Below are 57,671 nucleotides of genomic sequence, written 5' to 3' on the forward strand. Positions count from 1 at the left end.
AGGTATGGCACCGCTGTCTAAAACCAAACCAGATAAGTTATTATTTAGCCATTTGCCAGAAGCACCAGTTGGTGCGGTAAGTACTACTCCTCCTTGCGGAGTTAGATGATTCATAAAATATTCATCATACGCACTTGTAGATTTGGCGCCGTAGTTGGTGCGTCTTAGATGCTGCTGTATTTGAGAAAAACCGAAAATAGAGTTGTCTTGGATTTGTGAGCTTGCTTCTTGACGACGGCTGTTGACCGAGCTAGTATAAAAGACTTGTAATGCAGCAGCAGAGATAAGAAGACCTAAGACCAAAGCAATCATAAGCTCAACTAAGGTAAAACCTCTATCCTTTTTAAAATCCAGTTTTTGTTTGGATCGTACCGTATTACATGGTGCAGGTGAGCGTCCAACACTATGGATAAATAGCTTCATATCATATCTCCATCATCATACATGTGGATTTTGAATAGTAGCTACCACCAGCTTCTTCTACTTTACCCTCATCAACTACTCTCTCAGTCAAACAGTCTTGTTCACTGTCTGTACCAATAGTAGGTGTGGTATCGCCCCATGCTGATATTAAACAATACGAATACATAATGTTATTCTGTACATTACTTCCTGTACCCCCAGTATTAGGGCAAGGATGCATTTGTATTTGAAAGTCGTAGTTCTGTAGTTCGGCTTTAACTTTGTAGCTTTCAGCTTCTGCAAGCTCCTCTGGATCACATAACGTTGTGACTGCTTGACCGTCTAAACCACATAAATCACTGGGTATAGTGACAGCGCCTGTGTCAGTAAGCTCATCAGCATAAGTCGTGATAGCAGAAGGGTTGGCATGTATTTTTTCTGCTATTGTTCGCATCATTACTAATGACTGTGAACGCTCAAGCGATTCATTAGTGATTTTGATAGCCTGACCTTGTAGAGCGCTATAACCTAGTACAGCCACTGTCAATAACAACAACGCCACCATAACTTCGATTAATCCAACACCTTTCTGAGACACTTGTGTTTTCATCAACAACTCCCAGTATTTGTAGTATTGATATTAGCGATACTACTAAGACTTACCTGTCTAGGAGTTTCATTAGTAGAAGCGCTGTCACAAATGGTATAGGTAACATTGGCACCGCCGAACATTACTTTGTTGGGTTGAAAGGTAACAGCAGTGACACTAGTAGGCACAATGATTTGATTGACAATACTTTGACTATGAACGTTATAAGTAGAAAGAGGATTACTACCATCCAATACAGTAACTGTCTTAGGGTTGGCATTAGCGTTATATAGAACGGTAATATTTTGACGACGTATGATACTTTCAGCTTTCGCTTCTTTTAACGCATTTTCTATCGTTGAAGCTGTCGACTTCACCCGTTGGTTGGCTAACTGATTACTGATGTTAGGGGCAGCGATACTGACGATAATGGCAAGCACAGCGATAGTCACCATTAGCTCAATCAGAGTAAACCCTGCGCTGGTTGCTGGTCGTTGGCATGATGAGCTATATAAAGATGCGTTCACATCAATATCCTATTAATAACAGCTAAAAATTTATCAAGGCATAAGAAACGAGCATGAATGTATCTCATCTTTTGCTGATTCTTCAGAGATTTGTTGCAATATTCATTCCATTGCATTTATTAAACAATATTCAGCGTGTCCCTATAGACGATACGTCTTGTAGAGATTTTTTAATGGCATAAAATATAAGAAGCATGAGAATTGAGAAAAGTTAATGTAACATAGAAACAATACAGTATCATTATTTTACATAAAAATATTTATCGTAGATTATTCATTAACATCAATGGTTATTTGTTATTGCTACCATGTGCAAGTGCATAGGCAGATAGATGATAAGGATAAGAGGCAGGAGCACTGATTTTGTTATGAAGGGAGTTTTGATCATGAAAGGAGGATTCGCCATATAGCGTCCGAGCTAATGCTTGTAGACTTGCACCGGTAGTCGCTACGTCATCGAATAGTAATACGCGTTTGACAGGTGGTAGCTCATTAAGCAAAAAAGCATCGTTCAAGTTAGTTAGGCGTTCTGCACGTGTCAGACCTTGCTGACTGACAGTATGATCGATACGCTGAACACCGCGCCAAATGGGAATATCCCAATGTTTGGATAAATAGGCAGACAGGATGGTCACTGGATCAAAACCGCGCTCAGCTAGGCGACTGGGTGTGGTAGGCATCGGTAAGATTACGCTATTACTGCTATGACAGCCCATTGGTCTTGGTAGCTGGCGTAATACATGTACCAATAGAGGTAATTTGGTCATGTCTTCATGATGTTTAAAAGCGCGAATGGCTTGTCGAACTGGATAGTCGTAATAAGTCGCTGCTTGGACGGGCAAAGAGATGCTTGCGGCAATATCCACATTAAAGACTGCAGGTAGCCACGCTATATTGTCTTGGCAGAGGGGGCACAAAAGACCTGTGCTCAATCGCTGATATATATGGTTATGATGTGAGGGCGCGGTAACGCTAGATACTTGCGATGCGCTACGATGGATATGACATAGCTGACAGCGTAGATTGATATACTCTGCCAGCCATAGGCCAATTTGATATGGAGCTAAGCGCTGCATCATTAGATTGGTTTTTATTAAAACCCTTTCCAATCGTTGAGCACTATCCCAACACCAACAGACGTGTTTTCATGGTTATAATCAATAATTGATTCGCCATAACCTTGGAACAGCTGCACAAAGCCATTTACGTTTTTCGTTAATGGATAAACGTAGTCAATCTGCGCAGCGCCTTTATTAGTGTCAGTGTTATAGCGTAAAGTAGTACTGATACTTTGCTGATTAGGCAGGTCATATAACAAAGTCAAATCACCATGACCCATATAATCTGTGATATCTGGGTTATCATCGCTATCATCATCTTCATTATTTACTCGCGCCCATATACGCGGAATAACTGAGAGCTTGCCCCATTCAGCAGCACCTATTAGATAAGCGCGGTTCCATGAGCGTGATATAGGATCAGACTGACCATTTGAGTGATGCACAGCCCCTACCCCTAACATGCGCAAGCGTCCACCGAATGGTAGGTTGGCTGTCACTGGTTGGGTCAAGAAAATCTCTGGCTGATAGTCGGTCGCACGAAACGCTCTTGAATCGTCTTCGTTATAAACCTGCCAATGCGACTGTTGAGTATAGCCAAACCATAAGTCAGCGCTAGTATCGAACAAATCTTCAGCCACTTTGGTTTTTAGAGATAACTGAAACTTCAATTCTGTATTACGTATATCGTTAGAAGAGTACTCTCTTCCTGGTTCTTCTACATTACTTGACGTTGGGTTAAGATTAGGATCAGCGGTATAAAATATAGGCAGTACATAGTTAGGATTATGTGGTCTTGCCGTCCACGTACCGCGCTCACTGTTTTTATCAAGATCATAGGCTAGACTTAATGGTGTATATCTCTCAATATCTGTTTGAGTGACGCCTGCTTCCTCTAGGATTTGGGCTTCCCCTTTAGTCAATCCGACCGTATCTAAGCTTTCGTTAGAGGTTGACTGACTATTAAGCCCTCCGTTATTACCGTTGGTAGCGGTTTCTTCTTCTGCAAATACTACTTGCGGATTACCTGTTATCGTCGTTCTAAAAGTCTTTGCCAGATCTAGCGGTTGTTTAGTCATTGTATAGCTAGGGACTTGTCCTATTTCTGCTACCTTATCAAAGCAGGCCAAGCGTGCCGCACTAGTCTGTACTTGCGTACATTCAATAAATAGCTCTGATTGCCTTGCAGCATAGTCGCTATTTTTATAATCACTTTCTTTATAAGTGCTTTCTTTGACAGATGCATTAACAGGCTTATTTGAATTTTCGGCTTGCTTGTAGATAGCTTGTGACGCATTCCTATCCTCATATTCTACAGCTGCATCTTTTACAAATATTTCATTATAGACCGGACTGCTATCTGCAGCATGTACCTGCATGGTGAAGCAAGTTAGTGCTATACCGACGGCGAGACTCAAACGGGTTTTAGACCCTACATAAGCGGTAGCTTGGTAAACAGTAATAGGGCTTACGGCCTGACGCTGCGAGATAGTATGAACAAACATAGGTGTCCTTGGTCTTAATTGGCATTATCGCCGACAGATTATCTGAGGTTACTCAAATTATTAAAGTTACTAAAACTAAAGAACAATCATAATATATAGATTACAGTCACTACGTTTTGCTAGTACAACTTTAGTATTGTTGCTTTAGTGTAATAAAGATACGCGCATTATACTAGAATTATCCGTACTTAGTACAATCTTAAATCGCTAACATTGCTCTTTATTAGATTCCCAAACCTACTTCAAAGTAAAAAAACTATCGTTCTAACTTATTGATAATTTAAGCCATTCTTATCAATCAGGCTTTCTGAGTGATACGCCGTTCAATCATGACACTACTCATTAACAAGCTCGCCTCTACAATTTACCAGCCTACATTGCTTAGTATTGGTAACGTACCATGTGACATTTCTGCAATATATATTCAGGTATTTGACAGCTAAAAAAAGAGCCAGCAACTGTGTAATAACAGTATGCTGACTCATATATGATGCTAAGTGTTACTGGTGCTGCGTTACTTATTGAGCATAGTTAATGTCTCTTCAAATTCTGAACGTCCAATTTCACCAACTTGCTGATTCACTAATTGGCTATCTTGATAATATAACAATGCTGGCGGCCCAAATAACTTGTAGCGCGCTAAGATTGCTTTGGAGTCTGCCGAGGTTTCGGTAATATCAAGTCTGACCAGTTGCCAATCTTGCATCTGTGCTGGACGACTACGGAATAAATTTTTGTCCATAATTCGGCATTCGATACACCAATCAGCAGTCACATCAACGATGACCTTGGGATTTTCGGCAATAATTGCATCTAATTGCGCAAGCGTCGTAACGTGCTCATCATTCGCACTACTATTACCAACCGCTTGACCATTAGCCGACTGTAGCATCATCGGTGCAGCACTCAGTGACGCTAACGGATGTAAACTATCATCATTACCTAGTGCCGCGCCAATAATCAAACAAGCTGCCCAAATACCAGTCACTAAACCAAGTGCTTGAGTAAGCATTCGACCACGACCCAGCCAGCTCCATGCCCATGTCGCCACTACCATGAACCATAATGCCCATACTAATAGCATTACAGGGGATACAAACACGCGCTCAACTAATAGCAACGCTACTGCAAATAACAATAAAGCAAAACCTTGCTTGACCCAGTTCATCCACTCGCCAGCCTTTGGTATGATTTTACCTTGAGTTGCACCAATCAAAATCAGCGGCGCTGATAGACCAAAACCAAGCATGAATAAGGCGACAAAACCAAGCAGCGGACTACCGATGGTCGAAACTGCCAGCAATGCGCCAAATAGTGGCGCGGACACACAAGGCGATACGACCAATGCTGATAAAAACCCAGCAACCCAGCTGCCTCCCGTACTACCAAGCTTACTATCGCCCGCTTGACTCAAGCTTTGCATTTTACTACTGATTGCTCGTGGCAGACGAATAGTAAATAAGCCCAGCATATATAGTGCGAGCAATACAAAGATGATGGCAAAGCTAATCAAGATAATTGGGTTTTGTAGCCAGCCAATAATTCCTAATGACTCACCAAATACTGCGATGACTGCGCCCAAAATACCATAGGCAGTCGCAACCCCAATGGCATAACTGGTGGTCAAAATCACGCCTTTTTTGACTGTGGGGTTCTTTTGACGCGCCACAATATTGGCAACGATAGGCAGCATTGGCAGTACGCACGGGGTTAGCGCTAAGCCTAAACCTGCTAAAAATAATAAACCTAATGCCAACCAGGGATGCGATGCTAGCCCAAATGGATCACCATCAACTAAGCTATTAGCATTTATATCATTGCTGTTGACCGTATCGTTATTGACCGTATCACTGCCTATGACGTTAGTATCTGCGCCAGAAATCGTGTTGGTAGCTGCAAGTTCTCCATCTAAAGAACTGTCATCTAGCAAAGCATAATCAATAACCTCGTCGTCTGTCTCCGCTTGCTCTGCTGTAGACGTAAGACTGTCGGCACCAGCTATACCCGTTGTTTCTGCTGTCGTTGCAGCACTCGCAGCTAACTGAGTATTGTCGTTCGTCGCCGAGGCTTTAGTTGTAGAGGCTGTGGCAAGGTTTTGGGCAGAAGTACTGGCGCTACTTGCCGCAGTTTGTTGCGAAGTCGCAGCGATATTGACAGTAGTATTAATCTTCTCAGGTGGGTAACAAAGCCCTGCTTTAGCACAGCCTTGCCAGCCAATAACGACGGCTGCATTATTTACACTTTTGCCACTCTTACTACTTAATACCGTAGTCGCAACCAAGTTAGCTTGATCAAATACTGGCACACGACCAAAGGTTGGATCATCAATTAAGTACGGCGTCTGACTAAAAGTAAATGGCGCAGCAGTCATACCAGCAGGCAAGGCTAATTTTATTTGGTTTTTATAGACATAGTGTTCAGGAGTGATATCAAAGTTAATCGACAACTGCGTCCCTGTAGCGACAGGCTTACTGACACTACCAACCTGAAATGCTTGATCGACTGGCAAAAATTTTGGCTTCGATGAGCTTTTGTTACTACCAAATAAATCACCCAAACTAGCAGCCTGAGCTGTCATGGATGTGGCGGTCAGTCCAGTAGCGACCAATCCAGTCAGCAATGAGCTACTGGTTAAAGCAAATGCCAACAGATAAGACTTTTTGGAACAACGATTTGCAGTTAGCGATGGAGGTTTTTCTGGTGTCTTAATGGACATAAAGGACTGCCTATTTATTACTAATACTTAAATCGACTTAATCGATATTTACTTACGTTTTGCTGCGATATCAACTGTGGTTTTTATTTTCTCTGGCGGATAACATAACCCAGCTTTGGCGCAGCCTTGCCAACCAATCACGAGCGGTGCATTCTTTGCCCCTTTACCATTATTGGTCGTTAGCGTTGTGGTTGCTATCACATTCTTTTGCGTAAATACGGGCACTTTACCAAAGGTTGGATCATCAATTGAGACTGGGGTCTGACTAAAAGTAAACGGGGTTGCACTCACACCCTTAGGGAAACTTAAAGTAAGCTGATTTTTATAGACGTAATGACCTGGCGTGATATCAAAGGTGATGGATAAACGCGTGCCTTTAGATGTCGCATTGGCAATGCTGTCAACTTGAAAGGCTTTATCAACTGGCAAAAACTTTGATTTTGCAGCACTGTTGTTACCAAACAGATCGCCTAGACCTGCAGCCTGAGCACTCATAGAAACCATTGATAATCCCATCATCAATGAGGTGCTCATGATAGCAAGGGCAAACGCATTAGACTTTTTAGAAGTACGTTTGTGTATTGCGACTGTTTTTGTTATTGGCATTTTTATCAACATGAATAATTACCTTTAATTGCTAACGTTTAGAACTAAATCTGACTTTGGCTGATGTATTCTTTTCTGAGACTGGCGTTATATCGATAATGACTTTTAATGCATTAGGAATTGGTTAGGAGATTTTTAGGTCTATTACTATACTTATGAGACTGATGTGACTTATATAAGTGGGACAGTTATGTGGTCATAAAAAAATATCAACCAATAACGCCTTATTGGTTGATAGTTATTATGTTCTAGTTATCCGTTACTAGTAGCTTGTTAATCAGTAGTCTATTAATCAGTATGCTTATCATGATATCTATAGTTGCGCATAGATATCAGCATCTTGACCCTCGCCGCCTTGTTGCCCATCAGCCCCTAAAGAAAATAAATCATAAGGACGACCTTCGCTACCTGGAGAGACGTACTGTAGCTCATTTTCCCAACCATCGGTCGGATAACCACCTTTGATATAACCACCTTCAGGATAATTCTTCGCCTCGGCAGGTGGCGTACTTAACGCCTCTAAACCTTGTGCTGTCGTTGGATAGCGTGAGTTATCTACCTTATACATATCAAGCGTATTGGACACGGTCGACAGTGCCGTTTCTGTCGTTTTAACACGCGCTTTATCGCTTTGTCCTACCACTTTTGGTACAACCAATCCTGCCAAAATAGCTAGGATAACAATCACAACCATAATCTCGATAAGCGTAAAGCCTGACTGGCTAAAGCCAACCTGACGGTGGCGCACTCTTGCTCGACTGCTAATAGCATTTGAATTAACAATAGTAGAGTCGTTGGTATTTAAATGGGATTGTATGCTTTTCATAAAATACTGCTTTGTCGCATTTGTTTGGGTTTTATCAATCATAGTCATCGCTTTTATTATTACGGTTATACACAAATATCAAGACGATTATCACTATAAACTATGATTTTATATTTATCTACCATCGCACTTAGATTATTACTATAGTTACTTGTAGCCAAAGCAGCTACGCTAATAGTTACAAGAGCTACTTGTATTTATGAGAGCCACTATAGCCCAACTGTTTGATGGACGACAGTACATTTCTCTCTCATTCATCAATATACAACAGTAAGAAAAATTTAAGAAACCTACAGTAAGGTTGATATAAATCAAAAGAATAAAAATTAGGAATAAAAAGTGGTATAAAGCAGAAATAAACGAACATAAGAGCACAGAAAACAGCCAGTGCTAACCAGCTAAATCATTCATATTTACAATCGGTAGCATAACCGCCATCACAATAATCATCACCACGACTCCCATCAGTACTAACATCAGAGGCTCTAACAACGATAGCAAAGTGCTAATAAAGTTGGTCGCTTCCGCCTCTTGCATATTGGCAGCGCGGCTGAGCATACTTTCAAGCTCACCTGAGTTTTCACCACTTTTGATCATCTGTACCATCATCGGTGGAAAATAAGGCGTTCTCTCAAGCTGGCTTGACAGACTGGCGCCTTCTGTTACCCGATCTGCAGCGGTAATAATGGTTTGTTTAATATGTAGATTGGTGGTGACCGCAGCGCCAATATGCAGCGCTTCAATTAGTGGTACACCCGAACGTACCAATATCGCAAGCGTACTGGCAAAGCGTGCAGCATTCAGACCTTTAGAGAGCCGTGCCAATATCGGTAATCTAAGCACGATGCTATCAATAGCAAGCTTGCCTGCCTGCGTTTGTGCAAACCGATAAAACAACAGTGCTGTACCCACTAATACCAGTAACATCAGCCACCACCATTGGGTAATGGCATTGGACATCGCAAGCACCACTTGAGTAATCAGTGGTAGTGCCTGCTCAGACTGCTCAAACACTTTGACAATTTTGGGTACGACAAAGCTCATCAGGCCCATAATGACGCTGATTGCCATGACCATCAATACAATGGGATATACCATCGCCCCTTGGATTTTCTTTTGTAAGGCAAAGCGGTTTTCAGTGTAATCGGCCAGCTGATTAAGAATAAGATCAAGGTGACCGGACTTTTCACCAGCAGCGATAGTAGCAATATATAACGGTGGGAAGCTAGCTGCTTGCTGTAGTGCACGGGCAAAGCTTAAACCTTCTAAGACATGGGAGCGTACTGCCAACATCAGAGACTTGATATGAGTTTTGGGTGATTGCTTGGCGACGGCTGCCAGTGTTTCTTCGAGCGGAATACCTGCTGCAAGTAGTACGGACAGCTGGCGAGTCAAGAGTGCCAGCTCGTAAGCAGAGGGTTTTTTGTAGCGACTACGCTGTCGCCCTTGTTGGTCGTTGACTGCATTGACTTCTACTGGCGTCCATTGCTTATCACGGAGTTGCTGGCGTATTTGCCGTGCAGAATCACCTTCGAGTAGCCCCTTTTGGACACCGCCTTGGTCATCAAGCGCTTTATAATGATAAGCAGGCATAGCAGCGAATATCCTAGGGTCATGGATTACAAAAGAAGTCGATAATATATTTAAAAGAGCGGCGTAGAGTCGTTACTCTCAGGCATCATTCCTTGTAATAATAAAACATCTAAATGCTGTTGCTGAAGTTTTTTATCAAAATCATTAACCTCAGCGATAAGCATTTTTTCAATACGTTTATCAGATGCATAGACGCTTAGTCGTGCGCAGATGACGGCGAGCTGGTAGATACGCTTTTTACAATAACTGTCTAAGCCTTGTAGCAAGCGCACCATATAAGGCGTCTCAAGGCTAGCATAGTCATAATCTTCAATGACCTGCTCGCCAAGTGCCGTGACCCCATAGCTAATAGATAAATGCGCACAAAAATAACAGCTGAATAAATAACCAATCACATGACCAATATAATAGCCACGATCATAAGTAAAGCTACTCACCCCAAAATGACCAAGTACATAGCTATTTAGGCTGGCTTGATCGCTAATAGGTTTGGAATGTTTAAGCTTACCGACGGTCGCAAGTCTTAGCGGATTATGACCGTCTTGAGCCGTTAGTTGCCACCCGGCAGGTTGCTGGGCTGGCATATGACGCACAATGTCAGCGATGATATCGTCAACCACGTGCAGTTGCTGCCATAAGCGCTCAATCGTATCAATATCAAGTAGGCCACGCTTATCGAGCTGCTGCGCAAGCTTATACTGCTGATATTCTGCAAACTGTGGCTTTAGGGTCTGTACCAAATACGTAGGACGCGTGCTCGCAGGTGCCAAATAGAGCAGACGTGTACGCTCATGCTGTGCCTGATAAAGTGCCACACGCTGTTCAGCAACGCTAGACTCTGATGTGTCAGCATTTTGAATGGTTTGAATAGAGTTTGCTTCAGAGGGCGGCGTAGTAAAGAGTGCAAGCAAAGCGGCTTTATCAATCGCTAACGAGTTTTGCGTCGACGCTACCTGCTTATAGGTGCTTTTGTCATCGTTAGCGCTATTATCGCCATTTATAGTGGCAGATTGAAAGCTGCTCTCAAAAATCGGTTGGGTCATAAAGTACCATCACCAGCAAAAAATAAACGTTGTCTCAGGCATTCCAACCACATATTAAAGCTATTCATCTAAATGTCATGACTAAATACAACACATAGCCAAATATTATAGTGATTGCGCTTAGACAACTTACTATTATATAGTACCTGAACGCACTTTGATTGTCAGTTTTACTACATCTCTCTATCTAGTCTTTAATCATATCAGTGTTTACAAAACACCATTACAAAATGAGCGCTAAGATTAGAAAACTCTCGTCAAAAAAAGAGCAACAAAGCCCGATTATTGACCTTAATGCTTTACTATAAATGTATCTATGCCATCAACTTACTTTGATACTGCTGACGATACGCGTTTGGTGATACGCCATAAACGCGCTTGAACGCTTGGCTAAAGGTGGAGTCTGATGCATAACCCACCAACTCACTAATCCGACTGATGCTGTTCTGCTGCAAGCGTAAATAACGTGCTGCCAAGCGTAACCGATAATCGATTAAATAAGTCAATGGCGGCATACCGACGATATCTTTAAACCGCTGTGCAAAGCTTGAGCGCGACATACCTGCTACTTCAGCAAGCTTATGAATCGTCCAGTTTCGGCTCGGAGTATCATGCATCGCGACTAACGCTTTGGTTAAATAAGGGTCTCGTAACGCTTGTAACCAGCTATCTGTCGCCTCCGGTAAACCTTCAATGTAAGTGCGCAAACATTCAATCATCATAATACCTGCCCAATGGTTGATGACGGCAGTCTTACCCATACGCTCATGCTCAGACTCTAGTTTTAATAGCTTAACTTCTACATCCATGACGCCAAAACGCCCATCAGATACTTCAGTAAGCTCAGGCAATACCGATGGTAGCACCGATAATAGCGGTTGCATCATCTCTTTCTCGTATTGACATTCGATTAGTATCAAACATGCATTGCTCTCACCATCATCGTTGAGCTCAATAGTATGATCTTCAGAGTTACTAAGCATCTCATCTAAAGGTTTGGCATCATCACCACTATGATTAAGTGCATAGCTAACATGCTTATAGGTATTCGAGATCATGATTGTATCGCCAGCATTTGCTTCTCGTATCTCATTCCCTATATTGATGCAAAAGCTGCCGGATAATACTAAATAAAATAAAACCGTATCTTTTCTATCGATTGAATAAGACCAGTTACCCCTACCATTCAAACGATAATATTTTGTCTCAGACAAATGCACGTTCTGTAATAACATACTAAGTGCGTCCATTAACAACTTCCTCAATAATATATGGTAATTTACGGCAGTTGAGCCGAACTCTGCAAAATAAACCACCTAAGAGACTTTACACAAGAAAAATCGCTTATCGTGGACTGTTATTAAAGTTATACGTACGCTAAGCACATCTTGAACTTAGTTTAGCCAAACAATATGCTTCATATGAACTATAGATATATCCAATATTGACGGCATTAATAGTATTTAATAAATTCAAATTAATAACGCAATTATGGAATCAACATCCTCTTATTAAAAACTATCAAAGAAAACCTAATATATTATTTATAAATACTTAATAATTAATAGCTTACATGAAAAAAAATAGATATATACAGCTAAATAAATTTTAAATTAGTTTAAATACTCAACAGTTCTCGATGAATACTATTCAACGAGCATATTAAGAAAAAATCTAAGAAGAAATTAAGCGTTGATAAACAGTTAACTGCCTTAAGAAAAAAATGAGGATTATCATCAAACAATAGGCGAAATAATATCATTAAGCTATCAAAAAATAGCCCAAAAATAGAAGGGAATGTAAAGATACAAAAAAAGCAGACGAAAAAAAATGCCAACGAGGGCAATTAGTTTGTAAGAAAAGATATAAACAGAAGGGTATCAAATAAAAATTGGGGCGACTGATGGGACTCGAACCCACGACAACCGAGATCACAACCCGGGGCTCTACCAACTGAGCTACAACCGCCATAACTATTGCCAAAAAGGCAAGATTTGCAGGCTAAATGGTGCGCCTGGCAGGATTCGAACCTGCGGCCACCTCCTTAGAAGGGAGATGCTCTATCCAGCTGAGCTACAGGCGCTCTTAGAGGACTTTTACATATTTTGGTAAACTTATAATATCAGAAACTAAACCATTATACATAAAAAAAAGCCTGTAAGGCTCTTAAAATAGATGGTCGGAGTGATAGGATTCGAACCTACGACCCTCTGGTCCCAAACCAGATGCGCTACCAAACTGCGCCACACTCCGAAATTCTCTATTATCACGATAGTTTTGTTAGTTAACTCGTTATTGGCAATGCCACTAACTGGTTAATGTTCCTCGCTATCGAGGTGCACATATTAAGGCTTATAGACCTTTGTGTCAACACCTATTTCTAGTTATTTTAATAAATCTGCATAATTTTAGCTAAGTAATTGTTTTTATTGTTTATACCTCTTTAAGTAAATATTGAGTAACTTTATACAGGCCCTCTATTAAGCGCGCCAGTAGTGACATTAAAGGGCATTAGCCATAATGTCGCCTGCTCTAGGTGTATAGAATTTGCAGACTGCCGCAGTGCGACTGGTCGCCGAGCATCATCTGTGACCGGATAGACGAGCCAAACCTGCTCTGCTTGGTAAGCTTGCGCATAGCTGGTCAGCTGATAAGCATCGTTGGCACTGATGTCGCGTGCATGAGATAGATGCTTCCATTTAATATCGATGACATGACTACAACGACGTGCGTTGTCATCTTTACTCAGATGTGTTTTTTCACTACTCTGATGGGCGGATGAGTCATAAACCAGTAAATCCGGCTGCATAGACAGACAAGTCTGTCCTGTAGGGTCACTAAGCCAAACCCCTCTTTGCTGATGAAATGTCTGATACAGAGGTTGGTTAATACCACCAGACTGATTAAACAGTTCAGCAACGCGCTGGCCTGCCCACTGCTCAAACGCTTGATTCATATTAATCAATAAACATAATTGCAATTGGCTGCTTTGATGGCTGATGCCATTGCCTGCGGGCATGCTTGAATGCTGCATCTGGAGTAGCCAATAAGCTAAATCTAATAGTTTATGCGCAGACTGCAGCTGCAACCTAGTCAACGGCTGTAACCTTATCTGCTGCTTTGCCATCTGATATAGAGAATCCAACCTTTGGCGCTCATAATCACTAAGCGCAGTAATCTGTCGCCAAGACGCCAACTTAGACATGAGTACTGCAGATAGAGATATTGATTGCGAATCATAACCCTGACGTGAGCCTGCCAGCTGCTTAAGAAAAACCAAAGCGCTTTTGATTAGGCGATTGGCGAGCATATCCGTACTTAAATGATTTACTTCACAGGCAAACTTATGAGGCTGATGGCTGTTACGCTTGAGCTGTTCTTTGATGAGCAGCTTACCCTGTAGCATTGTTTGATTATGAATTTGGGTCTGATAATGCTTGGTAGGCTGATAATCGGATAGTAACTGTAAAAACTGCGAGACTAGCCATTGCGATAGTGGCGGCGTTTGTGTAGACAAAGGAGCGAGATGGTGGCTCAATTGTCCTAAGTTTTTTGTATGCGTCAGTTTATTATTTGTGTTAGATCCAGCGGTCAAGTCAGACAACATCAGTTGTACCCACTGACGTGCCTGCATGACTTCATCGTTTTGCGTGAGATTATTTTCCCGCGCTCCTGCAACCGCTTTGGGCAATATCTCAAGCGTGATGCCACTTGGTAGCATAATGACGCCAATATAGTGACCTACTTTAAGCTGCCATTGTCCACGCTGACGCTGAATAGTAAATACCGTAAACTCTTGCGCCAATAACCAAGCAAAATCAGCTACTACAGAAAAGTCGGCTGAAACTAAACGCTGATGTTCGAACACGCTCATAATAGCATTACCCGACGTTTTTAAGTCAGGAAACGATTTTGAGGTGGTATAATCAGCTCTGTTGCCGTTATTGCTCATTAAGACATTATTCATCAAGATACTGTTCATTAAAATCAATACAAACGCTGATAGACATGGGGCTTAGCAAACTCGCCAGTCTGTGCGAGAAGATCTGGATTTATGATATAGCCAGCATTTCCCATCGTTGAGCCTACAAATGCATTTTGACCAGCAAACATAGAGCTTTGATTAGCCATATCTGGCTGTTGATACAGGTTGCTTCGACTATCATGAATAAATTGTACGGCAGTTGGCTGTTGCTCATCATTAAACAAATATTGCAATAAAGCTACTTGTCCGCCAGTCGCTTGAGCCAATTGCGGGATGATTTGCTCCACCAATACTGTTCGCAGCTGTGCCAAATTACTTACCGAAAATAAAAATGCGTGACCCAATTGCGCCTCTTGCCCCAACGTTTGAATGATACGATAGTTTAAGCCCGACAACAGCTTAGCTAAATCTATCGTTTCTGATGACTTATTATCTTCTAAACTTTTAGAGCTGTGGTTAGAAACATTGATAACTTGTAATAACTCAGGCTGTGGGGAACAGTCTATAAAGCGAAAGCGCCGACGTAACGCCATATCGAGCGGTGCTAAAGAGTGGTCTTGCGTATTCATCGTTGCATAAATATCAACATTGGCAGGCACACTAAACGACCTTCCAGAATACGCTAGATTGACTTGCATCGCGTTCGCTTGTCCATTGCGTTTATCCGCCTCGATCAGGCTAAGTAATTCCCCAAATACTCGCGACACGTTGGCGCGGTTAATCTCATCAATCAGCATCGCATAACAATGTTCAGGATCATTGGCGGCGCGTTGACAAAGCTTTAAGAAAGCACCATCTTGGATTTCGTAACGCATTTGGTTACTAACTTCTTGATGGCTGTTTTGAGCACCCTGCCCGCTGTGTTCATTGGCGCTAATAACTGGGCGAATACCTTCGACAAACTCTTCATAGCCATATGCTTGATGAAAGCTGACCATGCTATAGCACTGCTTTTGTACAGCCTGATTTTCTCGTTGTGCCTGTCGAAACTCGGCCAGCTGCTGTGATAATTCTATTAATAGCGACACGCTGTCTGGTAGTAAATGCCATGCCCCGCTTTCGTCTTTATCGAAGTACGCTTGATTTGCGCGGTTTTTATAAGTGACTGTCTTTGAGCTGGCTGGACTATGCATTTGCAGCACCGACCATGCGGTATTGCTTAAGTTTTTCTCACGCTCATTTTGCGCCGCTTTTACGATAAAAAACTCGTGATTGACAACTTCAGGCACCTTTACTAAATCTTTGTGCTGAGCCTTAAAGTCTAAAAAGATTAAGCACACCACATCACGCCAACTAAGCTCATATAATAATTGCGACAATAGCTCGTTACTGTCTATCATCGGCAAATCATAAGTATACTGTTTGGCGATTTGTAGCAATCGATAAGTCTTCCCTGTGCCTGCTACACCGGTGTATATAATATTGGTAGGGCTGTTAATTGATACGTCATTCATAGCTTAACTCAGCGTTCAAAGCGGTTGATAAAGAACCAGATAGGTAAGGTGTACAACGCTCCATTGGTTACGTTACTACTATTTTGTGAGCGTGGTCGTTTATGGTACTAATGATAGCCAGATGCAAGTTTATACTATTGTTATGATTATGCTTGCCCTGCTTTATCCATTATTCAAAAATGCCCAAACAGATTAATTTGAGGAACTTTGTATGTCAGGATTATTAAATAAGCTACCTATTAAACTACCGACCAAGATACCAGCTAAGTTACCTGAAAAGATATCCGACGCCTTAACCCCTCAAGCAAATATCTCGATGAATCCGAGTAAACTCAAACCTATAAGCAATCAGTTTACTAAGCTTTTAGCTATTACCAAGTATTTACCTGCTGGCGCACGCTCGACCATTCTATCTAAAGCCTTTGGCAAAGTCGTACCTTATGTGGGCACAACGGGTGTCTACTACGAAACTGTAGAACCCAATCAAGTGATTGTGAGTTTAAATAACAACAAAGCTGTACAGAACCATATTGGCTCAATCCATGCGGTTGCCGTCACTCTACTTGCTGAGACTGCCACCGGTTTTATTTTGGGATTAAACCTACCTGCTGATCGGGTGTTACTGATTAAGTCTTACTCTGTAAATTTTTATTGCCCGCTCAAAAAAGGTCAAATCGCTGCGGTTGCTACTTTAAGTGATGAACAACGCTTAGATATTATAAATACGCCCAAAGGTGAGATGGTTATACCATGCGTCATCAATGATCGCGAGTCTGATAGCGTACGTGAGCCCATTACCGTTGAGATGACATGGGCGTGGGTGCCGAAATCTGAATTAGAAGCACGCCGCCAAGGTAAGTCGCAAAAAAAAGTGACTGTTACTGAAAATAAAAATAAAACTGAAAATGAAAATGAAAATGAAAATGAAAACGAAACTGTTAACCATCAATAATGAAGTAAATAACAGCTCTATAACTTTATAATGCGCTATTTACCTTAATAAACTTTGTACAGCGTATTTAATAGTTAATTGGTCAATAACAAGGAGAAAATGATGTCTAAATTCAGCAATAAATTTACTGTCAACCTATCTAAGTCTTTACTAGTGGTAGCCTGTGCACTTGGACTGACTGTCACCGCAAACGCTGCTCCAGCCACGTCTACTAGCACAGCTACTATGACCAAATCCAAACCTGTTTTTTTGGGTGATGGCGGCGATTACCCTTTCTCTAGCGCAGTACGTGTTGGTGACACTTTATATATGTCAGGACAAATTGGCTTTAAAGATGGCAAGTTGGTTGAAGGCGGTATCAAAGCAGAAACCAAGCAAACATTAGATAATATCAACGAAGTATTACTAAAATACGGCTACCAGAAGTCAGATATTGTCAAATGTATGGCGATGCTGACCGATATGAATGATTTTGGCGCGTTTAATGAAGTCTATAAAACTGAGCTTGCCAAGCCTTATCCTGTACGCTCAGCCTTTGGTGTCAAAGACTTGGCCGCCGGCGCTAGTGTTGAAATAGAATGTATGGCAGCTAAATAATATCAATGCTTATATAAACAAATAAACAAGCAACTAAGCTAATTACTTTAGCCGGTTCACTTGAGCAACCTATATTTAACAGTTAATGTTTCACAAAATATTGTCAGCCGACCATGAAACCAAAGGTTAAGCTGGCAATTTAACCGACAATTTAAATCAAGATAGCGTCATCTGTTAGGGCGCTTTCTTTGGTTACGCGCAATACTTCCTCTAATGTCGTCTGCCCCGCTATGACTTTACGTAATCCATCAGCACGAATCGATGGAGTCTTTTGCCGTGCATAGGACTCCAGCTCATATTCTGCAGTATTGCTATGAATCATCCGTCTCAAAGTATCATCCACCGGTACGACTTCATATATCGCTGTCCTCCCTTTAAACCCAGACTGATTACACTTATCACAACCGACTGGTTTGGGTAATTTAATCGCTGTCTCTACCGACGTTTTAGAATCTATCTCAATACCAATTTCTTTAAATAATTTGGCTTGTTCAGAATCAGCCAGCTGCCACGTATGACAATGCGCGCAAAGCGTACGCACTAAGCGCTGCGCGACTACGCCAATGAGCGAGGACGATAATAAGAACGGCTCTACTCCCATATCTTGCAAACGTGTCACCGCGCCGATAGCGGTATTGGTATGCAAGGTTGATAGTACCAAATGCCCTGTCAATGATGCTTGTACGGCGATCTCAGCGGTTTCAATGTCTCGTATTTCCCCTACCATTACCACATCTGGATCTTGACGTAACATCGCACGTAAGCTTTTGGCAAAGGTCATATCGACTTTATTATTAACTTGCGTCTGCCCAATGCCATCAAGCTGAAATTCAATCGGATCCTCAGCAGTTAAGATATTACGGGTCTGATCATTCAAATCAGTCAATGCGGCATAAAGGGTAGTCGTTTTACCCGAACCCGTAGGACCCGTCACCAAAATAATGCCATGCGGACGATGAATCAAGCGCTTGAGCTCGGTATAGTCGTTATCCGAAAGCCCTAAATAAGTCATATTCAGACGACCTGCTTGTTTATCCAATAATCGCATTACTACTCGTTCGCCAAAGCTTGAAGGCAACGTGGATACCCGCACATCGACTTCGCGTCCTGCCAATCGCAAGCTAATACGTCCATCTTGCGGCACGCGTTTTTCAGCAATATCGAGTTTGGCCATTACTTTAATACGTGAAACCAGTAGTGGCGCTAATTGACGTTTAGGCGTGATGATTTCTTTGAGCTCACCATCGACACGAAAGCGCACGACCAAACGCTTCTCAAAAGTTTCGATATGGATATCTGAGGCATTGAGACGGATAGCTTCAGACAACAGCGCATTAATCAGACGAATAATAGGTGCATCGTCTTGCTGATCCATCAAATCTTCGGTCTCAGGAACACTATCTGCTAAACTGTCTAGATCAGGATGATCCTCGAGGCCAGCAGCGATATGTTGTGATTCGCCTGTATTACCAGCGTAGGCGACATTCATACGTTTTTCAAATTCATCCGCGCTAACACTGTCATAAGCTGGCACACCGCGCACCCCTTGCTGCTGCAAAAACCGCACTGCTTCATTGATAGCAGATAGTGGTGTGGCCTTGGTTAATACCAGCGTCGGTGGCAGCTCAGGGTCAATAGCTAAAATAACTAAGAGCTGATGGCGTTTCGCAAAACTGTATGGCAGTTGCATCATAAAAACGACCTGATAAAGATAGAATGAGTGGTAAAAAATTTGATAATCTATGTGATAAACAAATAATAAGCGCCTAGTGTCTTAAGTAAGGATCAACGTTTAAACTAAACATAAGCATCTACAATAAGTAGCGAATGTTTAACATAAATGTCTGGCACCTAAATGAGCAATCTGGGTAAAGATTGTCAGTAAGCGCTTATGATTTTGTTATAATAACACTTTGTTTTATATCATTAACAAAGCTTTTACGCTGTGTCACAATTCGATGAGCATATATTATCATCGTCTCTGCGTGCTAACTTTGTACTGCTCACCTTATTGTTATTATTGTTACCTACGTTTTTCATCTTTTATAGTCCGCCTGTTATTAGGATTTCAGATATGTCCCAAGCTACGACTCAAACTGCTATTGAAAACCCAGCCCTTGTTCAAGATACTTTTACCGTTGGTAGTCGTACGTTTTCGTCACGGCTGCTGGTAGGTACTGGCAAATATAAAGATATGAATGAGACAGGGATAGCTATTGCAGCATCAGCGGCTGAAATTGTTACTGTCGCTATTCGCCGTACTAATATTGGCCAAAACAGTAACGAGCCTAACTTACTCGATGTGATTTCGCCTGATAAATATACAATTTTACCCAATACTGCCGGTTGCTTTGATGCTGAAACCGCGGTTCGTACTTGTAAGCTTGCTCGTGAGCTATTAGGTGGTCATAATCTAGTAAAGCTTGAAGTATTAGGTGATGAAAATAGCTTATACCCTAATATTATGGAAACTTTAAAAGCGGCAAAAGTACTGATTGATGATGGCTTTGAAGTAATGGTATACACATCAGACGACCCTATCGTCGCGCAAGAGTTAGAAAGTATGGGCTGTGTGGCGATTATGCCGCTTGGTAGCCTTATTGGTTCTGGTCTTGGGCTACTTAATCGCCATACACTCAGCCTCATTATCGAAAACGCTAAAGTGCCCGTATTAGTCGATGCTGGCGTTGGTACTGCCTCTGATGCAGCTATCGCGATGGAGCTTGGTTGTGATGGAGTCTTAATGAATTCAGCGATTGCTAATGCACAAAATCCCGTCATGATGGCACACGCCATGAAACATGCAGTTTGGGCAGGTCGCGAGGCATTTTTAGCAGGAAGGATGCCGATGCGTAAGATGGCGACTGCCAGCTCACCGCAAACTGGGTACTTTTTTCAGTAAGATGCCTTTTAGTAAAACGTTATTCAATAAGGTGCTTTTTAATAAAGTGCTTTAAAATATAATTGGCTTTATATCTAATTTAACCGCTGTTCATATCGATGCGCCGTCAGGCCACTTATAACACGCAGCCCATTGACCTTAGAGGACACGCCATGCGATTGTTAACAGCAGTTGATCAATTATTTTTGCTTTTGGAATCACGTAAGCAGCCCATGCATGTGGGTGGCTTATTTTTGTTTGAACTACCAGCCGATACCCAAGGTGCAGATAGCGATTTTGTGTATCAGCTGGTACAACAAATGCAAACATCCAAAGTGCCACCAAGCTTTCCATTTAATCAGGTACTTGAGCGTTTATTATTTTGGAAGCAAGATGAGGATTTCGATGTTGAACATCACTTTCGCCATGTCGCCTTGCCAAGGCCTGCACGTGTCCGTGAGCTACTTATGTATGTCTCAAAAGAACATGGGCGTTTGCTAGATCGCGCTATGCCGCTGTGGGAATGTCATGTTATCGAAGGTATTCAACCAGAGACTGAAAACAGTCCTGAGCGCTTTGCACTATATTTTAAGATTCATCATTCGTTGGTTGACGGCATTGCTGCTATGCGCCTTGTTCAAAAGTCGCTTTCGCAGTCACCTACTGAACCAATGACGTTACCAGTATGGTCATTGATGGCGCGCCATCGTAATCAAGTTGACGCTCTGATACCAGCTGGTCGCTCTGCAACTCGCATTATAAAGGAGCAGCTGTCTACTATTAAGCCAGTATTTACCGAACTGATGGACAATTTTAAACATCATGGCAAAGATGATTACGTTGGTACCTTTGATGCTCCGATGAGTATTTTGAACCAGCGTATCTCTGCATCGCGGCGAATAGCGGCACAATCTTATGACATGCAGCGCTTTAACGATATTGCTGATAAGCTCGACGTCAGTATGAACGATGTCATTCTTGCCGTCTGCTCTGGCGCAATTCGACGTTATCTACTAAAACTCGATGCCCTACCTAGCAAACCACTGATTGCTTTTGTGCCGATGTCACTACGCAGTGATGATAGTGCAACGGGCAATCAAATCTCGTTTGTATTGGCGAACCTAGGGACTCATTTAGACAACCCTGTACGTAGGTTACAGTTGATTCATGGTAGTATGAACAGTGGTAAACGTCGGTTTCGACGCATGAATCAGGCGCAGGTAATTAACTACAGTGCGATCGCCTATGCGTGGGAAGGTATTAATCTATTGACAGGGTTATTTCCCAAAAAACAAGCCTTTAATCTTATTATTTCTAACGTACCTGGTGCCAAAAAACCCTTGTACTGGAATGGAGCACCGCTCAAAGCGTTGTATCCAGCATCTATTATATTAGATGGGCAGGCCATGAATATCACCCTTGCCAGCTATTTAGATAAAGTAGAGTTTTGTATTACAGCCTGTAGCAAGCTGCTACCACATGTACAAGATATGCTATGCTTGATTGAAGAAGAAATCGATGTATTAGAAAACATTAGCAAAGAGAAACACTTAGGCTTGCGCGAATAAAGTTAGCATTACCCTCTTATTAAGAAGCAATAAAAAAAGCTGACTCCATTTATGGAATCAGCTTTTTAATATCAAAATACTTAAACATCAACGCTCAAAAAAACTATACTGCATCACCCCATGATGGCACGACTACTTGCATCAATGGTTTTAATAGTTTTATGTTACAAGCAAAGATAGAGCCTGACTTCATAGAGTTATGTGCGCCTGTATGATCAACCACTACACCGCGTGCCTCTGATACAATCAATTCACCCGCTGCGATATCCCATGGCTTGATAGACATCTCAAAGTAACCATCGAAACGGCCTGCAGCCACATAACACAAGTCAAGTGCTGCTGAACCTAAACGGCGCACTTGACCGCCTGCTTCAGATACTTTTTGTAGGCTTTCAAAATGCTCTTTGGCATAAGAGATGACTTCACCATTACGCTTACGCTCAAGAGGATGACCAATCGCAAATAAACCACCATCGATGGTTTTGCGTTCACTAACACTGATACGGCGCTGGTTTAAACGCGCACCTTTACCACGACTGGCAGAGAACATCTCATCACGGACAGGATCATAGACCACACCATGTTGGGTGACACCTTTATGCTGTACAGCAATCGATACGCAAAACTGCGGTATACCGTGCACAAAATTCTTGGTGCCATCTAGCGGATCAATAATCCAGCACCAATCAGCATCTTCACCGCGACCTTCTTGCATACCAAACTCTTCACCCAAGAACGAATGATTCGGATAGCTGTTCTTTAGCGTCGCAATGGTCAGCTCTTCACTATAACGGTCGATGCGTGTCACCAAGCCATCGAGACCTTTTGACTCAGTCTCGAATTCAACTTTGTGGCGGTTTTGGTGCGCATATAAAATTTCTGCACCAACTTTTTCGGCAGTACGCGCTGCGATGACGACCATGGGTTCCATAAATAACCTATCTACTTGATGAATGAATAAAATGAATGAATACTACTGATATTACATCTACATACGTAAACGGCACACCAATTGTCTGCCATATTACGCTACACCTATACGATCTTAAAAAGACTGACCGTATCATACTAAAAGCGTTATAAAAAAATAAAAACGACCATAAATACGAAGCTTACCATCTTTAATGGCTGCCATCACAAATTACGCAAGCTGTAAAACAATGAGCACCTACGGCAAGTAGGCGTTACTTCAATTTCAACATCTTTTAATGTACATCTCTTCAAGTTATCTTAAAGAATTAATCCAGAGTTTTTTACTTTCGCTTAAGACAATAAACGCTGTAACTGCATAACCACACCATCTGTATCCAAACCACAATCAGCTAATTGCTCTGCTTGGGAACCATGGGCGATAAAGCGATCAGGAATACCAATATTGCAGATTGCTGGACGCTTAGTGGCAAACGCAGCAGAAGCATTGAGCAAGTATTCATTTACGGCACTGCCTGCACCGCCCATAATCATATGCTCTTCTAGTGTCGCAATATGAGTCACGCCTTGCTCAATTAAGGTCTCAAGCAAATTGGTATCTAATGGCTTTACCCAACGCATATTAACGACTTGTACTTGGCAATCGCTATTAGCACTGTCAGACGTTAGTATCTTGGCAGCTTGCTCAGCAGTGGCAACCATCGTACCAAATGCCAATAACGCGAGCTTTTTAGAGGCATTACTAGCACCTAATACTGACTCTACAATGGCTTGACCTATCTTATAATTCTGCGCTGGACGACTTATCATCACGCCAGTTCCGGTTCCGCGTGGATAGCGTACCGCCGTGCTGCCTTGATACTCATAACAAGTATTCAGCAAATGATAGCACTCGTTTTCATCTTTTGGCGCGGCAATCAGCATGTGAGGGACACAGCGCAAAAAAGCCAAGTCAAACACGCCAGCATGCGTGGCGCCATCTTCACCAACAAGACCAGCCCGATCAATCGCAAACGTTACATCAAGATTTTGTAAGGCAATATCATGAATAAGCTGATCATAGCCACGTTGCAAAAAGGTTGAGTATATAGCGACTATTGGCTTGACGCCTTGGGTTGCCATGCCGCCCGCTAAGGTGACTGCATGCTGCTCAGCAATTGCCACATCAAAGAAACGCTTTGGGAACTGACGAGCAAAGTCAATCATCCCTGAGCCTTCTTCCATGGCTGGGGTAATCGCTAATAATTTATCATCTTGTGCTGCTTTATCACATAAGAACTGGCCAAATACCTGCGAGTATTTTAACCCAGAAACCTTACTCTCAGAAGCTTTGCTTTTAACAGGAGCTTTATCTTTATCAAAGTCACAGGCAATGATATCCTCAGCAGGTAGTTTACTAATTGCGTGATAACCGACTGGATCAGCCTCAGCAGGTGCAAAGCCTTTACCTTTAGTCGTATAGATATGTACTAATACTGGGCCCTTTACCTGCTTAGCAAGTGACAACACACGCAGTAGCTCAGGAATATTATGACCATCAAATGGCCCAAAATAAGTAAAACCAATCGCTTTAAATAGATTATCTTCTAGCTGCGGCACATCACGCTGTTCGCTGTGGCGCTTACGTCGGTCAAACGCCTGCATGTTTGGACGATGACGCAATACAGGCACACCTGAATCTGAGATATCAACTTGATAGCCCGACTCCCACAGCATCGCTAAATGCCGTGAAAATCCGCCAATAGAGCATGATATTGACATGTCATTATCATTTAGAATGACTAGTAAATCAGCGTCTTGCTGTACTGCATCATTCATAGCCTCAAAAGCCATGCCGCCAGTCATCGCCCCATCACCAATCACACAAGCGACAGTCTGCGGACGACCTTGATAGCGCAGCGCCAAACTCATGCCTAAACCTGCTGAGATAGAGGTAGATGAGTGGCCAACACCAAAGGTATCATAGGCAGATTCTGCGCGTTCAGGAAAAGCAGTCAAGCCGTCTTTGGAGCGAATACTACTTAGCTTATCGCGGCGACCAGTAAGTACTTTATGGGCATAAGCTTGATGCCCTACATCCCAAACGATCTGATCTTTAGGCGTATCTAACAGATAATGCAATGCAATGGTCAACTCAACCACGCCTAAATTTGCCCCAAAATGTCCACCACTTTGACCAGCTGAATATAATAAAAACAAGCGCAGCTCATCGGCCAGCACTATTAATTGCTCAGTAGTGAGTTTCTTAATATCTGAAGGTGCATCAATGGCATCAAGCAACGGTGTATTAGGACGCATACGCGGTATCTGCGTGAACGTCTGTTGCAAGCCTGATAGGTGTGCAGCAGAGTCAGTAGCTAATGGCTTAGATAGCGACGTATGGGGTGACACAGATGCTGACTGAGACTGTGAAAAATAAGGTGACTGCTGCATAAATCGTACGATACCTACCAATCTGCTGACAAGGCGCTATCTTACTATATCGCCATACACCGTCATCATATTAATACGGTATTATGAAACCATCTACAACGCTAACAGCAAAACAATATGTGCTGGCATTGGTTATAGATTACGATATGCTTAGCGCGTCGCCACTGTTTATTAGTATTTGCATGAAAGTATTTACATGCTTTGTTAAATACACCGTTATTAGAGGCGCTATATAATAGTAACTCTAATGACTATATTAATAATAATGTACTGCCTACTATGTAGTAGTGACGATACAGTAATGTAAGGGCAAAGACTTGTCACTGTATCCGTTAAAATAGTATGGCATAATAGCATTTTTTTTAAACTGTCGCTTTAATCATCGTGCGTAGTCTGTGAACTTTGTGTGTTTTTCTTATAAACGCGATTAGGATGCTATCATTATTAGCCTTATAAAACGATAACCAGATGGTTATCATGAACATAGATGTTACAAACACATAGATTATTTACCTAGTTATTAAGCATCTAATTATTAATACACCTAATCAAACATCAAGTTGCTACGGCACATGGTTTTTGAAAGACATAGCTATTACGATGTAGTTATTAAGATATAGTTACTACGACATAGTTATTACAACATAGTCATTACGACATGGCTATGACCACTACACTATCTACCGCCACGATGATCGGCCTATGCAGGACATCAATGTCATATCAATTTATTACCAGCGCAAAACTACCTACTCGTCATGGCGAGTTTGATCTTCATGTATTTGAAAATGAAGACGGTCAAGAGCATGTAATGCTTACCGTCGGTCTACCAGTGATAAACCCATTGTTAAAAGAGAACGCCGCGCCAATAGCTCCTACAAATGAGCAAAATAAATCAGTAGATCACCCCATTCCTTTAGTCCGTATTCACTCTGAATGCTTGACAGGTGATGCTTTTGGCTCGTTAAAATGCGACTGCGGTGCACAGCTCAATACAGCCATGCAAGCAATACAAGCAACTGGCTGCGGTGCTATCTTATATCTGCGTCAAGAAGGTCGCGGTATTGGTCTAACCAATAAAATCCGCGCATATGCCTTACAAGATCAAGGCCATGATACCCTAGATGCCAATCTCATGTTAGGTCTACCTGCTGACGCCCGCATCTACGATATGTGTAGTCCTATGCTCGCCCATGTAGGGGTTGATGAGGTTCGCCTTATCACCAACAACCCTGATAAAGTGGCCTATCTAAGTGAAAATGGTGTCAATGTGGTCGAACGTGTACCGTTGGTCGTTGGCGTTAATGATAGCAATGCTGACTATCTAGCGACCAAACGTGACCGCATGGGTCATCTTTTTGATAAAGAATTCTATACTGAGGCTCATCTCAATAAATAAGATATACCTGAGTAGATTGCATAAATCTGAATAAACTGCCCCTGAATGGATAAATTTACTATCAGCATAGATAAAATTACTAACAGCAAAAATCCTTAAGAAACATACTGAGAGTTACCAACACACCCAATAATTATAGATGTTTTTATGAGCATTCCTAGCATAAATAGTACAACGACAACTGACGCTAAAGACAGTCAAATCTTTCCATCTACTAGTGACATCACGCGCGTACGTGAGTTTTTAGTCGATTTGCAAGCGCGTATCTGCCAAGCATTAGAAGCGCAAGAGCGTGACGGCGGTGGTGATGCGACTTTTGTCCCTGATGATTGGGAGCGCCCTGAAGGTGGTGGCGGGCGCTCGTGCGTCTTAGCAGATGGCAAAGTCATTGAAAAAGCTGGCGTGATGTTTAGCCATATTCATGTCCACAACCTGCCAGCTTCAGCGACTGCCCGTCATCCTGATATTGCTGGTCGTAAAGCCCAAGCAATGGGCGTGTCACTGGTCGTCCATCCCAAAAACCCAAACGTCCCGACCAGCCATGCTAACGTGCGTCTGTTTGTCGCCGAAGCCGAGGGCGAAGACCCTATTTGGTGGTTTGGTGGTGGCTTTGATTTGACGCCGTTCTATCCTGTACTGGCCGACTGCGTCCATTGGCATCAAGTCTGTCATGACTTATGCGCGCCTTTTGGTGATAGCGTCTATCCTGACTTTAAACAATGGTGTGATGAGTACTTCCATCTGCGTCACCGCGATGAACAACGCGGCATCGGCGGTTTGTTTTATGATGATGTCAATACAGAGAGCCGTGGCTGGGACTTTGAGACCTGCTTTGACTTTATGAAGGCCGTAGGCAACGGCTATCTTGACGGTATTATGCCTATTTTTGAGCAGCGTAAAGAAACACCCTATACTGACGAACAACGTGAATTCCAGCTGTATCGCCGTGGACGCTATGTTGAATATAATCTGGTCTACGATCGCGGTACGCTGTTCGGTCTACAAAGTAATGGGCGCATTGAGTCTATCTTAGTTAGTATGCCACCGCTTGCTAGCTGGCATTACCGCTTCGAGCCGATGGAAGGTACTCCTGAGTTTGAATTGACTGAGTTTTACTTAAAACCACGAGATTGGTTAACTTCCTAGTCTTTTCTAATATTAAAACAGGTCAGCTTTTATAGCTGGCCTTTATTGTTTAAGTCTTTCCTATTCAAGCATTTTAAGCATTGTTTATCACTTATAATTTTTACTCGCTGGCTTATCAGCTATAATGAGCCTAGTCTTAGAGTTACATGTGTTTACAAAATTGCACTGAAGTAACCTACAAGGCTTTCTCTTATCACGGTTACATTGAGAGAGTAAGGTAACAATAAATACTGATATTGAAAATTAAGATATTGGGAACTAAAACAATATCAAGATTTGCATTTCATAAACGACTGCTCATAGGCAGCAGTTGAGCTTACATAGTAGACAGTCACACTTCAATTTGAGGTCAGCGTTTGCTAACGCGCCTATCTGTTTTATTAGCCAATTTTAAAGGAGTAATTTACATGGCACAGGTTTATACTAATAAATCATTAAAATCTATCTTCGGCATTACATTAATGGCAGCTGCCCTCGGTCTAACAGCCTGTAGCACGCCAGCTGACCCTGATGTTAAAGCACGCCAAGATATTATGAAAAACTATGGCGATTCGATGAAAGTCATAGGTGGTATGGCTAAAGAGCCAGACACTTTTGATGCTGACGTCTTTAAAGAGCAAGCTACCTTCTTAGCAGAGGAAGCTAAAAACCCTTGGAGCCATTTTGCAAATGCAGAAGCCGCTGGTAACGCAACTGAAGCCGTTTGGAGCGACGTCGATGGTTTTCGTGCTGAAGCAGACAACTTTCAACAAGTAACCTCTGAATTAAGTGCTGCCGCACAAACAGCGACTAGTGTCGAGGATGTGATGCCTGCCATTGGACAAGTTGGCGACAGCTGCAAATCCTGTCATACAGACTTTAGAGTGAAAGAAGATTAATCATCTTCTTGATTAGTAGAGAAATAAAAAAACCACCATATCGCGATGATAATGGTGGTTTTTTATTGGCTTGAATTTGAAATCTGTGAGGCCAGCTATTCCGTAATAAGGCTTGTAGTCTCGGTTTGATCTTTATTTGCATCATCCTGCTTATTCAACGATTTTACCATAGCTTTTACCGATGGATCACTCATATCCAGAGTACGTACAGGGAACGGCATATCGATACCAGCTGCATCGAGTGCAGTCTTGACTTCAATTAAAACTTGGTCTATTGAGGCCACTTTATTAGCTTGAGTGCCATCATCAATGAACCAGCGCACAATTAGATCAATAGTTGAATCGCCTAAGTTGACTGCGATAATAGTTGGCGTTGCTTCTTTGGACACCGTATCAGCTCGGCTCAATGCTTGCATAATCTCAGCTTTGGCTTCATTGATATCATCTGCATATCCTATCCCTACCGCAAGCTGTAAACGACGCTGCTTATAGGCAGTATTGACAGTCACTGCTGAAGTATACAAATCTGAGTTTGGAATGACCACTTGCCGACCATCATAAGTCTTAATGGTAGTCGCACGAATCTTGATATCTTCAACTGTCCCTTCGTAATCCCCTGAGACAATCTGATCGCCGATCCGAAATGGCTCTGAGATGAGCAGCAAAATACCAGATAGTAAGTTTTGAAAAATATCTTTAAAAGCAAAACCAATGGCGACCGAACCAATACCGAGTGCACCAATCAGCTTGGTAGGCGTAAATCCTGGCACAGCTATAACCATCGCAATCATAAAACCAATGAAAATAATCAGTGCACCGCCTACCCGCTGAAACACTTTAACTAAGTTCTGATGGCGACTACGACTTCCTAATAATTTATAGACGATTTTTTTGAAGACAACCGATAGAAACCAAAAAATTAGGATAACGATAATCGAAGCCACAAAATACGGTATACGCTCAACAAAGCCAATCAGGATGCCATTTGCGGAATCGATAATGCTTTGATACGTCAGCGCATCAGCCGTTGTAGCAGCAGCCTCAGCACTCAACATAGGGTCTGCCTCAGAAGTAGGCATTCAGGTGTCACTCCTTAAGTTATTTAACTTTTATGTTCATCAGTACCTTTATATCCATCAGCACCTTTATTTTTCATATGTATTTTTCACATGTCTGAAATCTAGCCCATCAAATCGGCTTGTACAATCTCAATCCAATAGCCGTCAACGTCTTTGATAAAGGCGATATTTTTCATACTGCCATCTTCTGGGCGTTTTTTAAATTCGACATTATTTCTATCAAACCAAGCTACCGCTTCATCAAGACTAGGCACGCTAAAGCAAATATGTCCAAAACCTTGTGGCTCACCATTGCCATCGTGATAACTAAAGTCAGCTTTCGTTTCGGTACCGTAGTTATGGGTCAACTCTAAAATACCGCGCTGACGGAACGCAAAGATTTCCAAATCATTACCAGCAGGCAAATTCTCACGCTCGCTATCGGTAAGCTTGGCTAAGAAATATAAATCAAATCCCATATCAGGGAATTTCTTTATCGCCAGCAAAGTCATACCGAGTACGCCAGTATAAAATGCTAACGACTTAGCAGGGTCTTTTACCCGCAGCATAGTATGGTTAAAAGTAAAGCCTGAAGTCTGCGCGGAGATAGACTGAACGCCAGCTGTAGTTACGCTGCTAGCTGGCTGAGCGACGGTTGATGCATTATTATCAGTTGCTGAGTTAACAGATGAAGTAGACGCTAGAGTAGACATAATTATCCTAATATTTAACAAAATGTAAAATCTAAAAGATAGCAAATCACTGTGACAATGACTTGCATGACCATCTCATCATAATAAAAAAACGGCGGAATTATTGATAGGGTTTTGTAAGAGCATACCTTTAATATGCTCAATCAAGCATATTGATTAGCTGTCTAAAAACCGCACCTTCCCTGTTTCTAAATCATACTCTGCACCAACGATAAGTAATTGATTACTGTTAGCTAAGTCCTCTAACGCTCGCGAACCATGCTTGAGCTGACTGACCGACATGCGCACGTTGGCACTGATAGAGCGATCGACTAGCTCGTCCGCATCTACATCTTGACCGTTGGCAGTCGCAAGTTCATGCAAGTTATAAACGCTTGGACGAATACGGTCGACGATAGATTGCAAGTTAGGTGAATAGTTCTGTTCAGGATTGATAAGCGCTTCTACGCAGGCTGTGACCGCACCGCAATGTGAATGTCCCAGCACCACAACCAGCTTGGTACCGAACTTTTCGGCAGCGAATTCAACTGAGCCAATCTGTGAAGGGGCAACCACGTTACCTGCCACGCGAATGACAAATAAATCACCTAAACCTTGATCAAACACAATCTCAACCGGTACGCGTGCATCTGAGCAACCCAAAATAATAGCTAGAGGATCTTGATCACTGACTAGCTCTGGACGGCGTTGCATGCATGGATCCGTGCTGGTAAGGCTATCAACGTAGCGGGCGTTACCTTCTTTTAAAAGCTCAAGAGCTTCTTGACCTGTTTGTGGGCGTGTATCGTTGGGCATAAGTGGTCCTTGATTATTAATCACTATTAGAATTGCAAATTACTTTAAATTTATTTTTTTAGATATTAATTAGCTCAATGGTTGGTTAATAATTATCAAGCTACGAGGCTCATTATATTTTTCAGCCATCAAATGATTGTATAGGAATAAAGCAAAAAAAATGATAAAAAATTTGCGCTAGGGTCGTTTTATGAAGATGGTCGTTATTAACAGTGTCAAATAGCTTAGCTTTAAGACATTGAACAACCACTTAAATCTTATAGAAATACAATAGTAAAACACTCGATAGAATAGATGAAAGAAACTTTTGTCACTATGCCCATATAACGCGCGTAACATACAACGAACTTGCAATGATTTATATCAAGGGTTTGTTATAATACGCAGCAACCAGCCGACTACGCTTACGCTCATGCCAAACCATCTTGTTTACAGTGTCTTATATTAATAGCTGTACTGACACGTTGGACGCTTAGGAACAAATCTTATGACCGAATCGACTTCAAACACGCATAAAACCTCGGCGTCACCTGACACTGTACTGCTGCAACTGACTGGTCTAAAAAAAACCTATGATCAAACGGAAGTATTAAAAGATATCAACCTTGATATCAAGCATGGTGAGTTTTTGACCCTGCTTGGCCCATCGGGCTGCGGCAAGACGACACTACTGCGCTTAATTGCTGGTTTTGAGCAGCCAAATGCTGGGGCAATATATTTAGATGGCGTACAGATGGCGGGCTTGCCAGCCGATAAGCGTCCGGTCAATACCGTGTTTCAGCAGTATGCATTATTTCCGCATATGACCGTTGCGCAAAATGTCGCTTACGGGCTTAAGATTAAAAAAGTCCCTAAAGATGAGATTCAAACGCGTGTGCGCGAGATACTGACCATGGTACAACTCGAGCATTTAGCCAATCGTAAACCGCAAGATTTATCTGGTGGTCAGCAGCAGCGCGTTGCCATTGCACGCGCGGTGATTAATCGTCCTAAACTATTATTACTTGATGAACCGTTGTCTGCGCTCGATCACAAGCTGCGTTTGCAAATGCAATCTGAGCTTAAGCGCCTGCAACGAGAGCTTGGCATTACCTTTGTTTTTGTCACCCATGACCAAGAAGAAGCGCTGTCAATGTCAGACCGTATTGCAGTGATGAAAGACGGCACGTTTCAACAGATTGGGACGCCTATTGAGATTTATGAAACCCCCGCCAATTTATTTACGGCCAAATTCATCGGTGAGACCAATCTATTCAAAGCCGAAGTCAAAGGCGTGTATCCGGACCAGCCAGATCGTGATGGACAAGTAACCAATGGACGCATTGAGGTCGAGGTTTGTGAAGCACAGGCGCAAGATGGACCGACAGCACTACGTAACCTACGCCGTCCTGATTTTGCTAATGGCGTGCAAGTGGGCGATATCGTAAACTTACTACTCCGCCCTGAAGATCTACGGATTTATGACCCTAATGATAGTACGCAAGCCGGATTACTAGGCCGTGTCATTGAAAGTAATTATAAAGGCAGTACCTTAGATTCGATTATTGAGTTAGCAAACGGCCATATTATTAAAGCTTCTGAATTCTTTGATGAGGATGATCCAAGCTTTGATTATAAGCTGAATGAAGCGGTCAAGGTTTCATGGGTGGATGGCTGGGAATGGGTATTGCCCGAAGACCATCTGGCAGAACAAAAAGTACATGAACAAAATAAAACTGGGCAAAAGGATGGCAGCTGATGGCAGGTAATAGCCGTTTCAATTTGGGCAGCAAAAGTCCTTTTCGTACCGCAACGCTATTGCTGATCTGGGGTTGGCTACTGATATTTGCGTTATTACCAAATATCTTGGTCATTGCTGTTAGTTTTTTGACCCGCGATAGCAGCGCTTTTATTAGCCTACCTGTCAGTATCGACAGCTATATACGCATAATTGACCCGTTGTATTTTGAGGTTTTCGTCCATTCTTTATGGATGGCAGGCATTACAACGGTCATCTGCTTATTGCTTGGTTACCCTTTTGCATGGCTGATATCTAAAGCGAAAGTACGCTGGCAGCCCTTGCTGATGATGTTATTGATATTGCCGTTTTGGACCAACTCTTTAGTGCGGACTTATGCGCTCAAATTGCTATTTGCCAATAACGGTTTGATCAATAAATCACTACTAGCGATAGGCGTGATCGATACCCCTATCGATATTTTGTACACGCAAGGTGCAGTAATAGCCGGTTTAACTTATTTGTTATTCCCGTTTATGGTATTACCGTTATATGCGGTATTTACTGATTTACGCAATGACATGCTACTCGCTTCGCAGGATTTGGGCGCTTCCAAGACACAGACCTTTTGGCACGTGGTACTACCATTGACCACGCCTGGGATTATCTCAGGGGTGCTGTTAGTGTTATTGCCAGCGATGGGTATGTTCTATGTGGCAGATATTTTGGGTGGCTCGCGAAATTTATTGGTTGGTAATATTATTAAAAACCAATTTTTGGATGCGCGTGATTGGCCATTTGGCGCAGCAGCCAGCGTATTATTGACCCTTGCGATGGCCGTACTATTACTCGCCTATCGTGCCAGTAGCCGCCGCATTGGCAAGACCGACTTTAATGAGGTGGCCTAATGTCTGATAACTCATTAAACAACTCACCGAGCCGCTCATCTAATAATACACCGACTAAAAACAAACGTCACATCAAGCCACCCAGCATCGGCAGCATAGCGGCTAAAGGCTATCTTGGCCTGATTTATGCCCTGCTGTATTTACCTATCATCGTCTTGGTAGTGATGTCATTTAATAAATCAAAAATTGGCTACAATTGGGGTGGATTTAGCTTAAAGTGGTATGAGTCGCTATTCAATAACCAAGCGATGCTCGATGCTTTTTGGCACTCTATCTTTTTGGGTTTGGTCGCCGCCACCGTCTCAACCTTGATAGGTACACTGACTGCCCTTGCCTTACACCGCTACAACTTTCGCGGTAAAGGTCTGTTAAACGGGCTGTTATTTGTACTGATGATGTCGCCTGAGATTGTTCTCGCTATCTCATTGCTCGCATTATTTTTATTAATTGGTCTACAGTTGGGCTTTGTCTCGCTGTTACTCGCGCACATTACCTTTTGTCTGCCGTTTGTGGTCATCACTGTGTTTGCACGTTTAAGCAGCTTGGATGAGCGCTTGATGGAAGCCGCCCGCGACTTGGGCGCTAACGAATCAACGATGGTGCGTACGGTACTGATTCCCGTGATTCTGCCAGCAGTGATGGCAGGTTGGCTACTCGCCTTTACCCTGTCTTTAGATGACGTGGTGGTTTCAACCTTTGTCACAGGGCCTAGCTATGAGATTTTACCGCTACGAATTTATTCGATGGTGCGCGTAGGACTTAAACCGGAAGTCAACGCCATTGGTACATTGCTATTGGCCGCCTCGCTTATCTTAGTTATTATCTCGCAGCTGCTGTTACGTCGGCGCTAGTTATTAACTATCTCTAGTTAAGAAAAATTTAATAATAGTATTTGAGTGGAATTCACTGTTATATTAGTTATAATGAATTTTTCTCACCTCAGCGATCAGGTTGTCTTATGCTAGAGCTTCGTCATCTCAATACTTTAACGGCATTACGAGCGCATGGCTCATTGGCTGCGGCTGCCGATGAGCTGCATGTCACAGCGTCTGCGGTCTCGCATCAGCTAAAAGAGCTAGAGAATTACTACGATATCAGCTTGGTCAATCGTCGCACTCGCCCGCTCACCTTTACCCCTGCGGGCAAAGCAGTACTGGCATTGGCAGACAGCATCATGCCGCAAGTCACCCGCACCAAATCTAATCTTAAGCGTTTAGCTCACGGTCAAGCCGGTAGATTACGCCTCGCCTCTGAATGTCATAGTTGCTTTGATTGGCTGATGCCGATACTCAATCATTACCGCCGTGAATGGTCGGATGTGGAGCTGGACTTTGCAACGGGTTTTGAGCCTGAGCCGCATCATTTATTGATAGAAGGTGATATTGATTTGCTCATTACTACCAGTGATTTACCGATAGACGGTATCAGCTATCAGCCACTATTCGAGTATGAGAGTCGCTTGGTGCTTTCACCAACGCATGATTTGGCCGCGCAAGAGTTTATTGAGCCCAGTGATTTGACTAATGAGACTTTGATTGCTTATCCGGTGGAAGCTAAGCGTCTCGACATTATTGCCAACTTTATGACACCTGCAGAGGTAAGCTTTGCGAGTATTCGTACGACTGAATTGACAGCAATGCTGATTCAGTTGGTCGCCAGTGAGCGCGGCGTAGCGGCATTACCTGATTGGGTAGTCGCTGAATATGAGAAAAAAGGCTGGGTGGTCTCGCGTCCGCTGGGTAGTGGCGTGCATTGTCAGCTGTATGCAGCGACGCGCACCGCGAGCAAAGATATGGCTTATATGCAGGGGTTTGCGAGTTTATTAGAAGGAATAGTAAAACCGTTGTAGGTTTTATTTACCATAATCACTGTTATGGAAATAAGCATGGTCCCCTAGTGAGGACTTGAACTTCTGTCTGTAGGCTAATGGTATCAAAGCTTTAACTCGCTGAAATAGCCACAGTGTACTTCGTAGTGTACCTACCATACATATTCTATTCGTGATCGGTGCGCTATACAGGCATAGAACTGCTAGTGTTAGATATGAACTTAATGACTATAAAATCGACAGCATGGGTCATTATAATCGAGCTGTCTGATTAAAACCTCCCATGTTAGTTTCTACAATTTCTTCAGCATAGCTCATTCTGCCAATGGAAGCACATGAACAGTGTGCGAATATCATTCTGCAAAAATTTGACAATACTACATCTACATCATAGTAGCTGTGACCTAAGAAAGTATGGTTAATAACGATCAATAGGTATGAACTACTGAGTCTCTTTTGGTTCAGACTTGCTGCTAGCATAAATAAAATAAAGCGCGATTGCCAAACAAACCAAAGCACTGATTCGACTGCCTGAAAGGCTGATGGCCTCATTACCAAGTAAACCAAAATTATCAATTAATACACTCATACTCAGCTGACCAAAAATAACTGCCACCGTTGCCACAGCAGTCCCAATACGCTGGACCGCAACCACCATAATGACAATATAAGGAACACCACACAATGCGCCAAGTAGTTGCCACTTAGGGACATCCATCAAAGTAACGGTATGATTTGGCTCAAAAAATAAAATAAGCAAAGCGGTCACAACCGCACCCACAGAAAAGGTTAAAAAGGCACTTTTAAACACCCCAACGTTGCTGCCAAGGCGACCATTTAATGCTGCCTGGATACTTAAAGCCGCACCGCCAATTATTGCTAATACAATCATTAAAATAAGCATCATTTAGGTTATCCTTTTGCCATAAAAACAAGTGCGGCAATAATGAAAAATAAAGCGATAATTCGTTTGCTGTCTATTTTGCGTTCCATGGTTTCGAACAAGCCATAATGATCTATGATTAAACTCTGAAATACTTGCCCAGCCAATACCCCAATCATCGTCAGCGCAATGCCAATAACAGGCGTCACTACAGTTAATACCACAACATAAACAGGCCCTAAAATACCACCAACCAGTAGTAAAGGCGGCTGTGAGAAAAAGGAAGGGCTGTCTCGCGGACTAAAAAACAACATCAAAAAGAATGTTAAAGCAGCGCCAACACCAAAAATGCTCAATGTTGCCCATAGCTCGCCTACCTGACTCCCTAAAGGCCCAAGTAACCCTGCTTCAACAGACAACCCCATGCCGCCTAACACAACAATGAGTATCAATAAAATTTGCATGAAAAAATCCTTAATGAGCAATACGCTGCAGCTTACAGCAATGTATACCCATTAAAAAACGCTATAATACGAAAATGACCTTTGCATAAGTTGCACAAATGAATACGGTAGATACCATCAACATACAAACACTATTATTTTTTATAGAGGTTTTTGACGCTCAGAGTTTTTCTGTAGTGGCTCGAAAAGAAGGCGTCTCGGCTTCTAAAGTGTCACGTATTATCAAGCAGTTAGAGGACTCACTAGGACAACAGCTTTTTTACCGTAATACACGCGCTGTTACTCCTACTGAGGCAGGTCGCGTATTTATGCGCTATGCAAAATCCATGACCGAGAGCATGAGTGCAGCACAGCAGGAGCTTCAAGACAGGACATTAGAACCGGGTGGTTTAATTAGAATAAACGCTCCCGTATTTTTTGGACAACGACATATCGCACCTTGGCTACCACAGCTTAGTGCTCAGTATCCTAAATTACAGATAGATTTGAGTTTGACGGATGACTTTATTGATCCTCATCATTATGCAACAGACGTTATTTTTAGAATTGGCACCTTAAATGATTCTGCCTTTCATGCGCGTATTTTTGGCGAGCAAACCTATCATCTTGCCGCCTCTCCATCGTACATAAGCACGCATGGTAAATTGCAAATGCCAGCAGATCTGACATATCATAAATGTTTACTATATAAAGGCTCAACAGGACCCAATCGTTGGCTTTTTAAAACAGAAAGTGAAGATTGGACGCCATTTTTAGCACCCGCTTTATTGATGTCCAATAATGCAGAATCTTTATTGGTATCTGCACTCAAAGGTATGGGGATTGTGCTTTTTCCAGATTGGCTCATCGGTGAGCATTTAAAGAGTGGTGAGCTCATCAAGCTACTGCCTAATTATAGTACGGCCGTCAAAACCACACCTCAACATGTCGCAGCTATTTATCCTCATACTCGTCATGTCTCTCTAAATGTTAGAGCATTAATTGATTATTTTGCTAAGGTTTATGGTCATCCTCTTTATTGGCAACTCAATTAAAAAACAAGAATTTAAAGCAATAAATATCCATGAACCTTATGAGGAAAAGGTGCAATAGGAATATGTAATTGCACCCATTCAGGAGCGTTCCTAACTCAGGTTGTTCATTGTTGAGAAAATTAGGATCTATTTTGGGTATACCCCAACAGAACCGACTATTTCACCCTTTAAACATATTAATAGACCACCCAAAACAGACTGCATAAAGGAACTACTTAAGTAAGACCATTAACTCAATAAGTGACATTGATTAGAGCCTAAAGCACCAACTTAAAAAAGTAAAACCCAAGCGCTGTTGCCAGTAATGTCAGTCCGACGTGCAACCCTATCAGTGCCAAACCTGCCAACAGCCGTCCATCATGAATAAAGCTAAACACCTCAGCGCTAAAAGTGCTAAAGGTCGTCAGCCCGCCCAAAAAGCCAGTCATGACAAACACGCGGACATTATCAGACAGCCCGCTATCCATCCGTTCAAACCATACCAATGCCAGACCAATCAGCAGACCGCCTAAGACATTAGCGCCTAATGTACCCAAAGGTATCCAGCTATGTAGCAGATTAAAACGTGTTAACCACGCTCGCAAGCAAGCCCCAAACGCTGCTCCTAAACCAATGGCGAGCCACTGCATAGATTATCCTTAATTTGTATGGCTTTTAATGGGTCTGCACTTAATATAGATATACACTTAATAAAATTATTACACCGCAGGCAGCTCGGTCATCGGCCAACGTGGCACACAACTGACAGCCAAGTCATCAGACTGCCCTGCTTGCAGACGCTCGTAACCCGCATAAGCAATCATCGCCCCATTATCAGTACATAAAGCAGGCGGCGCATAATGGACGGTCGCATTTATTTTGGCCAACTCAGCTTCTAAGGTTTCACGTAAATGAGTATTGGCACTGACGCCGCCTGCAATCACTAAACGGCTCATATCTGCTTGCTTAAGTGCTTTAACGCTCTTCTTCACTAGCGTATCAACCATTGCATGTTGAAAGCTTGCGGCAATGTCAGCGCGAACTTGTGGGTCGCTATTAGAGCCATTTTCTGATCCATGACCTGAGCCATCTGTGTCTTTGATAAGATTGTGCACGGCTGTTTTCATACCGCTAAAGGAAAAGTCTAAACCGCGATGTAGCATTGGTCTTGGTAGGCTGTAAGCATTTTGATTACCAGTTTCCGCCAATTTGGCTATATTAGGGCCACCAGGATAAGGCAAGCCTAGCATTTTGGCGGCTTTATCAAAGCACTCACCCGCTGCATCATCTATCGATTCACCCAATATCTCATACTGCCCAATACCATGTGCGGCAATCAGTAAAGTATGACCGCCGGACACTAATAATGATACAAAAGGAAACGCTGGCGGATTTGCGCCCATTAATGGTGCTAATAAGTGCCCTTCCATATGATGAATACCAATCGCTGGAATGTCTAAGCCGTACGCCAAACTGCGCCCAAATAATGCACCGGTCATCAAAGCGCCAATCAGTCCTGGACCTTTGGTATAGGCAATAGCGTCAATCTCGCTTTTCTTGACGTCGCACTGCTCTAACAGCTCATTAAGCAAAGGTACCAGCTTGCGAATATGATCGCGACTGGCAAGCTCAGGCACCACGCCGCCATAGAGTGCATGCAGCTCTATCTGTGAATACAATACTTGTCCGACCAGACCTTGATTGCCACTATCCATCTGCTCACTATCAAAAATCGCCAGACCCGTCTCATCACAAGAAGTCTCTAAACCCAATACCTTCATACTTTTGCCTTTATACTTTTGTCTTCATATCATTTTTTGCAGCGCTTTTCATTATTTAGCATCTAAAAAAATATGTATAAAAAAACCGCCATTGTCAGTCACAATGACGGTCAGTTTAGCAAATTTCAATAGCGAATATATTCTAATAACCAATATCAGCTCACTGCTGCGATCATATAATCAACAGCCGCATAGACTTGGGCTTCGCTCACCTTATCAGTGGCTTGAGCTGGCATTTTGTTAAAGCCTTTGGCTGAGTGCATGTGTAGCGTCTCTGTGCCTTTAGTAAGACGCGGTGCCCACGCAGCCTTATCGCCATATTTGGGCGCATCAAGTAAGCCGCTCTCATGACAGACTTTGCAATTGGTCTCATATAACTTAGCACCTGCATCAGCAGCCAATACCTCAGGCTCTGCAGCAACCTCTTGTGCTACTTCTTCAACTACTGTATCGGTAGGCTCTACAACAGGTTCAGGCGTAATCACCTCAGGCTCTACTATAGGCGCTTCATCTACCACTACGGTTGTATCGGCAGGTTCATTGACAGCAGCAGGCTCTTCGGTAGGCGTATTATCACCGCTACAAGCGCTAAGTGTCAGCAACGTGCTAATGCTAATCACAGACCAGGTTAATTTACTCAATGGTCTTTTGTTCATACGCTGTTTTTTATTAATCATGATCACACCTCTACTCGATATTTCATGTTAGTGGCTGCCAATTACAGCGCATAAACTTCAGACTGATGGGAAACTTAACCGCTATTAATTCGTAGCTGGTTCGGCTGGGGTAGTGGTTGCAGTCGTATCAGCAGCTGGCATACCTGCACTATCAGCGACTGCCGCATCTGTATTAGCACCGTCAGTAGCCGTAGTCTCTGCCATAGCAGTATCAGTCGTTGCTGCTTCAGCAGTTGCAGCGCCTTCTGTTTCCGCACCATCTACTACTGTACCATCGGCTTCAGTTACTGGCATTGGAGCTGTTTCTGGAAATTCCATATCTTCAGCTTCAGGAGCATTTTTGCGCGCAAGCTCAGCGGCTTCATCAACGCGATCTACTGCCATCACTTCATGTGACTCACCTTCTTTATCACTACTACAGGCAGTAATGCCAAACCCAAGAGTGACAATAAATGCTGTGCTTAAAGCTGTATTTAGTACTGTTTTCTTCATTCCAACACCCTTAATAAAATGGACACATCGACTTGAATATGCTTACTACTATATGGAAATTATCATAGCATAAACTCAAACCAAACCGTTATAGACAGTAGGGATTTTTTATTCATTTACTTTTTATAGGTTTATTAAGCTCTAAACACATTTATCAGGATTTAAAATACGTATAGAAGCTGCATTCATGGCTTATCTCGCCTAATAATAGACATACGCAGATGCACTAAAAGCATTGACTTTACAGCCATTTTTTATTAAAATACCTGCCCTTGTGTTAATGCGCAAGATTATCCTAGTTTGAGCTGATGCCTGTAATCTTGAGATATTACGGCTAAATACTAATATACAGCCAAACTAATGCCTTTATATCTCATCCTAATCAAGGAGTCGTCATGCCTGCAGTTAAGGTTAAAGAAAACGAACCAGTTGATATCGCTATCCGTCGTTTCAAGCGCGCTTGTGAAAAAGCTGGTGTATTGTCAGACGTACGTAAGCGTGAGTTTTATGAAAAACCAACGCAAGTACGCAAGCGCAAAAAAGCTGCTGCTGTAAAGCGTTATAAGAAAAAGTTACAACGCGAAACTATTCGTACCACTCGTATGTACTAATCAATAATACGATTAGTTAAGTACCAGCGCTACACTAACGCCACTGTTATCCATTGATATCAGTGGCGTTTTTTATGCTACAATTTTTGTTATTGCTGCTAACGATACAGACTTGAAGTAAAAATCTCATCAGCCTAAAATTTAACGAACAAGGAATAATAACAATGAGCCAACTTAAACAGACTTTATCAGACGATATTAAAACATCAATGAAAGCGCGTGAGATTGAGCGCGTTAAAGTCTTACGTAACGTACAAGCAGTTATCAAGCAAATCGAGATTGATCGTCAGACTGAGCTTGATGATGCAGGCGTTCTAGAAGTATTACAAAAGCAATTAAAACAGCGCCAAGAGTCATTGACTATCTTTACTGAAAATAACCGTGATGACTTAGCCACCAAAGAGCAGTTCGAGATTGATATTATTAATGAATTCATGCCTAAGCAGATGGATGATGCCGAACTTGCTGCCTTAGTGAATGCAGAAATCGCGGCACAAGGCGCAACATCTATGCGCGATATGGGTAGTGTAATGGGCGTACTTAAGAATAAAACTGCTGGCCGTGCTGATCCTGCACTCATCTCAAAGCTAGTAAAAGATGCGCTACAAGGTTAATTGCCAGTTAAAATATTGCAATTAGAGCATCGTAACTAGAGGATCGCAACCAAAGCCCCTTAGCAGATTTCATATTAAAAACTGCAGCGCTCAAAACGTATAAACATACCGCCTAAGGCTTATAGTCTTTGGCGGTTTTTACGTTTTTAATTTCCTGCTCGATACTTGCTAGTAATGGACGGGCACTACTGCCTTGTGCACTAGCTTGCAGCTGCTTGGTTAGCTGTTTCGCCTGCGTTAATGAGGTTAGCGCTGAGTCGTAACGCCCATTCCACAGCTGGTCATGACTGCGATAACGCAGCGCATTAATCGTGGCTATACGTGCAACCTGCGGTGATGCAGTGGTTTTGGCTAGCTTTTCATTGGCCAGTTGTAAACTTTGCCATGCATAGCGATCACTTGGCTGCTGCTGGGTAAGAGATTTGAGTAGCGCTTGTGCTTGGGTCGGCCGATTACTATTGGTTAGCGCTTCTGCTAAATATAGACGCAAATCGCGGCGCTCAGGATAGAGACGTTGCTGAGCTGCCAGTACTTCAGCTGCCTGCGCCCATTTATTCTGCTCAGTGAGCACTTGGCTATGAGTAATAGACAATAAGGGTTCCAACGTTTGCCGCTGGTCTGCGGGTAATGCCGTAAGCTGCGCCATTATGTCATTAGCCTCATCAAAACGCTGATGTTCGCCGTACCAATGCATTAAAGCCAATTTTGCTCCCACGCTGTTCTTAGCAGCAGTCGTTAACTCTGTCTCAGAGGCATGCTTACCAGTGGTTTTTACTCGCCAGTAAAGGAGATCAAATAGTGCTTGATGGCGCTGCTGCTGAGTTAATGATAACGAGGGATAACGCTGAGCACGACTTTGCGACTCACTTAGACGTTCGTTACTAAGTGGATGTGAGCGTACAAAGCTTGGTAAGAAGCGATTGGCAACTTGATTGAGCTGGCTTTGCTGATTCATCGTACCGAAGAATCTTGGCATCGCTCGTGGGTCATAGCCAGCTTGGGTCATAATTTGCATCCCTACCCGATCAGCTTCGCGTTCATTATTACGACTAAAAGCCATGCTGCTATTCATAGCAGCGGTCTGACTACCCATCATTACAGCGGCCGCCGCATCACCATCAGCAGTTGAAGCAGCAATGGCCGCTAACATGCCACCTATCTGCATCAGCATGGCTTTTCTCTTCTCATCCGCACTATTTTCATAATGCCTTTGGCTAACATGGGCGACCTCATGAGCCACTACGCTTGCTAGCTCATCCATACTACTTGCCGCCAAGATAGTACCTGTGTTCAAGCCAATGACTCCGCCAGGTGCAGCAAAGGCGTTGATGCTAGGATTATCAATAATGACTAATGCTAATGGTGCTTGCTGCCGCGCTTGTGCATTGAGCCGCCATGTCATGTTTTTGACGGTTTCTTGAATCCAAGGATCATGCTCCATCTTAACGCGGCCATTGATATTTTGAAGTGACCACTCACCTATTATTTTATTTTGATATTGATCCGCGAAGCTTAACCCCTGACCTTGCAAGTTTGGTAACTCTAGTTCATCAGATTTTGAAGTCTGCCATGAGCCATAGACCGGATTAGTCACCAATGCCGATGGTGTTGCCGATTGTTGCATAGCAGTAGGCGCAGCATAGCTATGGTTACTGGCAATTGCCAACAGTACAAACAGACCTACATATCGAAACGTTGAACGCTGATGTGATTGAGGCCAAACCCTAGTATGCTGTTTGTTATTTGCATAGTTGGTTGTTGGGAAGTCAGTGATCAAAGAGCTATGTAAATAGTTCAAATGCGTATCCTATGCTATCGGCCATATCATTGTTTTTTGACTATACGAGGTTGTCTGCATAACGTCAATTCTAGCGTGGTATTGGCTACCAATATCTAGGCGAGCGTCACCATTGTGCAACATGATTATGTCACTCTAATGAATCCATCATGGTAATTCTAGTAGGCCAATCATGACGATGACTATATTCAACTGCATTTGCTAAGCAGCTATTTGTTATAATATATCCATGATCTCACGTCATCTTTATACGTTAAGTCTTAAAACCTAACTATCAATAACTAAGAGTTTAAGGGTTTCGTCTATGTCCGCTGAAAGCCATTTGTATACACCTTATCATGTATATTTACAGCAAAACTTATCTAATACTGAGCAGCATACGATTGCGTCCTTACTACGTTTATTACCGACGGACTGTATTAGTGACATTCAGATGACAGAGGTTATAGACGATGTTCAACCGATTGTTAGGATAAAAAACATGGTAGATGGACGCGGTCTTGCTTGTCCAATGCCGCTACTAAAAACTAAAGTAGCACTGCGTAATGTGGCGAGTGGTGAGTCATTGTATGTTGTGGCAACTGATCCTAACTCTCAAGCAGATATTACTGCTTTCTGTCAGCAAACTCACCAAATGGATGGCGATAATCAGTTACTGTTGACAATTAACCAGATGACCAAGCCGCAAACTGCTGACAACACCTTATCAGAGCCGTCCGATACAATATTTCACTTCATCATTACCAAAACCGATAGCAACTAAGCGTCGCTATCCTTTACAATTAAGACAATAAAGATTTTTATCTGAATATTTGCTCATTTAATATTTGCTTACCTATTTAATCAAGGTCAAGAATATGGCTACTCCTTCTACTGAATCGTCGACAACGAAAAAGACGCAAAACAGTGCTGGTACTGAAAAAAATGCCGCACGTGAAGCAGCACTTAATGCTGCCGCACAGCGCCCTCCTTACGATGCTAGTGCCTTAGAAGATACCAGCACACGTGATTTAGTACCCGCGATGCCTACTCACCTGTCTGCACCTGGAGTGAATTTGGGTGCGTATATTAATACTGTACATCAAATTCCAATTTTGACGCCTACTCAAGAGCAAGAACTTGCCCATCGCTATTATGATGAAGGTGATGTCGAGGCTGCACGCTTGCTCGTTATGTCGCACCTACGTTTTGTTATTCATATTGCCCGTAGCTATTCGGGTTATGGGTTACCACAGGCTGATTTAATCCAAGAAGGTAACTTGGGATTGATGAAAGCGGTTAAGCGCTTCGATCCAAATAAAGGCGTACGTCTAGTATCCTTTGCCGTCCATTGGATCAAAGCTGAGATTCATGAATTTGTGATTCGTAACTGGCGTATTGTCAAAGTTGCGACGACTAAAGCCCATCGTAAATTGTTCTTTAATTTACGTAGTCTAAAAAAGACCAATAACCAGCTAACGTTAGAAGAAGCAGATGCTATCGCCAATGATTTGAATGTCACGCGTAAGCAAGTCTTGGAGATGGAGTCGCGACTGACTTCATACGATGCATCGTTTGAGACTCAATCGAGTGACGATGATGATGGACGCTATGCTCCACAGTTATTCTTAGAAGATGGTATCGATCCTGCCGAGATGGTAGAAGAATCTGATTGGGAAGAGAACAACTCATCAGCACTGATTGCTGCAATGGATACATTAGATGATCGCTCACGTGATATCGTCGAGCAGCGCTGGTTGACAGAACAGAAGTCTACCTTGCACGAATTAGCAGCTGTCTACTCTATTTCAGCAGAACGAGTGCGCCAAATTGAGAAAAATGCAATGGATAAAATCCGCGATGCAATGACTATTGAGAGTGTAATTTTGCCTGATGATGTTCAGTAAATAGCCGGGCGTGCCATTAGCAACATTGATAGATAATCTATAATAAGAGTTGTGTAATGTTAAATTGGATAGGTATTGCAGCGATCAACCTTGCTATCGCTGTCGCCTTAGGTGCTTTTGGAGCTCATGCCATCAAAAATATGGTCAATGCTCAAGAGCTGGCATGGTGGCATACGGCAACGTTGTATCTATTTATTCATGCACTAGGTCTATTACTCGTTGGACTCCTGATTCGCTTGAATTATGCGACTCAAACCACCGCTTGGTTACTGCAAATTGGTATTGTTATTTTTGCTGGTAGCTTGTTTGCGATGACTCTAGGGGCACCGCGCTGGTTTGGCGCTATTACGCCTATTGGTGGCGTATTATTGATAGCGGGTTGGTTATGGCTGGCAGTGACTGCGTTTCGCATGGACAAATAGCGATACTTTCTTAAAACAACGTTACTTTCTTAAAACCTAGTCTTGAAGCTTAGCTCTAAAGCATTGTCTTAAAACGATAAGCTGAATAGCTATTGATACAAATCATCATTTTTGAGGGAGCAAATATTATGAGCACTATTCATGTTAATGGCAGAACTTTACAAACTACTCATCAGACCGTACAGTTAGTCGTTAATGAACTGGGATTGAGTACTGGTCGCTATGCAGTTGAAGTCGATGGTGAGCTAATCCCAAAAAGTGAACTTGGACAGTTACGTATTGTTGAAGGTATGAGTATTGAAGTAGTACAAGCAGTCGGTGGTGGCTAACTTTTATATCAAATATCTCAAACCTAAAAAGACCTCAACACATAACATGTTGAGGTCTTTTTATTATTAACGTTTTATTTATATTTTCTTTGTTGAATACCAGTTTTTCTAAATAGCTGGAGCAGCTTCAGCCCCTAGTATGTCTTCATAACGTCCATCACGCCCAGCGCCTTGAGTCTTCTTAGCTTCTTGACGAGTTTTATATTTACGCACTTGTCTATCGAGCTTGTCTGCCATCTCATTAATGGCTTTATACATATCATCGTCGCAAGCTTGGACGAACATCTCTTTCCCTGATACACGTATGATGGCTTCAGCCTTATGGCTCTTTTTACCACCATCGTTCGCTCCACTATTATCTAGTGACAGTATCACTTGAATACTTTGGATCTGATCGAAGTGACGCTCTACTTTCTCAAGCTTATCGCGTACAGCTGTGTTCATTGCATCGGTTACGCTGATATGGTGACCACTGATAGAAATATTCATATGCTGATCCTTATATTTATTACTTATAGTCAACAGATGGGTCGGCACTCCTGCCTTTGCCACCTTGCCTCATCAATAACACCAATTGATTCTTCATATATTCTGTGGCATATCCGTTTGTCACCACATATTAATAATATAGATAAACCTCTTAATATTTATTATTGATATACCTCTAATTTGTCATGAAAACTGACGAGTAGCAAGACGCTATATTGTAACTAAATGTAATCATAGCTGTTGTTCTTTTCTTAATTATATATAATTGGGACTTTTTATTTTTTATTTATATAAACGAATATAGTTATCTTTCTAGTAGATGCCAATTGTTTCTACAGGCTGCTGGTATTTTTGGCTAATTAGTATTATATAAAGCTTGGACGACAGAATCTGGTCACAATTTCAGCAAAGACTATCTGTAAATTTTAAATGGTCTTGGGCATGGTGATTGTTAGTATTGTAATGTGTAATATTACGACTTTTAGGGCGTGTCCTCATTTTGATAATGGTAATAAAAATGAGATAGATTTTTGTCAATCAAAGGAAGTTTTGCAGAGAATATGAACATATTGTCTAGAAATTTTCAAAGAGTGACGGAAATATAGCCATTTTTAGCCCATGAGAGGTTCACTCGTGCAGATTGAGGACATACCCTAGTATTAGCGGCTAGTATTTTTGCTTGCGCTGCGTGGAGGAGCTAATATTCATCGCTTCTCGATATTTAGCAACGGTACGTCGCGCGATATCTATACCGTCAGTGAGTAGCTGGGTTTGGATACGGCTATCGGACAGAGGCTTTTTTGGATTCTCGTCATTGATAAGCTGCTTAATCATGGCACTGATAGCGGTCGAAGAAATATCCCCATCACTACTGCTAACGTGTGACGAAAAGAAATGCTTGAGCGAAAACAGTCCCTGCGGAGTTAGAATCGTCTTACTGGTGGTCAAACGCGACACTGTAGATTCGTGTAGGTCAACTTCAGCAGCGACATCCTTTAGTATTAAAGGTTGCATAGCTGTAGCACCATATTGCAAAAACTCATCTTGACGGCGTACGATACTGGTCGCAACTTTGAGTAGATTTTGATTGCGCTCCTCGATACTACGAATAAATAGTCGTGCGTCTGTAAGGTTTTCACGTAAATACTGATTGTCGGAGCTATCATCGCCACGCTTGACTAAGTTTGCATACTCTTGGTTAACTCGTAGTTTCGGTAATGTGGCTGGATTGAGACGTACATGCCAGCCACCATCTGGTGTTTTACCGTTAGAGGTGCGACGTATTGGGGTTACTAATACATCAGGGATATCGTAGCTTGCAGGCGGCTGAGTGTAATCAGGCTGACTGCTTTGAAATGATAGGCCTGGCGCAGGGTTTAATGTGCGTAATAGGTTAAGTGCGGGGGTAATGTGTGCAGATAACAAGCCAGTAGTATCGGTTAATGCTTTAATATTATTGCTAACCAAATGCTCGCTAGCAGACAGCAAGGCTTGTGCATGCTTGAGGTATGCTGTGTCAGGGTCAAGCTTAGCCAATTGAATAGCGAGACATTCGCTTAGATTACGTGCGCCTACGCCTAATGGATCACAAGATTGGATAATGCGCAGTACCACTTCTATCTCATCGCGCTCTATATGGTCATCCCATTGATAAAAACTTGCCATTGTCTCTAGACTTTTTAGCAACTCGTCAATATCTAACTGCACAAAACCCATGTCATCCATCGAATCCATGAGATACTCTGCGATCAAGGTATCTGTCTCTGAAAGACGTTTAAAATTAAGCTGCCAGCGTACATAGTCTTGAATACTAGTACTGGTGCTCCCTTGATAATCGTCAAGTTCATCATAATCTGCGCTTACTGCTGCGCTACTGCCACTAAAGCTACCAAGATCATAGCTGCTATAGCTTTCATCGCTATCTGTACCTTGATAATCATTGCTTTGATAGTCATTGTCTATCGCAGTATTATCCATAGCACTGCCATCAATATTTGCCTGTTGCAATTTATCTAAGCTATCGTTGAATGTGTCGTCATATTCGGCAGTGTCATAATCAAAAGCATCATCGGTAGCTGATGAATCAGATAGATCAGTAGATACACCAATTTCGCTATCGCCGTTCCACATCTCAAGCGTCAAGGAATCATCTAGATCGTCGGCGAGTTCATCACCACTATCTCCATACTCATCTTCCTCGACGCGCTCGAGTAATGGATTACTATCCAGCTTGGCCTGTACCTCATGTGCAAGCTCAAGACTAGAGAGCTGCAACAATTTGATAGCTTGCTGCATCTGCGGGGTTAGCTTTTGTGAGGTAGTTAGCGCGGTCGCCAATCCAAACGACATACTCATAGCTGGTGTATTACACTCCAATGATATTGCTTTGGTTATATGGGTTAACTGTTCACTGAGAACTAGTAGTGTTTCTATAAGCTTATACTATTTGCAAAAATTAAAATAGCTGGCAAAACAAATACAAGCACTAAGAGCATTAATCTGAGCGAGTTGAATAAGATTAAATTATCTTTCTTGTTCGTAGTAACTTGCAGTACAACTACTTGAAGTACCACTACATTGAATAATGACGATAGCATTTTTTGCAGCAATTTTGCTATGATAATTTATATCTTAAAACAATAACTGAGAATAAATATATGAATAACAGCACACAAAATCATAAACTTACCGTCGCTGGCGTACAAATGAATAGCCAGCAAGACATCGATGCCAACCTTGCTACTATAAAATTTGCTATTAGTGACGCCAGTGCGCAAGGAGCACAGCTTGTGGTGTTACCTGAGAACTGCTGTAGCATGGGGCAGCAGTTTGCAACCGCTGAGCGCTTTGAGTCCCTATCTGCCACCTTAGCAGATTATGCGCGTGCAAATAATGTCCACTTACTAGTCGGCTCGCTACCCTGCTCTTATCGTCCAGATGCCGTTACCGTACCCGATGGACGTTTGCGCCAAGTCAGTCAGCTGTTTGGCCCTGACGGGACGCAGGTCGCACGCTATGACAAGATTCACCTGTTTACCGCAACCGTCGCCGATAAGCAAGGCAGCTATAATGAAGCAGCGACATTTGAGCCAGGGACACAGACGGTAGTCGCTCCAATTGAAGCAGATAATTCGGTTTATCAACTAGGAATGATGGTATGTTTTGATTTACGTTTTCCAGCGCTAGCTCAGCGTCTGCGTCAAGCTGGAGCAGATATATTAAGCGCTCCTTCTGCTTTTACGTATTTAACGGGACAAGCGCATTGGTCGCTACTGTTGCAAGCTCGCGCCTTGGACAGTCAATGTATGGTGGTTGGAGCGGCGCAAGGCGGTGATCATACTTATAAAAATGGTAGTATCCGCCAGACGTGGGGACATGCAGCCATTACTGCTTTTGATGGTACCGTCAAGGATAGCTATGATGACAGCAATCTAACTACTCAAACCCAAGATAAAAACTATGCGTTAGTATTCGCTGACTTAGACAAGCATGTTCAAGAGCAAGCACGGCAAAAACTGCCTATTTTTCAGTGCCATCGCTTAGCATAATCAACGTCATCGTTTAGCATAAGTTAACGTCTGGCTTAACACCACTGCTAATCTTTCTCATTTTGACTGTGTGTGGCACGCGGATGGGCACGGTCATAGACTTGGGTTAACTTAGCAAAATCCACATGTGTATAGATCTGCGTGGTACTGATATCACTATGGCCTAGCATCTCTTGTACGGCGCGCAAGTCGCCACTACCTGAGAGCATATGTGAAGCAAAACAATGGCGTAATAGATGCGGATACAGATTTTGGGCGATGCCAGCCCGCGTTGCTGCTACTTTTAGACGCTGCTGTACGGCACGCGTTGATAGTCGAGTGCCCAGTTTCTCACTGATAAATAGAGCGCTGTCTTGGTGCTCCACCCACAGATTTCGATGCGGCAAATAACGATTGATAGCAGCAGCAGCTTTAGCGCCTATCGGCACTATGCGTGTTTTATTACCTTTACCCGTCACACGCACACGCAAATCGGACAAATCTACGTCGGTGACATCAAGCGCCACCAACTCACCTACCCGCAGCCCACTGCTGTATAGCAATTCAAACATCGCTTTATCACGCAACCACAGGCGTGCCTGCTCAGGTGTATCAGGCATCTCTTGATCGAGCAATTGGGTAAGTAAATCCACATCAGCAATAGATGGCAATGGTCTAGGACTGCGCTTTAATTGATAGCCAGTGGTTGGATTGATACGTGCCAAATCCTCTTCAATCATCCAGCCATAAAAGTGCCGAATAGCTGACAGCTCTTGCTGTACGCTAGCAAGCGCAAGCTTGTCTTCATCAAGGCGCTGACTAATATGCTGAGCCAGCTGGCGTTTATCACAGCGTGTCCACGTCAGCTTCTTACCACGTAAGAATAACGCCAACTGATTCAAGCCAGAAAAATAAGCCGTCAAGGTATGCACAGAGTGATTGCGCACAGCCAAAGTATTTAGCCATCGGTGGACAGGTGACAACAGCTCACGTAATGGTTCATCCAACTCTATAGACTGCGCCTGCTTATAAGTATGACTATCCATGCGAGACATGAGTTGCCCTTAACGCTAAAAATACAGCTTGTTTAATTGGCAGGGCTGGGCTTGATACCTGCTTGCGCCATTAAGCCATCTGGACTAAATACGCCCTCATAAACAAAGGCGGTTGGACCCGTCATCATGACTGAGTAACCGGGCTGCCAGCGGATAATCATGCTACCGCCATATAGCTGCGCGCGCACATCTTCGCCTTCATCAAGCCAACCTTCACGTATGCCAATCGCAACCGCTGCGCACGCCCCAGTGCCACATGCTTGGGTCTCACCGACACCGCGTTCATAGACACGCAAGCGAATATGACGCTGATTCATGATTTGCATAAAGCCTACATTGACTCGATCTGGGAATGCCGGATGCGATTCAATGGCCTTGCCTAAGGTTTCGACTTCAGCGTCAAGTACATCGTCGACTTTGATGACAGCATGCGGGTTGCCCATATTGGCCACGTAAAGCTGCACAGGCGTACCATTTACATCTAAATGATAGGCATTTTGAATCTTAGTCGTCGCTCTAGGGGTAAATGGAATCTCATCCGGCGCAAACTTGGGCTTACCCATATCGACTTCCACCCAGCCATAACGATCCGTCGTCAAAGAAATAATACCACTGGCTGTCTCGACCCGCAGGCGCTGCTTAAATGATAGCTTACGCGCTTGGACAAAACGGGCAAAACAGCGCGCTCCATTACCGCACTGCTCAACCTCTGTACCATCGGTATTAAAAATACGATAGCTAAAATCAACATCCGGACGCATCGGCGGCTCGACGATAAGCAACTGATCAAAGCCGATACCTAAATGACGGTCACCCAATAACTGTACCAATTCTTTGGTCAACTCTAAGCGCTGGGTCACCAAATCGATGACCATAAAATCATTGCCCAGACCATGCATCTTGGTAAATTCTATTAGCATATCCTTGTGTCCTATTCTATTTTTATGTATCCGTTATATTAGCATGCTGTCAGATACAATGATAACTATCAGCGAGCCAGAGACTGTATGAATCCTACTAAAACCGTTAATTATAGATACTATGGCGACTATAGTAGATCCACTATAAAATAAATACAGCACTACTGGGATAAATTTTGCGCAGCCTCTGTCTGCGTAGGCACAGCAAGCAAGGAAAATTTATTCCAGTAGTGGATTATAATTTATGTACTTCTTTTATTTAGGACTGACCATACTATGATAATCAATCTAATAGCTCCTATAATAATTACTATAATAGTCACTATAACTATTGCCATAAAAAACCCATTGTCATGACAACAATGGGTTGTTATTTAACAGTCAGTATTACCTATGCAAAAAGCCAGTTCCATTAAACCAGTTCTATTGCTTCAAAAAATTGGTTCCAGCAGTAGGATATTCTTTTTAAAGCGCATTTATATTATTGTTCATTTTGCCAAAGCATTTCATCTGCATATAGTGCCTCAGCAGTTTCACGTTTGCGAATCAGCTGATGGCTATCACCTGCAACCATGACTTCACTTGCACGCGGACGTGAATTATAGTTGCTGCTCATGGTAAAGCCATAAGCCCCTGCCCCCGTAATTGCTAAAATGTCGCCAGTTGCGAGTGACAGTAGACGGTCTTTTGCTAAGAAATCTCCAGTCTCACAAATTGCACCCACGATATCCCAAGGCTGGGTGCCATCCGTATCGATACCTTTATTAGATAATACGTTGGGAATGACGGCCATTTCAGCTTGATACAGCGCTGGACGAATCAAATCATTCATCGCGGCATCAACAATGGCAAAGTTCTTATGCTCCGTAGGCTTTAGCACATCAACACGGGTAAGCAAAATACCCGCATTGGCAACCATACTGCGACCCGGCTCAAAGAACACTGTCTTGCCAAGCTCAATTAGTTTTGGTAATAAGGCTTGTGCAAAGTCATGGATAGAAACTGGCGATTCATCAATATAACGCACTCCTAAGCCACCGCCCAAATCAATATGACGCAGCTCAATACCTTTTTCGCGCAAGCTATGAACCAGCTCAATGACTTTATCTAAAGCAGCAATAAAGGGTTCGACTTCCGTTAATTGTGAGCCAATATGGCAGTCAATTCCAACGATATCGATATGCGATAAACCAGTAGCCTGCTCATACACCGCTACCGCTTGCTCATGGGCAATGCCAAACTTATTGTCTTTTAGACCGGTTGAGATATAAGGATGGGTCTTGGCATCGACATCGGGATTGACCCGTAGCGATATCGGTGCACGCTTATCAAGTTGCTGCGCTACCTCATTAATTAATGTTAATTCACTAATAGACTCAACGTTGAAGCAGCCAATACCTTGGGTTAATGCATATTCAATATCGCTTTTCGTTTTGCCAACTCCTGAAAACACGACTTTGTCGGCTTGTCCCCCTGCTGCCAATACGCGCATAAGCTCACCGCGCGAGACAATATCAAATCCTGCGCCTGCTGCCGCGAGCACCCCTAACACCGCAAGGTTTGAGTTTGCTTTTACCGCATAGCAAATCTGATGATCAATCGCCGCAAAGCTGTCGCTATAGGCCTGATACACATCAAGTATTGCCTGCTGTGAGTATACATAGCACGGCGTATCGTAGCGCTCTACCAACTCATTAATACTTACCTTCTCCATCCATAACTCATCTTGGTTATAGTGCAGTTCAGGTAGATGGGCGGTTAAGGCAGTAGGATCAACATATACTCCTTGCTCAGTATGGATAGTTACGCAGTCGGCTTGCAATTTAGAATCACTCATATCGGGTTCTCTAATCTAATCAGGTTATCGGCTTCGAAAGCATTAATTTAAAAGATTTAAGCTTAAAAGTGTTAATTTCAAAAGACTTAAGTTCAAAGGGAACAGAACTTCACTATTAAACTCTTCATTGGAAAAGGCATCATTGGAAAAAATAAAACTAGTAATCGTTGGGATCGTCACTGGCAGCGGGCAGCACTTGCTGCTGCTCTAAGTAACTGCTCTTGTCATAGTTGTCATCATCGATATTAGCAAAGGCAGCATCTTGTGGGTGGCTGGTGCTATCTAGTTGATCTGAGGCTGGCAACTCTGCATTGCCTGCAACCGTCTGACTACTCGGCGCTGCTATATAAAGATCCCCTTTTTGTCCGCAACCTGACAATCCAAGCATAACAGCGCTGCCAATCATCAAAGTCCAGATAGCATGACGACCAGAGTTGGTAGATAAATTTTGAATGCGTTTAGTATCTAAAAAGCGGCGTATAGTAAACATATGGCAGATGACCTTGCAACGGTGAAGATGCTATACAAAGGATAGCTATAAGTGACTCGTTATAAACGAAGAATTATAAGTAAAAAAATGCTAACTGCTGCTGACTAAAAGTCGTGTAAATTCAGCACGCTCCAATCATAGCATTATTCAGTAAAGCTGTGCTCGCCTTGAGTTTTATTGACTGACAATTTTATCTGTTTTTTGTCCAAATCAACCTAAAATATAAGCTTAATTTACATCTATCTTTTCGATTATTTCTAGTTTGTACCAAGTTAGTCATTCTCAGCTTTAATGTTTAAAAAGTGGTTAAAAGAGACGTTTAGAGTTGTACTGACAAACTTTCTTACAATTTTGATTACTACTAAACCTGCCTTTATAGCACTTGCTATAGCAACTGAAGCCCTATAGCTGTACTCGGTGAACAGTTGTTGTAGTGCCTTGACGAGTGCCAATCTTTAACCTTATAGTTATCGTGGTGTAGTACTAAGAATGTGTTACATTATATTCAGACCGTATGGCTGTAATAATGCTTTAGCGTGTAGCTCACAGATACGCTAGCATGCGAAACACAGAAAATTATAGCCCAAGATGATCAGCAAATCAGCGACCTTCTTGTTTGACAGGTGTCAACATAGGTGTAGCTAGTTTGTGTTTATTTAACGAGTGGTAATCCTATTGATTCACTACTTGCTTGATAAACATAGCAACACCTCCTCATTAAAAATAATCTAAGGATAGAGCATGAGCGACAGCGCCATTAATCCCGCTTTTAACGATGAAAATACTACGACATCAACATTGACTAACCCCACCTTGGTACTTAACTGTGGTTCGTCTTCTATCAAATATGCATTAATCAGCGAAGATGAATCAACCCGTATCACTGGTCTGGCCGAAAACCTAGGTCTGGATACTGCCCGTATTAAACACAATACGTTAGATGGCAAAAAGCTTGAAATTGCCATTGCAGGTGGTCGTCATGAATTAGCCTTACAAAAAATCCTTGAGCTACTTGAGCAGTATCACTTCATTGCAGTCGGTCATCGCGTGGTTCATGGTGGCCGTGAATATTCAGAAGCTGTTCGTGTGAACGAGCATGTGCTATCAGAAGTAAAACGCCTAAAAGTATTAGCACCGCTACATAATCCTGCCAACGCGCTTGGCATTGAAGCTGTGCAAGCTATCTATCCTGAAATTCCACAAGTCGTCGTATTTGACACCGCCTTTCACCAAACTATGCCGCCAGTTGCCTTCCGTTATCCGCTGCCGAAATCATTATATGAAGACCACAAAATTCGTCGTTATGGATTCCATGGTACTTCGCATGCTTACGTCTCAGAACGTGCTAGCCAGATTACAGATGCCAAAGGCCCTCATGGTTGGTTAACCGCACACTTAGGCAATGGTTGCTCTGCGACCGCCGTCTATGATGGCAAAAGCTTGGATACCAGTATGGGACTAACACCGCTTGAAGGCCTGATGATGGGTACGCGTAGCGGTGATGTTGATCCAAGCTTACATATTCATCTAAAGCGTCAGCTTGGTTTGAGCTTAGAAGAGATTGATAAGATGCTCAACAGCGAAAGTGGTCTGCTCGGTATCTCAGGATTATCTAATGACTTACGTACCATCGAGGAAGCGGCCAACGAAGGCCATAAAGATGCGCAGCTTGCCATTGAGATGTTCTGTTATCGCGTTGGTAAATATCTAGCCAGCCTAAGCTGTGCGCTACCTGACTTTACGGGTATTGTCTTCACTGGTGGTATCGGCGAAAACTCAAAGACGACTCGTGCGCGCATCTTAGATGTCATGCGTCATTTCGGTATTAAGTTTGATGCTGACAAAAACGCAAGCCTAGTCGGCGGTAGCGAAGGTAGCTTCCATAGCGACGATAGCAGCATTGAGCTTTGGGTTGTACCAACCGATGAAGAGTGCCGTATTGCGCAAGAGACCCGCCAAGCGCTAGGACTAGCTTAAAAAGGAGCCTGCTTCTACGAGAAGTAAGCACTTTTTATGACTTCCTAAAGGATTTAATAAACCCCTTCAAGGATATAATAAATAAATAGTAGGATACGCTATGCAAACCATATTACTTGTTCCTATCAGTCGCGGTATCGGTGTGACGTCAGCGGCACTAGGCTTGATTCGCGCGCTGGATTATAACGGTATCAAAGCGGGCTTTATGAAGCCGTTTTTGCAAGATGATACGCTCGATAAACAAAACAGCTTGGACAGCTCAAGCGCATTGACCATGCATGCGTTTGGCCTAACGCCGC

53 protein-coding genes and 3 tRNA genes (2 of these 56 cut by a window edge) are annotated in these 57,671 nt (G+C 42.7%); 21 read left to right on the forward strand and 35 right to left on the reverse strand.

Annotation, left to right across the window (positions count from 1 at the left end):
* The 16 genes from AAEY87_RS00910 to AAEY87_RS00985 form a co-directional block, all read right to left on the reverse strand.
* Positions 1–423, reverse strand: the beginning of a protein-coding gene (locus AAEY87_RS00910; protein WP_350655536.1) for a PilW family protein. It extends 681 nt beyond the left edge of the window; only the first 423 of its 1,104 coding nucleotides appear in the window; it begins with the start codon at positions 421–423; the stop codon falls past the left edge of the window.
* A gap of 1 nt (position 424) precedes the next feature.
* Positions 425–1,012, reverse strand: a complete 588-nt coding sequence (pilV, locus tag AAEY87_RS00915) for a type IV pilus modification protein PilV (protein WP_350655537.1) — start codon at positions 1,010–1,012, stop codon at positions 425–427.
* Entirely contained in the window at positions 1,012–1,518 is a 507-nt protein-coding gene (locus AAEY87_RS00920; RefSeq protein WP_228138895.1) for a pilus assembly FimT family protein, read from the reverse strand. The genes pilV and AAEY87_RS00920 overlap by 1 nt, the downstream gene beginning before the upstream one ends.
* A 290-nt stretch (positions 1,519–1,808) precedes the next feature.
* Positions 1,809–2,597, reverse strand: coding sequence for a ComF family protein (locus AAEY87_RS00925; RefSeq protein WP_350655538.1), 789 nt, complete (start codon positions 2,595–2,597; stop codon positions 1,809–1,811).
* A 14-nt stretch (positions 2,598–2,611) separates the two neighbouring features.
* Positions 2,612–4,081, reverse strand: coding sequence for a phospholipase A (locus tag AAEY87_RS00930; RefSeq protein ID WP_350655539.1), 1,470 nt, complete (start codon positions 4,079–4,081; stop codon positions 2,612–2,614).
* A 514-nt stretch (positions 4,082–4,595) separates the two neighbouring features.
* Positions 4,596–6,797 (reverse strand): cytochrome c biogenesis protein CcdA, encoded by a 2,202-nt coding sequence (locus tag AAEY87_RS00935; RefSeq protein WP_350655540.1) that lies wholly within the window; start codon positions 6,795–6,797, stop codon positions 4,596–4,598.
* Between the two features lie 48 nt (positions 6,798–6,845).
* On the reverse strand, positions 6,846–7,415 hold the full coding sequence (locus AAEY87_RS00940; RefSeq protein ID WP_350655542.1) for a protein-disulfide reductase DsbD domain-containing protein: 570 nt from the start codon (positions 7,413–7,415) through the stop codon (positions 6,846–6,848).
* Positions 7,416–7,716: 301 nt separating this feature from the next.
* Positions 7,717–8,229, reverse strand: coding sequence for a type II secretion system major pseudopilin GspG (gspG, locus tag AAEY87_RS00945; RefSeq protein ID WP_350655544.1), 513 nt, complete (start codon positions 8,227–8,229; stop codon positions 7,717–7,719).
* Positions 8,230–8,619: 390 nt separating this feature from the next.
* On the reverse strand, positions 8,620–9,822 hold the full coding sequence (gene gspF / locus AAEY87_RS00950; RefSeq protein WP_350655546.1) for a type II secretion system inner membrane protein GspF: 1,203 nt from the start codon (positions 9,820–9,822) through the stop codon (positions 8,620–8,622).
* 50 nt (positions 9,823–9,872) lie between these two features.
* Entirely contained in the window at positions 9,873–10,865 is a 993-nt protein-coding gene (locus AAEY87_RS00955) for a hypothetical protein (protein ID WP_350655548.1), read from the reverse strand.
* A gap of 314 nt (positions 10,866–11,179) precedes the next feature.
* The gene (locus tag AAEY87_RS00960) at positions 11,180–12,115 is read right to left on the reverse strand and encodes an AraC family transcriptional regulator (RefSeq protein WP_350655550.1); all 936 of its coding nucleotides are present in this window, start codon (positions 12,113–12,115) and stop codon (positions 11,180–11,182) included.
* 642 nt (positions 12,116–12,757) lie between these two features.
* Positions 12,758–12,833: transfer RNA gene (locus tag AAEY87_RS00965), tRNA-His, on the reverse strand.
* A gap of 38 nt (positions 12,834–12,871) precedes the next feature.
* Positions 12,872–12,948: transfer RNA gene (locus AAEY87_RS00970), tRNA-Arg, on the reverse strand.
* A 93-nt stretch (positions 12,949–13,041) separates the two neighbouring features.
* Positions 13,042–13,118: transfer RNA gene (locus AAEY87_RS00975), tRNA-Pro, on the reverse strand.
* Positions 13,119–13,329: 211 nt separating this feature from the next.
* Positions 13,330–14,832: an McrC family protein gene (locus AAEY87_RS00980; protein WP_350655552.1), complete on the reverse strand. Its 1,503-nt coding sequence runs from the start codon at positions 14,830–14,832 to the stop codon at positions 13,330–13,332.
* Between the two features lie 20 nt (positions 14,833–14,852).
* Positions 14,853–16,304 carry an McrB family protein gene (locus AAEY87_RS00985; RefSeq protein ID WP_350655554.1) on the reverse strand — a complete coding sequence of 484 codons (1,452 nt, stop codon included), beginning with the start codon at positions 16,302–16,304 and terminating at the stop codon, positions 14,853–14,855.
* Between the two features lie 211 nt (positions 16,305–16,515).
* Between AAEY87_RS00985 and AAEY87_RS00990 the strand changes: the two genes are divergently transcribed.
* Both AAEY87_RS00990 and AAEY87_RS00995 read left to right on the forward strand, forming a co-directional pair.
* Positions 16,516–17,256: a DUF4442 domain-containing protein gene (locus AAEY87_RS00990; RefSeq protein WP_350655555.1), complete on the forward strand. Its 741-nt coding sequence runs from the start codon at positions 16,516–16,518 to the stop codon at positions 17,254–17,256.
* Positions 17,257–17,358: 102 nt separating this feature from the next.
* Complete coding sequence (locus AAEY87_RS00995) at positions 17,359–17,853, forward strand: RidA family protein (RefSeq protein WP_350655556.1); 495 nt, start codon at positions 17,359–17,361, stop codon at positions 17,851–17,853.
* Positions 17,854–18,004: 151 nt separating this feature from the next.
* On the opposite strand, the gene gspE is transcribed toward AAEY87_RS00995, so the two are convergent.
* Positions 18,005–19,546, reverse strand: coding sequence for a type II secretion system ATPase GspE (gene gspE, locus AAEY87_RS01000; RefSeq protein ID WP_350655557.1), 1,542 nt, complete (start codon positions 19,544–19,546; stop codon positions 18,005–18,007).
* 381 nt (positions 19,547–19,927) lie between these two features.
* Here gspE and AAEY87_RS01005 point away from each other — a divergent pair, with 381 nt between their 5' ends.
* The gene (locus AAEY87_RS01005; RefSeq protein WP_068325667.1) at positions 19,928–20,755 is read left to right on the forward strand and encodes a thiazole synthase; all 828 of its coding nucleotides are present in this window, start codon (positions 19,928–19,930) and stop codon (positions 20,753–20,755) included.
* Between the two features lie 152 nt (positions 20,756–20,907).
* On the forward strand, positions 20,908–22,302 hold the full coding sequence (locus AAEY87_RS01010; RefSeq protein ID WP_350655558.1) for a WS/DGAT/MGAT family O-acyltransferase: 1,395 nt from the start codon (positions 20,908–20,910) through the stop codon (positions 22,300–22,302).
* 103 nt (positions 22,303–22,405) lie between these two features.
* Here AAEY87_RS01010 and AAEY87_RS01015 read toward each other — a convergent pair whose 3' ends face one another.
* Positions 22,406–23,233 (reverse strand): inositol monophosphatase family protein, encoded by an 828-nt coding sequence (locus AAEY87_RS01015; protein ID WP_068034112.1) that lies wholly within the window; start codon positions 23,231–23,233, stop codon positions 22,406–22,408.
* A gap of 332 nt (positions 23,234–23,565) precedes the next feature.
* Positions 23,566–25,665 (reverse strand): 1-deoxy-D-xylulose-5-phosphate synthase, encoded by a 2,100-nt coding sequence (gene dxs, locus AAEY87_RS01020; protein ID WP_350655559.1) that lies wholly within the window; start codon positions 25,663–25,665, stop codon positions 23,566–23,568.
* A gap of 715 nt (positions 25,666–26,380) precedes the next feature.
* Between dxs and ribA the strand changes: the two genes are divergently transcribed.
* The 3 genes from ribA to AAEY87_RS01035 all read left to right on the forward strand — a co-directional run bounded on the left by ribA (position 26,381) and on the right by AAEY87_RS01035 (position 29,088).
* Positions 26,381–27,064 (forward strand): GTP cyclohydrolase II, encoded by a 684-nt coding sequence (ribA, locus tag AAEY87_RS01025; protein WP_350655560.1) that lies wholly within the window; start codon positions 26,381–26,383, stop codon positions 27,062–27,064.
* Between the two features lie 147 nt (positions 27,065–27,211).
* Positions 27,212–28,210 (forward strand): oxygen-dependent coproporphyrinogen oxidase, encoded by a 999-nt coding sequence (gene hemF / locus AAEY87_RS01030; protein WP_350655561.1) that lies wholly within the window; start codon positions 27,212–27,214, stop codon positions 28,208–28,210.
* Positions 28,211–28,617: 407 nt separating this feature from the next.
* A complete protein-coding gene (locus tag AAEY87_RS01035; RefSeq protein ID WP_350655562.1) occupies positions 28,618–29,088 on the forward strand; it encodes a c-type cytochrome in 471 nt (156 codons plus the stop codon).
* A 95-nt stretch (positions 29,089–29,183) separates the two neighbouring features.
* Here the strand turns inward: AAEY87_RS01035 and AAEY87_RS01040 are convergent, their stop codons facing one another.
* The 3 genes from AAEY87_RS01040 to AAEY87_RS01050 form a co-directional block, all read right to left on the reverse strand.
* Complete coding sequence (locus tag AAEY87_RS01040; RefSeq protein ID WP_350655563.1) at positions 29,184–30,167, reverse strand: mechanosensitive ion channel family protein; 984 nt, start codon at positions 30,165–30,167, stop codon at positions 29,184–29,186.
* Positions 30,168–30,268: 101 nt separating this feature from the next.
* Complete coding sequence (gene gloA, locus AAEY87_RS01045) at positions 30,269–30,715, reverse strand: lactoylglutathione lyase (RefSeq protein ID WP_502945437.1); 447 nt, start codon at positions 30,713–30,715, stop codon at positions 30,269–30,271.
* 300 nt (positions 30,716–31,015) lie between these two features.
* On the reverse strand, positions 31,016–31,654 hold the full coding sequence (locus AAEY87_RS01050) for a carbonic anhydrase (protein ID WP_068034100.1): 639 nt from the start codon (positions 31,652–31,654) through the stop codon (positions 31,016–31,018).
* Positions 31,655–32,141: 487 nt separating this feature from the next.
* Between AAEY87_RS01050 and potA the strand changes: the two genes are divergently transcribed.
* The 4 genes from potA (at position 32,142) to AAEY87_RS01070 (ending at position 36,128) form a co-directional block, all read left to right on the forward strand.
* Positions 32,142–33,392: a spermidine/putrescine ABC transporter ATP-binding protein PotA gene (gene potA, locus AAEY87_RS01055; protein WP_350655565.1), complete on the forward strand. Its 1,251-nt coding sequence runs from the start codon at positions 32,142–32,144 to the stop codon at positions 33,390–33,392.
* Entirely contained in the window at positions 33,392–34,279 is an 888-nt protein-coding gene (gene potB, locus AAEY87_RS01060) for a spermidine/putrescine ABC transporter permease PotB (protein WP_350655566.1), read from the forward strand. Before potA ends, potB begins: the two co-directional genes overlap by 1 nt.
* Complete coding sequence (gene potC / locus AAEY87_RS01065; protein ID WP_350655567.1) at positions 34,279–35,130, forward strand: spermidine/putrescine ABC transporter permease PotC; 852 nt, start codon at positions 34,279–34,281, stop codon at positions 35,128–35,130. Before potB ends, potC begins: the two co-directional genes overlap by 1 nt.
* A gap of 107 nt (positions 35,131–35,237) precedes the next feature.
* Positions 35,238–36,128, forward strand: coding sequence for a LysR family transcriptional regulator (locus tag AAEY87_RS01070; RefSeq protein ID WP_350655568.1), 891 nt, complete (start codon positions 35,238–35,240; stop codon positions 36,126–36,128).
* 421 nt (positions 36,129–36,549) lie between these two features.
* On the opposite strand, the gene AAEY87_RS01075 is transcribed toward AAEY87_RS01070, so the two are convergent.
* Positions 36,550–37,011 (reverse strand): DMT family transporter, encoded by a 462-nt coding sequence (locus AAEY87_RS01075; RefSeq protein ID WP_350655704.1) that lies wholly within the window; start codon positions 37,009–37,011, stop codon positions 36,550–36,552.
* An 8-nt stretch (positions 37,012–37,019) separates the two neighbouring features.
* Entirely contained in the window at positions 37,020–37,454 is a 435-nt protein-coding gene (locus AAEY87_RS01080; protein ID WP_350655569.1) for a DMT family transporter, read from the reverse strand.
* 98 nt (positions 37,455–37,552) lie between these two features.
* On the opposite strand from AAEY87_RS01080, the gene AAEY87_RS01085 reads away from it, so the two are divergent.
* Positions 37,553–38,488, forward strand: coding sequence for a LysR family transcriptional regulator (locus AAEY87_RS01085; protein ID WP_350655570.1), 936 nt, complete (start codon positions 37,553–37,555; stop codon positions 38,486–38,488).
* Positions 38,489–38,745: 257 nt separating this feature from the next.
* On the opposite strand, the gene crcB is transcribed toward AAEY87_RS01085, so the two are convergent.
* The 4 genes from crcB to AAEY87_RS01105 form a co-directional block, all read right to left on the reverse strand.
* Positions 38,746–39,117, reverse strand: coding sequence for a fluoride efflux transporter CrcB (gene crcB, locus AAEY87_RS01090; RefSeq protein ID WP_350655571.1), 372 nt, complete (start codon positions 39,115–39,117; stop codon positions 38,746–38,748).
* Positions 39,118–39,186: 69 nt separating this feature from the next.
* On the reverse strand, positions 39,187–40,248 hold the full coding sequence (gene tsaD, locus AAEY87_RS01095) for a tRNA (adenosine(37)-N6)-threonylcarbamoyltransferase complex transferase subunit TsaD (RefSeq protein ID WP_350655572.1): 1,062 nt from the start codon (positions 40,246–40,248) through the stop codon (positions 39,187–39,189).
* A 155-nt stretch (positions 40,249–40,403) separates the two neighbouring features.
* On the reverse strand, positions 40,404–40,925 hold the full coding sequence (locus tag AAEY87_RS01100; protein WP_350655573.1) for a c-type cytochrome: 522 nt from the start codon (positions 40,923–40,925) through the stop codon (positions 40,404–40,406).
* An 84-nt stretch (positions 40,926–41,009) separates the two neighbouring features.
* On the reverse strand, positions 41,010–41,417 hold the full coding sequence (locus AAEY87_RS01105) for a hypothetical protein (RefSeq protein ID WP_350655575.1): 408 nt from the start codon (positions 41,415–41,417) through the stop codon (positions 41,010–41,012).
* 395 nt (positions 41,418–41,812) lie between these two features.
* Between AAEY87_RS01105 and rpsU the strand changes: the two genes are divergently transcribed.
* Entirely contained in the window at positions 41,813–42,028 is a 216-nt protein-coding gene (rpsU, locus tag AAEY87_RS01110) for a 30S ribosomal protein S21 (RefSeq protein WP_010195908.1), read from the forward strand.
* Positions 42,029–42,192: 164 nt separating this feature from the next.
* On the forward strand, positions 42,193–42,642 hold the full coding sequence (locus AAEY87_RS01115) for a GatB/YqeY domain-containing protein (protein ID WP_068034083.1): 450 nt from the start codon (positions 42,193–42,195) through the stop codon (positions 42,640–42,642).
* 112 nt (positions 42,643–42,754) lie between these two features.
* Here AAEY87_RS01115 and AAEY87_RS01120 read toward each other — a convergent pair whose 3' ends face one another.
* On the reverse strand, positions 42,755–44,440 hold the full coding sequence (locus AAEY87_RS01120; protein ID WP_350655577.1) for a M48 family metalloprotease: 1,686 nt from the start codon (positions 44,438–44,440) through the stop codon (positions 42,755–42,757).
* Positions 44,441–44,744: 304 nt separating this feature from the next.
* Between AAEY87_RS01120 and AAEY87_RS01125 the strand changes: the two genes are divergently transcribed.
* The 4 genes from AAEY87_RS01125 (at position 44,745) to thiS (ending at position 47,077) form a co-directional block, all read left to right on the forward strand.
* A complete protein-coding gene (locus tag AAEY87_RS01125; RefSeq protein WP_350655578.1) occupies positions 44,745–45,203 on the forward strand; it encodes a sulfurtransferase TusA family protein in 459 nt (152 codons plus the stop codon).
* A gap of 259 nt (positions 45,204–45,462) precedes the next feature.
* Positions 45,463–46,326, forward strand: coding sequence for an RNA polymerase sigma factor RpoH (gene rpoH / locus AAEY87_RS01130; RefSeq protein WP_203226502.1), 864 nt, complete (start codon positions 45,463–45,465; stop codon positions 46,324–46,326).
* A 56-nt stretch (positions 46,327–46,382) separates the two neighbouring features.
* Complete coding sequence (locus tag AAEY87_RS01135) at positions 46,383–46,748, forward strand: DUF423 domain-containing protein (RefSeq protein ID WP_068034077.1); 366 nt, start codon at positions 46,383–46,385, stop codon at positions 46,746–46,748.
* Positions 46,749–46,876: 128 nt separating this feature from the next.
* Positions 46,877–47,077, forward strand: coding sequence for a sulfur carrier protein ThiS (gene thiS, locus AAEY87_RS01140; protein ID WP_068034075.1), 201 nt, complete (start codon positions 46,877–46,879; stop codon positions 47,075–47,077).
* Positions 47,078–47,185: 108 nt separating this feature from the next.
* On the opposite strand, the gene hpf is transcribed toward thiS, so the two are convergent.
* Positions 47,186–47,566 carry a ribosome hibernation-promoting factor, HPF/YfiA family gene (gene hpf, locus AAEY87_RS01145; protein ID WP_068034073.1) on the reverse strand — a complete coding sequence of 127 codons (381 nt, stop codon included), beginning with the start codon at positions 47,564–47,566 and terminating at the stop codon, positions 47,186–47,188.
* A 666-nt stretch (positions 47,567–48,232) separates the two neighbouring features.
* A complete protein-coding gene (gene rpoN / locus AAEY87_RS01150; protein ID WP_350655580.1) occupies positions 48,233–49,921 on the reverse strand; it encodes an RNA polymerase factor sigma-54 in 1,689 nt (562 codons plus the stop codon).
* A 302-nt stretch (positions 49,922–50,223) separates the two neighbouring features.
* On the opposite strand from rpoN, the gene AAEY87_RS01155 reads away from it, so the two are divergent.
* On the forward strand, positions 50,224–51,114 hold the full coding sequence (locus AAEY87_RS01155) for a nitrilase-related carbon-nitrogen hydrolase (protein WP_350655581.1): 891 nt from the start codon (positions 50,224–50,226) through the stop codon (positions 51,112–51,114).
* A gap of 47 nt (positions 51,115–51,161) precedes the next feature.
* On the opposite strand, the gene AAEY87_RS01160 is transcribed toward AAEY87_RS01155, so the two are convergent.
* The 4 genes from AAEY87_RS01160 to lptM form a co-directional block, all read right to left on the reverse strand.
* The gene (locus AAEY87_RS01160; protein ID WP_502945434.1) at positions 51,162–52,148 is read right to left on the reverse strand and encodes a tyrosine recombinase XerC; all 987 of its coding nucleotides are present in this window, start codon (positions 52,146–52,148) and stop codon (positions 51,162–51,164) included.
* A gap of 32 nt (positions 52,149–52,180) precedes the next feature.
* Positions 52,181–53,068 (reverse strand): diaminopimelate epimerase, encoded by an 888-nt coding sequence (dapF, locus tag AAEY87_RS01165; protein ID WP_350655582.1) that lies wholly within the window; start codon positions 53,066–53,068, stop codon positions 52,181–52,183.
* A gap of 481 nt (positions 53,069–53,549) precedes the next feature.
* On the reverse strand, positions 53,550–54,905 hold the full coding sequence (lysA, locus tag AAEY87_RS01170) for a diaminopimelate decarboxylase (protein WP_350655583.1): 1,356 nt from the start codon (positions 54,903–54,905) through the stop codon (positions 53,550–53,552).
* A 157-nt stretch (positions 54,906–55,062) separates the two neighbouring features.
* A complete protein-coding gene (gene lptM / locus AAEY87_RS01175; protein WP_350655584.1) occupies positions 55,063–55,395 on the reverse strand; it encodes an LPS translocon maturation chaperone LptM in 333 nt (110 codons plus the stop codon).
* 741 nt (positions 55,396–56,136) lie between these two features.
* Between lptM and AAEY87_RS01180 the strand changes: the two genes are divergently transcribed.
* Entirely contained in the window at positions 56,137–57,372 is a 1,236-nt protein-coding gene (locus AAEY87_RS01180) for an acetate/propionate family kinase (protein WP_350655585.1), read from the forward strand.
* Positions 57,373–57,472: 100 nt separating this feature from the next.
* A protein-coding gene (gene pta, locus AAEY87_RS01185; RefSeq protein WP_350655587.1) for a phosphate acetyltransferase crosses the window boundary here: on the forward strand, positions 57,473–57,671 show its 5' end (the start). The gene runs 1,946 nt beyond the window's last position; 199 of the gene's 2,145 nt are visible here — the first part of the coding sequence; it begins with the start codon at positions 57,473–57,475; its stop codon lies off the right edge, out of view.

This window comes from Psychrobacter sp. S1-30-MNA-CIBAN-0213 (genome assembly GCF_040309845.1).
In the GTDB taxonomy this organism is placed as follows: Bacteria; Pseudomonadota; Gammaproteobacteria; order Pseudomonadales; family Moraxellaceae; genus Psychrobacter.

What these genes read in the sequence shown, in the direction of transcription:
- pilV (WP_350655537.1), bottom strand. Translation starts at nt 1,012, where the DNA reads ATGAAAACACAAGTGTCTCAGAAAGGTGTTGGATTAATCGAAGTTATG.
- AAEY87_RS00925 (WP_350655538.1), bottom strand. Translation starts at nt 2,597, where the DNA reads ATGATGCAGCGCTTAGCTCCATATCAAATTGGCCTATGGCTGGCAGAG.
- AAEY87_RS00930 (WP_350655539.1), bottom strand. Translation starts at nt 4,081, where the DNA reads ATGTTTGTTCATACTATCTCGCAGCGTCAGGCCGTAAGCCCTATTACT.
- AAEY87_RS00935 (WP_350655540.1), bottom strand. Translation starts at nt 6,797, where the DNA reads ATGTCCATTAAGACACCAGAAAAACCTCCATCGCTAACTGCAAATCGT.
- AAEY87_RS00940 (WP_350655542.1), bottom strand. Translation starts at nt 7,415, where the DNA reads ATGTTGATAAAAATGCCAATAACAAAAACAGTCGCAATACACAAACGT.
- gspG (WP_350655544.1), bottom strand. Translation starts at nt 8,229, where the DNA reads ATGAAAAGCATACAATCCCATTTAAATACCAACGACTCTACTATTGTT.
- gspF (WP_350655546.1), bottom strand. Translation starts at nt 9,822, where the DNA reads ATGCCTGCTTATCATTATAAAGCGCTTGATGACCAAGGCGGTGTCCAA.
- AAEY87_RS00955 (WP_350655548.1), bottom strand. Translation starts at nt 10,865, where the DNA reads ATGACCCAACCGATTTTTGAGAGCAGCTTTCAATCTGCCACTATAAAT.
- AAEY87_RS00960 (WP_350655550.1), bottom strand. Translation starts at nt 12,115, where the DNA reads ATGGACGCACTTAGTATGTTATTACAGAACGTGCATTTGTCTGAGACA.
- AAEY87_RS00980 (WP_350655552.1), bottom strand. Translation starts at nt 14,832, where the DNA reads ATGAATAATGTCTTAATGAGCAATAACGGCAACAGAGCTGATTATACC.
- AAEY87_RS00985 (WP_350655554.1), bottom strand. Translation starts at nt 16,304, where the DNA reads ATGAATGACGTATCAATTAACAGCCCTACCAATATTATATACACCGGT.
- AAEY87_RS00990 (WP_350655555.1), top strand. Translation starts at nt 16,516, where the DNA reads ATGTCAGGATTATTAAATAAGCTACCTATTAAACTACCGACCAAGATA.
- AAEY87_RS00995 (WP_350655556.1), top strand. Translation starts at nt 17,359, where the DNA reads ATGTCTAAATTCAGCAATAAATTTACTGTCAACCTATCTAAGTCTTTA.
- gspE (WP_350655557.1), bottom strand. Translation starts at nt 19,546, where the DNA reads ATGATGCAACTGCCATACAGTTTTGCGAAACGCCATCAGCTCTTAGTT.
- AAEY87_RS01005 (WP_068325667.1), top strand. Translation starts at nt 19,928, where the DNA reads ATGTCCCAAGCTACGACTCAAACTGCTATTGAAAACCCAGCCCTTGTT.
- AAEY87_RS01010 (WP_350655558.1), top strand. Translation starts at nt 20,908, where the DNA reads ATGCGATTGTTAACAGCAGTTGATCAATTATTTTTGCTTTTGGAATCA.
- AAEY87_RS01015 (WP_068034112.1), bottom strand. Translation starts at nt 23,233, where the DNA reads ATGGAACCCATGGTCGTCATCGCAGCGCGTACTGCCGAAAAAGTTGGT.
- dxs (WP_350655559.1), bottom strand. Translation starts at nt 25,665, where the DNA reads ATGCAGCAGTCACCTTATTTTTCACAGTCTCAGTCAGCATCTGTGTCA.
- ribA (WP_350655560.1), top strand. Translation starts at nt 26,381, where the DNA reads ATGTCATATCAATTTATTACCAGCGCAAAACTACCTACTCGTCATGGC.
- hemF (WP_350655561.1), top strand. Translation starts at nt 27,212, where the DNA reads ATGAGCATTCCTAGCATAAATAGTACAACGACAACTGACGCTAAAGAC.
- AAEY87_RS01035 (WP_350655562.1), top strand. Translation starts at nt 28,618, where the DNA reads ATGGCACAGGTTTATACTAATAAATCATTAAAATCTATCTTCGGCATT.
- AAEY87_RS01040 (WP_350655563.1), bottom strand. Translation starts at nt 30,167, where the DNA reads ATGCCTACTTCTGAGGCAGACCCTATGTTGAGTGCTGAGGCTGCTGCT.
- gloA (WP_502945437.1), bottom strand. Translation starts at nt 30,715, where the DNA reads ATGCTGCGGGTAAAAGACCCTGCTAAGTCGTTAGCATTTTATACTGGC.
- AAEY87_RS01050 (WP_068034100.1), bottom strand. Translation starts at nt 31,654, where the DNA reads ATGCCCAACGATACACGCCCACAAACAGGTCAAGAAGCTCTTGAGCTT.
- potA (WP_350655565.1), top strand. Translation starts at nt 32,142, where the DNA reads ATGACCGAATCGACTTCAAACACGCATAAAACCTCGGCGTCACCTGAC.
- potB (WP_350655566.1), top strand. Translation starts at nt 33,392, where the DNA reads ATGGCAGGTAATAGCCGTTTCAATTTGGGCAGCAAAAGTCCTTTTCGT.
- potC (WP_350655567.1), top strand. Translation starts at nt 34,279, where the DNA reads ATGTCTGATAACTCATTAAACAACTCACCGAGCCGCTCATCTAATAAT.
- AAEY87_RS01070 (WP_350655568.1), top strand. Translation starts at nt 35,238, where the DNA reads ATGCTAGAGCTTCGTCATCTCAATACTTTAACGGCATTACGAGCGCAT.
- AAEY87_RS01075 (WP_350655704.1), bottom strand. Translation starts at nt 37,011, where the DNA reads ATGCTTATTTTAATGATTGTATTAGCAATAATTGGCGGTGCGGCTTTA.
- AAEY87_RS01080 (WP_350655569.1), bottom strand. Translation starts at nt 37,454, where the DNA reads ATGCAAATTTTATTGATACTCATTGTTGTGTTAGGCGGCATGGGGTTG.
- AAEY87_RS01085 (WP_350655570.1), top strand. Translation starts at nt 37,553, where the DNA reads ATGAATACGGTAGATACCATCAACATACAAACACTATTATTTTTTATA.
- crcB (WP_350655571.1), bottom strand. Translation starts at nt 39,117, where the DNA reads ATGCAGTGGCTCGCCATTGGTTTAGGAGCAGCGTTTGGGGCTTGCTTG.
- tsaD (WP_350655572.1), bottom strand. Translation starts at nt 40,248, where the DNA reads ATGAAGGTATTGGGTTTAGAGACTTCTTGTGATGAGACGGGTCTGGCG.
- AAEY87_RS01100 (WP_350655573.1), bottom strand. Translation starts at nt 40,925, where the DNA reads ATGATTAATAAAAAACAGCGTATGAACAAAAGACCATTGAGTAAATTA.
- AAEY87_RS01105 (WP_350655575.1), bottom strand. Translation starts at nt 41,417, where the DNA reads ATGAAGAAAACAGTACTAAATACAGCTTTAAGCACAGCATTTATTGTC.
- rpsU (WP_010195908.1), top strand. Translation starts at nt 41,813, where the DNA reads ATGCCTGCAGTTAAGGTTAAAGAAAACGAACCAGTTGATATCGCTATC.
- AAEY87_RS01115 (WP_068034083.1), top strand. Translation starts at nt 42,193, where the DNA reads ATGAGCCAACTTAAACAGACTTTATCAGACGATATTAAAACATCAATG.
- AAEY87_RS01125 (WP_350655578.1), top strand. Translation starts at nt 44,745, where the DNA reads ATGTCCGCTGAAAGCCATTTGTATACACCTTATCATGTATATTTACAG.
- rpoH (WP_203226502.1), top strand. Translation starts at nt 45,463, where the DNA reads ATGCCTACTCACCTGTCTGCACCTGGAGTGAATTTGGGTGCGTATATT.
- AAEY87_RS01135 (WP_068034077.1), top strand. Translation starts at nt 46,383, where the DNA reads ATGTTAAATTGGATAGGTATTGCAGCGATCAACCTTGCTATCGCTGTC.
- thiS (WP_068034075.1), top strand. Translation starts at nt 46,877, where the DNA reads ATGAGCACTATTCATGTTAATGGCAGAACTTTACAAACTACTCATCAG.
- hpf (WP_068034073.1), bottom strand. Translation starts at nt 47,566, where the DNA reads ATGAATATTTCTATCAGTGGTCACCATATCAGCGTAACCGATGCAATG.
- rpoN (WP_350655580.1), bottom strand. Translation starts at nt 49,921, where the DNA reads ATGAGTATGTCGTTTGGATTGGCGACCGCGCTAACTACCTCACAAAAG.
- AAEY87_RS01155 (WP_350655581.1), top strand. Translation starts at nt 50,224, where the DNA reads ATGAATAACAGCACACAAAATCATAAACTTACCGTCGCTGGCGTACAA.
- AAEY87_RS01160 (WP_502945434.1), bottom strand. Translation starts at nt 52,148, where the DNA reads ATGTCTCGCATGGATAGTCATACTTATAAGCAGGCGCAGTCTATAGAG.
- dapF (WP_350655582.1), bottom strand. Translation starts at nt 53,068, where the DNA reads ATGCTAATAGAATTTACCAAGATGCATGGTCTGGGCAATGATTTTATG.
- lysA (WP_350655583.1), bottom strand. Translation starts at nt 54,905, where the DNA reads ATGAGTGATTCTAAATTGCAAGCCGACTGCGTAACTATCCATACTGAG.
- lptM (WP_350655584.1), bottom strand. Translation starts at nt 55,395, where the DNA reads ATGTTTACTATACGCCGCTTTTTAGATACTAAACGCATTCAAAATTTA.
- AAEY87_RS01180 (WP_350655585.1), top strand. Translation starts at nt 56,137, where the DNA reads ATGAGCGACAGCGCCATTAATCCCGCTTTTAACGATGAAAATACTACG.